Annotated in this window: 56 protein-coding genes (2 of these 56 cut by a window edge); 5 read left to right on the plus strand and 51 right to left on the minus strand. The window is 44.2% G+C overall.

What is annotated here, in order from left to right; genetic code table 11:
• From DS742_RS02825 to DS742_RS02895, 15 genes are all read right to left on the minus strand, one after another.
• Positions 1-1,062 carry the 5' portion of an MBL fold metallo-hydrolase RNA specificity domain-containing protein gene (locus tag DS742_RS02825; protein WP_117415517.1) on the minus strand. Its footprint begins 540 nt before the window's first position, so 1,062 of the gene's 1,602 nt are visible here — the first part of the coding sequence; it begins with the start codon at positions 1,060-1,062; the stop codon falls past the left edge of the window.
• 44 nt (positions 1,063-1,106) lie between these two features.
• Positions 1,107-2,582 (minus strand): stage IV sporulation protein A, encoded by a 1,476-nt coding sequence (gene spoIVA / locus DS742_RS02830; protein ID WP_117415518.1) that lies wholly within the window; start codon positions 2,580-2,582, stop codon positions 1,107-1,109.
• Between the two features lie 48 nt (positions 2,583-2,630).
• Positions 2,631-3,947 (minus strand): helix-turn-helix domain-containing protein, encoded by a 1,317-nt coding sequence (locus tag DS742_RS02835; protein WP_170313343.1) that lies wholly within the window; start codon positions 3,945-3,947, stop codon positions 2,631-2,633.
• Complete coding sequence (locus DS742_RS02840) at positions 3,922-4,935, minus strand: ABC transporter ATP-binding protein (protein WP_117415520.1); 1,014 nt, start codon at positions 4,933-4,935, stop codon at positions 3,922-3,924. The genes DS742_RS02835 and DS742_RS02840 overlap by 26 nt, the downstream gene beginning before the upstream one ends.
• 20 nt (positions 4,936-4,955) lie before the next feature.
• The gene (locus DS742_RS02845; RefSeq protein WP_117415521.1) at positions 4,956-5,750 is read right to left on the minus strand and encodes an ABC transporter permease; all 795 of its coding nucleotides are present in this window, start codon (positions 5,748-5,750) and stop codon (positions 4,956-4,958) included.
• 6 nt (positions 5,751-5,756) lie between these two features.
• Positions 5,757-6,536, minus strand: coding sequence for an ABC transporter permease (locus DS742_RS02850; RefSeq protein ID WP_117415522.1), 780 nt, complete (start codon positions 6,534-6,536; stop codon positions 5,757-5,759).
• Positions 6,537-6,687: 151 nt separating this feature from the next.
• Positions 6,688-7,398, minus strand: a complete 711-nt coding sequence (locus tag DS742_RS02855; protein WP_117415523.1) for an ABC transporter ATP-binding protein — start codon at positions 7,396-7,398, stop codon at positions 6,688-6,690.
• A gap of 13 nt (positions 7,399-7,411) precedes the next feature.
• Positions 7,412-8,170: an ABC transporter ATP-binding protein gene (locus DS742_RS02860; RefSeq protein ID WP_117415524.1), complete on the minus strand. Its 759-nt coding sequence runs from the start codon at positions 8,168-8,170 to the stop codon at positions 7,412-7,414.
• Between the two features lie 2 nt (positions 8,171-8,172).
• On the minus strand, positions 8,173-9,249 hold the full coding sequence (locus DS742_RS02865; RefSeq protein ID WP_117415577.1) for a branched-chain amino acid ABC transporter permease: 1,077 nt from the start codon (positions 9,247-9,249) through the stop codon (positions 8,173-8,175).
• 9 nt (positions 9,250-9,258) lie between these two features.
• Positions 9,259-10,140, minus strand: coding sequence for a branched-chain amino acid ABC transporter permease (locus tag DS742_RS02870; protein WP_117415578.1), 882 nt, complete (start codon positions 10,138-10,140; stop codon positions 9,259-9,261).
• An 87-nt stretch (positions 10,141-10,227) separates the two neighbouring features.
• A complete protein-coding gene (locus DS742_RS02875; RefSeq protein ID WP_117415579.1) occupies positions 10,228-11,442 on the minus strand; it encodes an ABC transporter substrate-binding protein in 1,215 nt (404 codons plus the stop codon).
• Positions 11,443-11,593: 151 nt separating this feature from the next.
• Positions 11,594-12,601, minus strand: coding sequence for an NAD(P)H-dependent glycerol-3-phosphate dehydrogenase (locus tag DS742_RS02880; protein WP_117415580.1), 1,008 nt, complete (start codon positions 12,599-12,601; stop codon positions 11,594-11,596).
• Between the two features lie 10 nt (positions 12,602-12,611).
• Positions 12,612-13,256: a glycerol-3-phosphate 1-O-acyltransferase PlsY gene (plsY, locus tag DS742_RS02885; RefSeq protein WP_117415525.1), complete on the minus strand. Its 645-nt coding sequence runs from the start codon at positions 13,254-13,256 to the stop codon at positions 12,612-12,614.
• 2 nt (positions 13,257-13,258) lie between these two features.
• Positions 13,259-14,587: a ribosome biogenesis GTPase Der gene (gene der / locus DS742_RS02890; protein ID WP_117415526.1), complete on the minus strand. Its 1,329-nt coding sequence runs from the start codon at positions 14,585-14,587 to the stop codon at positions 13,259-13,261.
• A gap of 3 nt (positions 14,588-14,590) precedes the next feature.
• On the minus strand, positions 14,591-15,949 hold the full coding sequence (locus DS742_RS02895) for a DUF512 domain-containing protein (protein ID WP_117415527.1): 1,359 nt from the start codon (positions 15,947-15,949) through the stop codon (positions 14,591-14,593).
• Between the two features lie 202 nt (positions 15,950-16,151).
• Here DS742_RS02895 and DS742_RS02900 point away from each other — a divergent pair, with 202 nt between their 5' ends.
• On the plus strand, positions 16,152-17,330 hold the full coding sequence (locus DS742_RS02900; RefSeq protein ID WP_117415528.1) for a ribose-phosphate pyrophosphokinase: 1,179 nt from the start codon (positions 16,152-16,154) through the stop codon (positions 17,328-17,330).
• 59 nt (positions 17,331-17,389) lie between these two features.
• Here the strand turns inward: DS742_RS02900 and pgeF are convergent, their stop codons facing one another.
• The 33 genes from pgeF to DS742_RS03065 form a co-directional block, all read right to left on the minus strand.
• Positions 17,390-18,244, minus strand: coding sequence for a peptidoglycan editing factor PgeF (gene pgeF / locus DS742_RS02905; protein ID WP_117415529.1), 855 nt, complete (start codon positions 18,242-18,244; stop codon positions 17,390-17,392).
• A gap of 14 nt (positions 18,245-18,258) precedes the next feature.
• A complete protein-coding gene (locus tag DS742_RS02910; protein WP_117415530.1) occupies positions 18,259-18,600 on the minus strand; it encodes a YraN family protein in 342 nt (113 codons plus the stop codon).
• A complete protein-coding gene (gene rnhB, locus DS742_RS02915) occupies positions 18,593-19,249 on the minus strand; it encodes a ribonuclease HII (protein WP_117415531.1) in 657 nt (218 codons plus the stop codon). Before rnhB ends, DS742_RS02910 begins: the two co-directional genes overlap by 8 nt.
• A 70-nt stretch (positions 19,250-19,319) precedes the next feature.
• Positions 19,320-20,165, minus strand: coding sequence for a ribosome biogenesis GTPase YlqF (ylqF, locus tag DS742_RS02920; protein ID WP_117415532.1), 846 nt, complete (start codon positions 20,163-20,165; stop codon positions 19,320-19,322).
• Between the two features lie 9 nt (positions 20,166-20,174).
• Positions 20,175-20,726, minus strand: a complete 552-nt coding sequence (gene lepB, locus DS742_RS02925) for a signal peptidase I (RefSeq protein ID WP_117415533.1) — start codon at positions 20,724-20,726, stop codon at positions 20,175-20,177.
• A 63-nt stretch (positions 20,727-20,789) separates the two neighbouring features.
• Complete coding sequence (gene rplS, locus DS742_RS02930) at positions 20,790-21,137, minus strand: 50S ribosomal protein L19 (RefSeq protein ID WP_097004120.1); 348 nt, start codon at positions 21,135-21,137, stop codon at positions 20,790-20,792.
• A 162-nt stretch (positions 21,138-21,299) separates the two neighbouring features.
• Entirely contained in the window at positions 21,300-22,043 is a 744-nt protein-coding gene (trmD, locus tag DS742_RS02935; RefSeq protein ID WP_117415534.1) for a tRNA (guanosine(37)-N1)-methyltransferase TrmD, read from the minus strand.
• A 21-nt stretch (positions 22,044-22,064) separates the two neighbouring features.
• Positions 22,065-22,574 (minus strand): ribosome maturation factor RimM, encoded by a 510-nt coding sequence (rimM, locus tag DS742_RS02940; RefSeq protein ID WP_117415535.1) that lies wholly within the window; start codon positions 22,572-22,574, stop codon positions 22,065-22,067.
• A gap of 132 nt (positions 22,575-22,706) precedes the next feature.
• Positions 22,707-22,934, minus strand: a complete 228-nt coding sequence (locus DS742_RS02945; protein WP_104437503.1) for a KH domain-containing protein — start codon at positions 22,932-22,934, stop codon at positions 22,707-22,709.
• 15 nt (positions 22,935-22,949) lie between these two features.
• Complete coding sequence (gene rpsP, locus DS742_RS02950; RefSeq protein WP_104437504.1) at positions 22,950-23,192, minus strand: 30S ribosomal protein S16; 243 nt, start codon at positions 23,190-23,192, stop codon at positions 22,950-22,952.
• An 84-nt stretch (positions 23,193-23,276) separates the two neighbouring features.
• Complete coding sequence (ffh, locus tag DS742_RS02955; protein ID WP_117415536.1) at positions 23,277-24,632, minus strand: signal recognition particle protein; 1,356 nt, start codon at positions 24,630-24,632, stop codon at positions 23,277-23,279.
• Positions 24,633-24,643: 11 nt separating this feature from the next.
• On the minus strand, positions 24,644-24,994 hold the full coding sequence (gene ylxM, locus DS742_RS02960; protein WP_117415537.1) for a YlxM family DNA-binding protein: 351 nt from the start codon (positions 24,992-24,994) through the stop codon (positions 24,644-24,646).
• A 71-nt stretch (positions 24,995-25,065) separates the two neighbouring features.
• Positions 25,066-25,743 carry an alpha/beta fold hydrolase gene (locus DS742_RS02965; RefSeq protein ID WP_117415538.1) on the minus strand — a complete coding sequence of 226 codons (678 nt, stop codon included), beginning with the start codon at positions 25,741-25,743 and terminating at the stop codon, positions 25,066-25,068.
• An 11-nt stretch (positions 25,744-25,754) separates the two neighbouring features.
• Positions 25,755-26,120, minus strand: coding sequence for a VOC family protein (locus tag DS742_RS02970; protein WP_117415539.1), 366 nt, complete (start codon positions 26,118-26,120; stop codon positions 25,755-25,757).
• Between the two features lie 59 nt (positions 26,121-26,179).
• Positions 26,180-27,469: a serine--tRNA ligase gene (serS, locus tag DS742_RS02975; protein WP_117415540.1), complete on the minus strand. Its 1,290-nt coding sequence runs from the start codon at positions 27,467-27,469 to the stop codon at positions 26,180-26,182.
• A 130-nt stretch (positions 27,470-27,599) separates the two neighbouring features.
• Positions 27,600-28,439 carry a pyridoxamine kinase gene (locus DS742_RS02980; protein ID WP_117415541.1) on the minus strand — a complete coding sequence of 280 codons (840 nt, stop codon included), beginning with the start codon at positions 28,437-28,439 and terminating at the stop codon, positions 27,600-27,602.
• Between the two features lie 8 nt (positions 28,440-28,447).
• The gene (locus DS742_RS02985) at positions 28,448-29,035 is read right to left on the minus strand and encodes an ECF transporter S component (protein WP_117415542.1); all 588 of its coding nucleotides are present in this window, start codon (positions 29,033-29,035) and stop codon (positions 28,448-28,450) included.
• A gap of 96 nt (positions 29,036-29,131) precedes the next feature.
• A complete protein-coding gene (locus DS742_RS02990; RefSeq protein ID WP_117415543.1) occupies positions 29,132-29,791 on the minus strand; it encodes a thiamine diphosphokinase in 660 nt (219 codons plus the stop codon).
• A complete protein-coding gene (gene rpe / locus DS742_RS02995; RefSeq protein WP_117415544.1) occupies positions 29,788-30,450 on the minus strand; it encodes a ribulose-phosphate 3-epimerase in 663 nt (220 codons plus the stop codon). Before rpe ends, DS742_RS02990 begins: the two co-directional genes overlap by 4 nt.
• Position 30,451: 1 nt before the next feature.
• The gene (rsgA, locus tag DS742_RS03000; RefSeq protein WP_117415545.1) at positions 30,452-31,330 is read right to left on the minus strand and encodes a ribosome small subunit-dependent GTPase A; all 879 of its coding nucleotides are present in this window, start codon (positions 31,328-31,330) and stop codon (positions 30,452-30,454) included.
• Between the two features lie 10 nt (positions 31,331-31,340).
• Positions 31,341-33,497 carry a Stk1 family PASTA domain-containing Ser/Thr kinase gene (gene pknB / locus DS742_RS03005; RefSeq protein WP_117415546.1) on the minus strand — a complete coding sequence of 719 codons (2,157 nt, stop codon included), beginning with the start codon at positions 33,495-33,497 and terminating at the stop codon, positions 31,341-31,343.
• Positions 33,494-34,237 carry a Stp1/IreP family PP2C-type Ser/Thr phosphatase gene (locus DS742_RS03010; RefSeq protein WP_117415547.1) on the minus strand — a complete coding sequence of 248 codons (744 nt, stop codon included), beginning with the start codon at positions 34,235-34,237 and terminating at the stop codon, positions 33,494-33,496. The genes pknB and DS742_RS03010 overlap by 4 nt, the downstream gene beginning before the upstream one ends.
• Positions 34,238-34,257: 20 nt before the next feature.
• The gene (rlmN, locus tag DS742_RS03015; protein WP_117415548.1) at positions 34,258-35,295 is read right to left on the minus strand and encodes a dual-specificity RNA methyltransferase RlmN; all 1,038 of its coding nucleotides are present in this window, start codon (positions 35,293-35,295) and stop codon (positions 34,258-34,260) included.
• A gap of 2 nt (positions 35,296-35,297) precedes the next feature.
• Positions 35,298-36,632 carry a 16S rRNA (cytosine(967)-C(5))-methyltransferase RsmB gene (gene rsmB, locus DS742_RS03020; RefSeq protein WP_117415549.1) on the minus strand — a complete coding sequence of 445 codons (1,335 nt, stop codon included), beginning with the start codon at positions 36,630-36,632 and terminating at the stop codon, positions 35,298-35,300.
• Positions 36,625-37,341: a zinc metallopeptidase gene (locus tag DS742_RS03025; RefSeq protein WP_117415550.1), complete on the minus strand. Its 717-nt coding sequence runs from the start codon at positions 37,339-37,341 to the stop codon at positions 36,625-36,627. The genes rsmB and DS742_RS03025 overlap by 8 nt, the downstream gene beginning before the upstream one ends.
• Positions 37,342-37,380: 39 nt before the next feature.
• Positions 37,381-38,316: a methionyl-tRNA formyltransferase gene (gene fmt, locus DS742_RS03030; RefSeq protein ID WP_117415551.1), complete on the minus strand. Its 936-nt coding sequence runs from the start codon at positions 38,314-38,316 to the stop codon at positions 37,381-37,383.
• The gene (gene def, locus DS742_RS03035; RefSeq protein WP_117415552.1) at positions 38,316-38,810 is read right to left on the minus strand and encodes a peptide deformylase; all 495 of its coding nucleotides are present in this window, start codon (positions 38,808-38,810) and stop codon (positions 38,316-38,318) included. The genes fmt and def overlap by 1 nt, the downstream gene beginning before the upstream one ends.
• Positions 38,811-38,827: 17 nt before the next feature.
• On the minus strand, positions 38,828-41,056 hold the full coding sequence (gene priA / locus DS742_RS03040; protein WP_117415553.1) for a replication restart helicase PriA: 2,229 nt from the start codon (positions 41,054-41,056) through the stop codon (positions 38,828-38,830).
• A gap of 23 nt (positions 41,057-41,079) precedes the next feature.
• Positions 41,080-42,444, minus strand: a complete 1,365-nt coding sequence (locus DS742_RS03045; RefSeq protein ID WP_117415581.1) for a UDP-N-acetylmuramoyl-tripeptide--D-alanyl-D-alanine ligase — start codon at positions 42,442-42,444, stop codon at positions 41,080-41,082.
• Positions 42,445-42,559: 115 nt separating this feature from the next.
• Positions 42,560-44,038 carry a UDP-N-acetylmuramoyl-L-alanyl-D-glutamate--2,6-diaminopimelate ligase gene (locus DS742_RS03050; RefSeq protein ID WP_117415554.1) on the minus strand — a complete coding sequence of 493 codons (1,479 nt, stop codon included), beginning with the start codon at positions 44,036-44,038 and terminating at the stop codon, positions 42,560-42,562.
• A gap of 13 nt (positions 44,039-44,051) precedes the next feature.
• Positions 44,052-45,722 carry a formate--tetrahydrofolate ligase gene (locus DS742_RS03055; protein ID WP_117415555.1) on the minus strand — a complete coding sequence of 557 codons (1,671 nt, stop codon included), beginning with the start codon at positions 45,720-45,722 and terminating at the stop codon, positions 44,052-44,054.
• Between the two features lie 50 nt (positions 45,723-45,772).
• On the minus strand, positions 45,773-48,499 hold the full coding sequence (locus DS742_RS03060; protein WP_117415556.1) for an FtsK/SpoIIIE family DNA translocase: 2,727 nt from the start codon (positions 48,497-48,499) through the stop codon (positions 45,773-45,775).
• Between the two features lie 61 nt (positions 48,500-48,560).
• Positions 48,561-49,253, minus strand: a complete 693-nt coding sequence (locus DS742_RS03065; protein WP_170313346.1) for a ClpP family protease — start codon at positions 49,251-49,253, stop codon at positions 48,561-48,563.
• A gap of 383 nt (positions 49,254-49,636) precedes the next feature.
• On the opposite strand from DS742_RS03065, the gene DS742_RS03070 reads away from it, so the two are divergent.
• From DS742_RS03070 to DS742_RS03085, 4 genes are all read left to right on the plus strand, one after another.
• Positions 49,637-50,968, plus strand: a complete 1,332-nt coding sequence (locus DS742_RS03070; protein WP_117415558.1) for a citrate synthase — start codon at positions 49,637-49,639, stop codon at positions 50,966-50,968.
• 3 nt (positions 50,969-50,971) lie between these two features.
• Positions 50,972-53,284 carry a hydratase gene (locus tag DS742_RS03075; protein ID WP_117415559.1) on the plus strand — a complete coding sequence of 771 codons (2,313 nt, stop codon included), beginning with the start codon at positions 50,972-50,974 and terminating at the stop codon, positions 53,282-53,284.
• A gap of 152 nt (positions 53,285-53,436) precedes the next feature.
• Positions 53,437-54,030 (plus strand): TetR/AcrR family transcriptional regulator, encoded by a 594-nt coding sequence (locus DS742_RS03080; RefSeq protein ID WP_117415560.1) that lies wholly within the window; start codon positions 53,437-53,439, stop codon positions 54,028-54,030.
• 62 nt (positions 54,031-54,092) lie between these two features.
• On the plus strand, positions 54,093-55,070 hold the full coding sequence (locus tag DS742_RS03085) for an aldo/keto reductase (RefSeq protein WP_117415561.1): 978 nt from the start codon (positions 54,093-54,095) through the stop codon (positions 55,068-55,070).
• A 4-nt stretch (positions 55,071-55,074) separates the two neighbouring features.
• Here the strand turns inward: DS742_RS03085 and DS742_RS03090 are convergent, their stop codons facing one another.
• The 3 genes in view from DS742_RS03090 to DS742_RS03100 are tightly spaced (each overlapping or abutting the next) and all read right to left on the minus strand, a layout consistent with a single transcriptional unit that may run on beyond the window.
• Positions 55,075-56,193 (minus strand): ABC transporter substrate-binding protein, encoded by a 1,119-nt coding sequence (locus DS742_RS03090; RefSeq protein ID WP_117415562.1) that lies wholly within the window; start codon positions 56,191-56,193, stop codon positions 55,075-55,077.
• Positions 56,190-56,966 (minus strand): Rossmann-like domain-containing protein, encoded by a 777-nt coding sequence (locus DS742_RS03095; protein ID WP_117415563.1) that lies wholly within the window; start codon positions 56,964-56,966, stop codon positions 56,190-56,192. Before DS742_RS03095 ends, DS742_RS03090 begins: the two co-directional genes overlap by 4 nt.
• Positions 56,942-57,671, minus strand: partial view of an ABC transporter ATP-binding protein gene (locus DS742_RS03100; RefSeq protein WP_117415564.1) — the 3' portion only. The gene runs 74 nt beyond the window's last position; 730 of the gene's 804 nt are visible here — the last part of the coding sequence; its start codon lies beyond the right edge, outside the window; the stop codon is at positions 56,942-56,944. Before DS742_RS03100 ends, DS742_RS03095 begins: the two co-directional genes overlap by 25 nt.

Below are 57,671 nucleotides of genomic sequence, written 5' to 3' on the forward strand. Positions count from 1 at the left end.
CTTTAAATGGTGCCGGATCCGTCCGGCATCGCACATTCCTGCAGCCGATATAATTACTTTGGGCTTTGAATTAAAATTGATGTTTTTTGAATCTTCACTGGTGACGGATAGCTTCAGACCGGGGAATGAGATCGGATTAATTCCCTTCATAACCAGTTCCCTGGTTTCTTCATCATAACAGTCTACCAGATTGTCTTTAAAAACCTGAGTAGCCTCAACTGCAAGAGGGCTGTCAACATATACATCAAACCCATCATGACCTGTAATCCGGTTTTCGGACTTGATCCGCCGGAACATATAAAGCAGTTCCTGGGTTCTTCCTACTGCGAAAGCAGGAATCACCACATTACCGCCCCTGTCAAGTGTTCTTTGGACAATGTCCGCAAGTACGCTCACATGATCCGGTATTTTGCCGTGAAGACGATCCCCGTAGGTACATTCCATCACTACATAATCCGCATCCTTTATGTACTGTGGATCACGGATCAGCGGCTTGTTCTTATTGCCGATATCGCCGGAGAAAACAATTTTCCTGGAACAGTTTTCTTCCCTGATCCAGGTTTCGATGGAGGCGGAACCAAGAAGATGACCCACATCGGTAAATCGGATGGTGAGGCCATCTTCCAGTTCCACTTTTTCATTATACTGATAGGACCGAAACAACTCCAATACACCCATGGCATCATTCATACCGTAGAGGGGCTCTTCTTCCGGAAGACCGGCACGCCTTGCTTTCCGGTTTTTCCATTCTGCCTCAGACTCCTGAATATGGGCACTGTCCTTAAGCATAATTGCGCAAAGATCAGCGGTTGCGTCCGTAGAAATCACGTTTCCCCTGAAGCCTCTGGCATAGATAAAAGGAAGCAGTCCTGCATGGTCAATGTGGGCGTGAGTCAGAAGCACATAATCAATCTGGGCGTAGCTGACGGGCAGGCTGGCATTTTCAAACCGGTCAATCCCCTGCTCCATTCCGCAGTCCACAAGAATCCTTAAACCTGATGCTTCCAGATAATGACAGCTTCCGGTTACCTCGTGGGCTGCGCCGATGAACGTCAATTTCATAAAAGCCCTCCTTTTGTATTTGTTTTTCCTATTATACCATTAATTTAGATAATAATGCAAATCATACCGCCATTACTATCGTTAATTATTTTTTGGAGGGTGTCCTGCAGCTTCATCTGACAGTCATCCGTAAGCTGCGATATTTTGGTCTGAATTCCGTCTTCCACAATCTGTTCAATGGATTTACCAAAGATATTGGTATTCCAGATACCTTCTTCGCTTTCTCTGGCATTTTCCTTTATATAGGCAATTAAATCTTCTGCCTGCTGTTCACTTCCTACGATAGGAGCGATTTCTGTCTGAATATGGGCTTTAATTAAGTTAATGGAGGGGGCCTCCGCACGCATTTTTACACCATACTTATTCCCGTGTTTAATTACTTCCGGCTCATCAAGCATGATTTCAGAACGTTCCGGAGTCACTACGCCATAACCTTTCATTCTGACCTGGCTCATGGCCTGATTGACCTTTTCATATTCCTTTTTCATTTTTGCCAGCTCGCTCAATGTCTGCATCAGCTGATATTCCCCTTCAATCGGGATTCCTACGTAATCGCTTAAAATCTGATAATAGAAGCTGTCATCCACATCCATGTCAACGGATACGCTTCCGTCTGCCATGTTCATATTCTGAACCTTCACCCCGCGGATGCTCTCTGTTTCCCCGTTAAATAAACCGGCAGATACATCTTTCATCTGGGTGACCTTTTTTACCATGTCCTTGGCTGCCTGAATCACCTGAGCCTTCAGCCAGTGTGTGGCAGGGAGTATTTCAAGCCATTTGGGAATGTAAAAATCCATTTCCGTTACAGGGAATTCCTTTAATACACGCTCCAGAATGTTTCCCACATCTTCTTTCTTTAACTGCTCACAGTTAATGGGCATAACCGTAACACCATACTTCACATTCATATCCTTTGCCAGGGCAACGGTTTCATCCGAGTATGGTTTTGCAGAATTTAAAAGAATAAGAAATGGTTTACCAAGATTCTTAAGCTCCTGGACGGTGCGCTCTTCTGCAGCTATGTAATTGGGACGCTTCAGTTCACCGATGGAACCGTCTGTTGTAACAACGACACCGATGGTGGAATGATCATTGATTACTTTTCTCGTACCGATTTCCGCCGCTTTCGTAAATGGAATCTCATAATCAAACCAGGGTGTTTTTACCAGACGCTCTTCCTCATTTTCAATATGCCCCGCTGCGCCGTCCACCATAAAGCCAACGCAGTCGATGAGGCGGACCTTGGTCTCAATCTCATCTCCCAGCCGGATGGTTGCGGCCTCTTTGGGAATAAATTTAGGTTCCGTCGTCATAATGGTCTTTCCGGCTGCGCTCTGAGGCAGTTCGTCCCTTGTCTGAGTTTTCTGGTGTTCGTCTTCCATGCCCGGCAGTACCATCAATTCCATAAAACGCTTGATAAAGGTGGACTTTCCTGTTCTGACGGGGCCAACCACTCCAATGTAGATTTCTCCGTTGGTCCGGGCTTTGATATCATTGTATACGTTATAATTGTCCATAAAGATTCCCCCTTCTGTGCTGTTACACTATATGCGGGGGTGAAAAGATTATTCCCTTTTCTTTTCGATCCTGTTAAGGATAGATTTTCCGGTATTTACTATTTTCCTGTATTCTTTTTTTGAAATAATTCCCTCATGCAGCGCCTCTTTTAATTCACCGCCATTCAGTGTTATCACCCTGCCATCCGCAGAGCACATGATTTCTAAATACAGCAGGGTAAATGTAAGGCATTGATCCTTTTGACGGTGTAAGTTCCTGATGATATAATAATGATCCCGCAACACCTCCTTGCTGCTGGTAAAAACTGTTTTCCGATACCAGTCCTCACCATCAGGAAAAAACAGATGATATTCATTTTCAGATGTTTTCCAGCGAACCGGTTCTGTTTCATCATCAACAGAAAAGAAATAATTCGTTTCTTCACAGGGAATGCGACAGGCAAATCCATGGATACCCATATGGGATTCCCGGTAAACATGGCTGACCTCACCTTTGTAAAGCCCGGAAGCATCATCGCAGCGAAGCTTGAGGGTTTGAAATCCATCAGGACCGGTAAAGCTGCGGAACAGCCGTTTATGGGCCGTTTCTATGGTAAAATTCAAACTATCAAACAGCTGTTTCGACGTTATTGCCCCGGCAGTAATCTGACACACTCCTGCAAACATGGATAAGGAAATTTCATTACCTTTAAAAGTAAAAGAGGTACCATTCGCTTCAAGGACTTTTAATGTTTCGTTTCTGGCAGAATAATATCCTGCTCCTCCTAAGTTAACCGCAAACTTATCGCCTGCAAGCCGGTAAATGGAACAGTCTCCGCCCAGGAATTCTTCCAGCCGCTGCAGCGCATGTAAGGCGGCGGCCTCCCCCGCATCTTTCCCATAGCAGGTTTTTATAAACCTAATGCCGACAATATCAAAACAGACAACTGCGGAACAGTCTCTTGCATTTAATTCTTCTGCCAGACCGGTCAGATCATATCTTCTGCGGAAAACACCGCATTCATCGCAGATAAATTCCTGTCTTGGATAAAGTCCGAAAAAATGTCTTTTCTTTCTGTATACGCCGGGAGTCTCCTGCCATATTTTATAAAAGGCTCTGGTAAAGACTTCCTGGGAGCTGAAGCCGTAATAAAAGGCTACCTGGCAGACCGATTCCTGTGTTTTTATAAGGCGGCATGCTGCCTCAGAAATCTTTCTTCTGTTTACATACTCCATCATCCCATACTGGAATACCTTATGAAATAAGTATTTTAAATTTGAAACGGAATAATTACAGGCAGCTGCAATCTCTTCTGCTGATATTGTTTCTTTGATATGATCTTCCACATATTGAACTGCATCATTTAGAATATAATAACTGTCCACTTGTTTCTCCTGGTTGAGAGGTATATATTTTTCGTACGATTTCATCAATTTCTGGTTTTTTTATTGTAATATCCGTAACCTCAAAGAGTTCCGAAATGCGGCTTAACAAAACGTTCATGGAAACGAGTCTGGGATTTATGATGTAGGTATGGCAGAGAGGAAGTTCTTTTATAAGCTCTACACCATCTAAGCATAACGGTTCTTTGCAGCACCGGAAGGTGACCTCTGCATAATACTGGTCTGCTCCCTGTGACTTAAACGAAACAACCGGCTGATCAAGCATCAGCTTACCATGATCGATCATAATAATCCGGTCGCAGATTTCTTCTATATCAGCCATATCATGAGTTGTAAGAATTACCGTTGTCTTTTTTTCACGGTTTAACTCTCTTACAAATTTTCTTATTTTATCCTTTACCACCACATCAAGTCCGATGGTCGGTTCGTCCAGATACAGAATATCAGGATCGTGCAAAAGGGCAATCGCCAGTTCTGCCCTCATTTTCTGTCCAAGGCTTAATTGCCGGACCGGCTTATTTAAAAAAGACTGCATCTCTAAGAGTTCCGTGAACATCTCCGTATTTCTTTGAAACCGGACTTTTTCAGTTCCATACATTCTCCGGTACAGTTCAAAAGTGTCTTCCATGGGAAGGTCCCAGTTGAGCTGGGATCTCTGACCAAAAACAACACCGATGTGCCTTGCATTTTCTTTTCTGTTTTCCCATGGGATAATTCCTCCGGTTTTTATTGACCCGCAAGTAGGCGTAATGATTCCCGTCAGCATTTTTATCGTCGTGGATTTCCCTGCTCCATTCGGTCCGATGTATCCAACCAGTTCCCCTTTCTCTACAGTAAACGATAAATCATCCACTGCTTTTCTGACCTCATAGCTGCGGTTTAATAAAGAAGAAAGAGCATTTTTTAATCCCTCAGGACGTTTAAAACTCTTAAATTCTCTGGTTACATGATCAACTGTTATGTAAGACATAATTTCCCTCCGCTCTTGATTTACGATCCAGTACTCTGGTATGCATGAAGCCCCTTTTGCCAAAAGCTGTAGGCAGTAAAGAAAACAAAAGCTCCCACAAAAGGTGTGAGAAACAAAAATAACGGTGACAGCATTCCCTCCTGTCTGTTAATAAAAAACTGGACAGGATAAAAATTAATAAATCCATAAGGCAGTAGAAATGTCAGCAAAAAACGGATGCCGCTATGATAAATCGTAAGAGGATATTGAAGAAAGCAGGTCAAATTCTTGTAAAAAAGCCGATACAGGCCATCGCTTTTCAGGAACCAGAAAGCAGGTACTGTTGTTACCATAAATCCGGCAGCCTGTATTAACGCAGCGCCGGTTATATCAAGGATCAGCCATACTATCTGATTAAATGACAGAGAGATTCCCAGTTTGTGCAGGCTGATTCCTATTATTGCCCCTGCTATCACATAATTGCTGGTATATCCTGCGCTTACTTTCGTACAGATCAGATAAATAAGAGGATTCACCGGCTTTGTTAAAATTTCGTCAAGCTCTCCGCTGCGAATCAGCGTGGGCAGCTTGCCAAAACCTCCCATAAAAAATGTACCCGCTATGGAATAAGAGAGAACGTCAAAGGCGTATAAAAGAAGAATCTCATATAATCCCCATCCCGCCACAGGTCCCACTTTTTTAAGCAGAATGACAAGCAGGATAAAACCGGAAGACCAGCCCAGTATTTTAGCAGTCAGCCGCATAAAATACTGGCCCCTGTATTCCAGCTGTGTCAGAAAAGCAACTTTAGCAAATGCTCCATACAGACCAAACATAATCTTTCAACCTCCCTGTATTTCTATACCGCTTTGAATCCGCTTCCATATCAGCCGCTCTGCCATAAAAAGTATGAGAACCCAGAAAAACTGAATGAGCAATATTTTCTGCCACTGGTCTGCTTCCTGCATTCCAAGCCATATGGCAACCGGCTTATATGCTACATAGGAAAAGGGAAGGAACTCACAAAATGACTTCAGCCAGTCAGGATAAAACCAGAGAGGAATATCGATTCCGGAAAAAAGAAGAAACAATGCATCTGCCGTCATGCGTGTATAGGTACCATCTTTCATCCAGAAGACCAGTAATCCTATGGTATATTGGATCGAAAACATAATTAAAATCCCAAAAGACAGACTGATAAAGAAAATCAAAACAGTCCCAGGACCCGGGACAGGCAGTTTCCATAGAAAAAATGACACTGCAGCAATGAAGATCCCTTCAAACAAAACATGATACAAATTCTCTCCTAACTGTCCAAAGAAGTAATACCATTTTAGAGAAATGGGGCGGATAAAATCAATCGCAATCATTCCTGTCCGAAAACGATCCGCCAGTTCCTCGGCTATCTGGGAACGCAGCAAACCGTTTACCATGGCAGCTATCACCGAATAGGAAACCATAGTTTTAAAGCTAATATTCTTTATTCCGCCCGAATTAAGAACCGCCTGCCAGATACAGATTTTTATGTAAACAGCAAGCCAGTCACCCATAATCTGAAAAAGCAGATTAAATTTATACTGAATTTGCTGACGAAAGCAGCACTTCATAAGCACCCAGTACATATCCTGCCTCCTTTCATTTTTTATTCCGAATGCTATCTTACCATAATCAGGCACTGCTTTCCTGATGTTTTGGACAAACTTTTCTCCGGGAGACAAAAACAGATACCGCAGTCAGCAAGTCCATGCTGCAGTATCTGTTTCAATCTGTTCTTTATTCGCTTAAATATGCCTTCTTTACAGAATCATCATTCATCAGTTCTTTGGCATCACCGCTCAGCACAATGGAGCCGGTTTCTAAAACATAAGCCCTGTTTGCAATGGATAATGCCTTCTTTGCATTCTGTTCCACCAAAAGAACCGTTGTACCGGACTTGTTGATTTCCTGAATAATATCAAAGATTTCATTCACATAAATAGGGGAAAGTCCCATAGACGGCTCATCAAGTACAATTACCTTGGGGTGGCTCATGAGCGCACGCCCCATGGCAAGCATCTGCTGTTCCCCTCCGCTTAATGTACCGGCAGGCTGGTTCTTTCTTTCCAGGAGTCTGGGGAAACGTTTATAAATCATCTGAAGAGTTTCTTCTATTTCATTTTTGTCTCTTCTTGTATAGGCACCAAGCTTTAAATTCTCATACACACTTAAAGCTGCAAAAACCCTTCTTCCTTCCGGAACATGGGCCATGCCCATACCTACGATTTTATCTCCTCTGATTTTGGTAATATCGTGTCCATCAAACTGTATGCTGCCGGATGATGATTTGATCAGACCTGTTATTGTATGAAGAGTGGTTGTCTTACCAGCGCCGTTGGCACCGATCAGTGCAACGATCTCCCCTTCCTTTACTTCAAAGGAAATATCTTTTAACGCCTTAATGACGCCATAATATACTTCCAGATTTTTCACTTCAAGTATTGCCATGTTGAAAGCCTCCTTATTCTCCCAGATATGCCTTGATGACTTCCGGATCATGAAGCACATCCGCTGTTTTACCCTGGGTAAGCACCTGACCGAAATTCAGCACCGTCAAACGCTCACAAATCCCGGAGACAAGCTTCATATCGTGTTCTATTAAAAGAATGGTCATATCAAAATTATCCCGTACGAAACGTATGGTATCCATAAGTTCGGCTGTCTCATTGGGATTCATACCAGCCGCCGGCTCATCAAGAAGCAGGAGCTTTGGACCAGTGGCAAGCGCTCTCGCTATCTCAAGCTTTCGCTGCTTACCATATGGCAGATTGGACGCAAGGGTATCCTTCTCCTTATCCAGATCAAAGACCTTTAGAAGTTCTACCGCTTTCTCATCCATCTCCTTTTCAACTTTAAAATATTGGGGAAGCCTTAAGATTCCCGCAACGGTGGAATAAGGATGACTGTTGTGAAGACCGGTTTTAACATTATCCAGAACAGTTAAGTCTTTAAAAAGACGTATGTTCTGGAACGTTCTTGCTATTCCGGCCCGGTTGATATCCACAGTTTTCTTCCCAGTTATATTATCTCCGTCTAAGAGGATCGTTCCGGCATTGGGTTTATAAACACCGGTCAAAAGGTTAAAAATCGTGGTTTTTCCCGCACCGTTTGGACCAATCAGACCGTAAAGCTGTCCCTTTTCAATGGTGATGCTGAAATTATCTACAGCCCGAAGACCGCCAAATGAAATTCCAAGGTTTTTAATTTCCAGTAAAGCCATGATTATACCCTCTCCTTCTTAGCCCTGTTCAAATGAAAATAACGTTTTCTGAAATCGATCAGCTTCGGACTCCAGTTAAATATCATCATGACAATCAGGATGATGGCATAAATCAGCATACGATAAGCATTTAAACCTCTTAAAAGCTCTGGAAGCAGGGTCAATAAGACCGCCGCAATCATGGAGCCCCGGATGTTTCCGATTCCTCCAAGTACCACAAACACAAGAATCATAATGGACTGGTTGTAGCCAAAATTCTTCTGAGTGGCTGTCAGGGAAGAAAGGTTATGTGAATATAAAACACCTGCAACACCTGCAAGGGAGGCAGATATGGTAAATGCCATAAGTTTATACTTGGTTATATTAATACCAATGGACTCTGCTGCAATTCTGTTATCACGGACAGACATAATCGCACGTCCGGATCTGGAATTGATCAGATTGAGTACAATGAGCAGCGTAATCAAAGTCAGAATCACACCGATGGCAAAGGTGGAGTTTTTAGGTGTGCCGGTAATACCCTGTGCACCATTTAAAATCACCGTTCCGCTTTTCTCCATATTAAGTGCCATGGCATTCTTCATAGAGAAATGAAATCCGTTTGAATCCTTTCCAAGATAAAGTACATTCACAACGTTCTTAATAATCTCACCGAATGCCAGCGTTACAATTGCCAGATAATCACCCCTGAGCCTTAATACAGGGATTCCCACAACGATGCCTGCTGCTGCGGCTGCGGCAGCTCCCACAAGAATGGCCAGGAAAAAGCGGATTCCTGCGTTAGGTAACGCATCCATCATGGAAATAGAGAAAATGGAACTGGAAAATGCTCCCATGCACATAAAACCAGCGTGTCCAAGACTTAATTCTCCCAAAATGCCTACAGTCAGATTTAAGGATATGGCCATGATACTATAAATACAAAGAGGCACTAAAAGTCCCTTCATCAGACTGCTGACCTGTCCGGCAGAAATTAACAGCTGCACGATGATAAATGCTGCAATCACAATGCCGTAAGTAATTAAGTTGGTTTTTAACGTTTTATCGATATGAATCTTTTTAGCTGTACTTTTTTCCATTCCGTCCACCTATACTTTCTCATTGATCTTCTTGCCGAGAATACCGGTAGGCTTCACAAGAAGGACAACGATGAGAACTGCGAAAACAATAGCATCGGAAAGCTGGGATGAAATGTAAGCTTTGCTTAAGTTTTCAATAACGCCCAGAAGCAGGCCTCCGATTAACGCCCCCGGAATCGAACCAATTCCTCCAAATACAGCAGCAACGAATGCCTTAATTCCAGGCATGGAACCGGTATATGGGGTAAGTGTGGGGTATGCAGAGCAGAGAAGTGCTCCTGCAATCGCAGCCAGAGCAGAACCAATTGCAAAGGTAAGCGCAATGGTACCATCTACATTAATTCCCATCAGCTGGGCCGCTCCCTTGTCTTCTGACACAGCGAGCATGGCCTGTCCTGCTCTTGTCTTCTTAATGAACGCAGTCAGTCCAATCATAATAATAACACAGCTGATAATTGTAACGATCGTTTCTCCTGAGATCGTCAGCTTTCCTTCTGCCAGCTTTAATGCCGGAATTGTTACAACAGAAGTAAAGGATTTTGGATTGGAACCAAAGACAAGCAGTGCGATGTTTTGAAGCAGGTAGCTCACACCGATTGCCGTAATCAGAACTGCCAGAGGACTTGCCATACGTAAAGGACGATAAGCGACGCCCTCAATGACCACGCCCAGTACAGTACATAGAATAACCGCAAGGAGAATGCCCGCAACAGGACCTAAGCCCATTGTGCTGACAACTGTGAACACCACGTATCCTCCAATCATAATAACATCACCATGTGCAAAGTTAAGCATCTTGGCAATGCCATATACCATGGTATAACCAAGAGCAATGATTGCATAAACACTGCCAAGGCTTAAACCATTAATAAAATAGGATATGAAACTCATCATACCAACGCACCTCATTCGTCTTTATTAAAGAAAATTATATCAAAGAAGAGGGTCGTCCCTTGGACGGCCCTCCAGCGGGTCATATTACATTGCTGTATAAACGCCGTTTACAATCTTTACTGCCTTAGGAGCCTTATCCGGCTCTCCGTCTGCAGTCCACTTCATATTTTCACCGGTCAGTCCGTTGATGGAAATCTCGGTCATTGCAGTTTTTAACTTATCGCAGATTGCAGAAGCATCCATATCTGCTGTGACGCCTGCTTTTTCAGCTGCTGCTTTCACTGCATAAACTGCATCGTAAGCATCTGCCGCAAACTGGTTTGGAGTCTCACCGTACTTCTCTTTGAAGGAGGTTACGAATTTTTGAGTCAGATCATCCTTTGCATCAGCTGCAAAAGGTGTTAAAAGCATTACATTCTCAGCAAGAGCTGTATCGAAATTCTCTACTGTAAGAAGTCCGTCAAGACCATCACAGCCAAAGAACGCAGGTGCATATCCCATCTGTTTTGCCTGGGCAAGAATTAAAGCTGCCTGTGAATAGTAGATAGGAAGGAAAACAAGCTCTGCACCGGAATCCTGTGCTTTCTGAAGCTGTACAGAGAAGTTCGTGTTGTTGTCTGCTGTAAATGCTTCATCAGCTGCAATTTCAATGCCCTGATTTGCAGCTTCGGAAATAAATTTATCATGAATGCCGGATGAGTAAACATCAGAGCTGTCATAAATAACCGCTACTTTGGTAGCCAGTTTGTTTTCACCGATATACTGCGCTGAAGCTGCACCCTGGTTTGGATCTGAGAAACATACACGGAACTGATTTTCAAACTTGGTACAGTCTACTGCAGATCCGGATGGTGTTAACTGGAACATGTTATCGTTGCTGGACTCAGCACCAACTGCAATACAGGGAGCAGAAGTAACAGTTCCCACCAGTAACTGCATACCCCAGTCTTTTAAGGTATTGTAAGCATTCACTGATTTTTCCGTATCATTTTCATCATCCTGGAAATTAAATTCGATCTTTGCGCCGTTAATACCGCCATTTGCATTAATCTCATTCACTGCCAGTTCTGCACCATTCTTTACGGCCTGTCCGTAAATAGCAGTGCTTCCGCTGATAGGGCCGATTCCGCCGATCTTAATTGTACCCTCTCCTGCTGCTGCGCCGGCTGCGGTGGTCTGTGTCTCACCCTTGGATTCTGTTCCAGCTGCGGTTGTTCCCTCTGAAGCTTTTCCGCTTCCGCAGGCAGTTAAAGATGCCGCCATGGCAATTGCCAAACTAAGACTCAGTAACTTTTTCATAGATTTTTTCACAATCCATTCCTCCTCATGAAACAATTTTATATACGCCACATTAACGTTGTAACGTATACATAGTCTTTATAATAGAATGGCTTTTAAAAAATGTCAACTAATTTTGGTTCAAAAAAATAAAATAAAGTCAGCTTTTGGATTATTCCCACGGAATATCAGAACTTTCAATCGTCTTATCCCGCAGCATCAAATCTCGCACTGCTTCTGATGCTGACTTGCCGTCAAACAGCACTGCGTTCACCTGTTCTACGATAGGCATGGATACCTCATATTTCTCCGATAAAGCCAGTGCTGCTTTTGCAGAGTAGATTCCCTCTACAACCATCTTCACTTCTTTTGTCGCTTCTTCCATGGACTTTCCCTGGCCCATGAGAATTCCTGCTCTTCTGTTCCGGCTGTGCATGCTGGCACAGGTAACAATTAAATCACCGATTCCGGATAAACCGCCAAACGTCTGAATCTTGCCTCCCATGGCAGTGCCAAGTCTTGATATTTCAGCAATGCCTCTGGTGATCAGCGCAGCCTTTGTATTATCTCCATATCCCAGTCCGTCTGCGATACCAGCTGCCAGAGCAATGACATTCTTTAAAGAACCTCCAAGCTCAATTCCCTGAATATCCGGGCTTGTATAAACCCGGAATACCTCGCTCATAAAGATGCTCTGAATGTATTCGGCAGTCTTTCTCGTGGAGGCGCCTGCCACACAGGTCGTAGGAAGGCCCTTGCTCACTTCCTCCGCATGACTTGGTCCGGATAATACCGCAACATCTGCCATAGGAAGTTCCTCTTCCAGAATCTCAGACAAAGTCATCAAAGTCGTTTCTTCAATTCCTTTTGCCACATTCACAACCACCTGCCCATAGCGGCAGAATGGATTCATCCGTTTCGCCGTTGACCTGACGTAGACAGAAGGAACTGCAGTAACTAAAAGATCTTTCCCTGTCATAGCTTCTTCCAGATCTTGCGTAAATACCATATCTTCCGGAAGTATCAGCTCCGGAAGCGTATGATGCCGGTGAGTCTGCTCCATCTCTTTAATCTCATCCGGCAGAGCAGACCAGACCGCTACCTCATGTCCATTATTATATAGAAGTACTGATAATGCCATACCCCAGCTTCCTGATCCGATGATTCCAATTTTAGCCATCCGACTCACCTCATTTTGTTTTTCCTGATCCAAAGGATATTTTATTCTCTTTGCCATGGATCAGCCTGCCGATATTTGCCCTGTGGCGCCAGAATGCCTGACCGCAGATTAAAGCCGCAACTATGTAAAATTCCGGCAGAAGTTCCTGCTTCAGTCCATATGCACCCATCGATGCGAACACACACATCCAGATAAGGAATATGGTTGCTACAACCAGCGAACCAAGAGATACATATCTTGTAATCAATACGATTAAAATAAAAGAAATCAGGCACAGTAAGGTCATTCTTAAATCAGACGCCATAATAAGACCTGCAGTAGCGGCAATTCCCTTTCCCCCCTTAAACTGCAGATAAAACGGATAATTGTGACCCAGAATAACACCGAAACCGGTATACAGGATCAGAAGATATATCATCTCCGGCTGATTTTGAAACACCAGGCGGATTGCCAGGCAGGGAAGAAGCGACTTTAAAAAATCACCGAAAAAGACGACTGCTCCCGCTTTAGGCCCCATGACCCTGAGTGCATTGGTGGTGCCGGAATTACCGCTTCCGTATTTTCTGATATCAATTTTATGTGTTTTACCGTAAAAATAACCGGATTGCAACAGTCCGCAAAGGTATCCTGCAATAAGGCAGATGATTCGTTCCATAATTATTGTTCCTTTCCGCTCCGCTCTCTATATATAAACTTTAAGGACGTTCCCTTAAAACCAAACGCATCCCGGATCTTATTCTCTATATACCTGGTATAGGAGAAATGGGTGAGTTCTTTATCGTTTATAAAGATAACAAACGTCGGCGGTTTCACAGCTACCTGTGTGATATAGTAAAGGCGGAGACGCTTGCCCTTATCAGACGGCGGCTGCTGAAGTGCAACTGCTTCCGTCATAATTTCGTTTAAAACTCCGGTTGCAACACGCAGAGTCTGATTCTCCCGTACCATATCAATCAGTTCAAAAAGCTTATTCATTCTCTGTCCGGTCTTTGCGGAAATAAATATAAATTCCGCATACGGCATAAAGGATAAGGTATCTTTTATTTTCCTGGTGTATTCATAAATGGTCTTGTCATTTTTTTCAATGGCATCCCACTTATTCACAGCCACAATGATTCCCTTTCCCCGTTCATGGGCAATTCCTGCAATCTTGGCATCCTGTTCGGTAACACCTTCCTCCGCGTCAATTACCACAACCACCACATCGGCCCGTTCTACTGCTGTCACTGTACGGATAATGCTGTAACGTTCCAGTTCTTCTTTAATTTTACTCTTTCTTCTAAGTCCGGCCGTATCAATAAATACGTATTCCGTACCATTATGGACAATTTCCGTATCTACCGCATCTCTTGTAGTTCCTGCAATATTGGATACAATAACGCGGTTTTCACCCAAAAGCTGATTAATAATAGAAGATTTACCCACATTGGGCTTTCCAACGATTGCGATTCTCGGACGGTCATCGTCTTCCTCTTCTGTCTGAAATGCGCCAAAATGCTTGGCAACTTCGTCAAGAAGATCACCTAATCCCAGCCTGGAAGCTGCTGATACAGGGATGGGATCTCCGATACCCAGATTATAAAATTCATATACATCATTGCCGAATTTCTGGAAACTGTCCACCTTGTTCACTGCAAGGACAACTGGTTTCTTTGATTTCCGAAGCATGTCTGCAACCTTTGAATCGGCATCTACCAGACCCTGACGTACATCCACAATAAAGACAATGACATCTGCAGTAGCGATGGCGATTTCCGCCTGTTCCCGCATCTGGGAAAGAATAATATCGCTGCTGTCCGGTTCAATTCCGCCTGTATCGATCAGGGTAAAATTCATATCCAGCCAGGTACAGTCAGCATAAATACGGTCTCTGGTTACTCCCGGCGTATCTTTTACTATAGAAATAGTCTCACCGGCTAAAACATTAAACAGCGTAGACTTTCCCACATTGGGGCGGCCTACGATGGCAACTACTGGTTTACTCATATATTATATCTCCTTTAATTCATATCCGTCATAAGAAGGTTTCTTTTCCTCAGCGTATCCTAAAACAGCGTAAACGAAATCCTGACCGCTTGATTTTACAATATCTACCTGTACTTGTAAAGCATTTTGTACATCCTGACGGGTCAGGTCGTCAAGAAACACTTCTTCTCCGCTGCGAAACATGCACTCTGGAAGCAGAAGTCTTCTACCAAGAGGTTTTCCTTTTAACTGGGCGATTAAATCCTGTCCGGTAATTAAACCGGCAACCGTAATCTGCTCGCCAAAGAAATGATTAACGATTGGGTAAACATGAACGGTCCGCCCCGGAAACTGATCGCAAACCATCCTTGCATGGTTCTCTATAAAAGGTGCTGCAAGCGTTCCTGTTGCAATGGAAATCTCCTCTGCGGAATCATCTTCCCCTTCTTCTTTCAGGGCTTCTTTTACCTCAGTCTCTAAAAGCCGAAGCATACCCACACCGTTTTCCAGCTGAATGTATCCGTCATACCGGGTTTCTTCCGGCATACTCCTCTCAGCCAGAATATAAAACTCATCGCTTGCATGAATAAAATGACAGCCATGCTCTTTATAAAGCGTCTTCTGCCACCGCTCCACAATCTCCAGAACGGATATGGCATCCTCTTTTGTAACAGGGCTTAGCGGGAATAATCCATCCCTGAATTTTGATACCCCTACCGGCACCACCGATACACTTTCCATATAAGGGAGATATTTCGATAAATCTCTTATGGTCCGTTCCAGTTCTTCTTTGTCATTCACACCTTTGCAGAGCACGATCTGACCGTTCATGGATATCCCTGCCTCATACAAACGGTCAATTTTTTCAAGAGCTTCACCTGCAAACCGGTTATGAAGCATCTTGCATCTCAGTTCAGGATTTGTGGTGTGAACGGATATATTAATAGGTGCCAGTTTAAACTCTATGATCCGCTCAATATCGTGTTCGCTCATATTGGTTAAGGTGACATAGTTCCCCTGCAAGAACGAAAGCCTGGAATCGTCATCTTTAAAGTAGAGGGTATCCCTCATTCCGGGAGGCATCTGGTCAATAAAGCAGAAAATGCAGTTATTCCTGCAGGTACGGTACTCACTCATCAGACCGTTCTCGAAGGTAAGTCCTAAATCTTCATATTGGTTCTCTATTTCTAATTCCCACTCTTCCCCGTTTTTTTTCCTTACGGTCATAAGAATGGATTCACTGTTTACGTAATACTCATAATCGAAGATGTCTTCCAGTTCATGTCCATCGATGGAAAGGACTTCATCTCCAGGTTCCAGTTCCAGTTCTTCTGCAATAGAACCGGTGTCTACAGCTTTAATAACATGTCCTCTTTTGCTCATTTCTATTTTACCTTTCTGCAGCTGTCTTTTATATCATAACAAGATTGTCACTCTTTGTAAAGGAAGCGTTTTTTGTTTTTTTCAGTGAAATACTGCAAAGACTATTGACGCATTCTGTCATTCAATGGTATAAAAAGATGTAAGATTATAAAACAGGCAGTCTTACGACTGGCTGTTCATTTATTATGGAGGAATCTTTGTCATGGCAAATGATTATGTATTTAACGACCAGCTACCTGTTGCTCCCCTAAAGATCGCAGCGCTGGAAAGCTGCGGGGAACTGGCCAGGAAGGTAAATGACCATATTGTCGGTTTTCGCAGAAACGATATCGAGGAGTTAAAGCGCCGTGAGGCAGATCTTCACTACCGCGGCTACGATATCGACTCTTATCTTCTAAGCTGCGAGTGTCCTCGCTTTGGAAGCGGCGAAGCGAAAGGAATCGTCAAGGAATCTGTCCGTGGTACCGATGTTTTCGCAATGGTGGATGTCACTAATTACAGCATATCCTATACAGTGAACGGATATACAAACCACATGTCTCCTGACGATCATTTTCAGGATTTAAAGCGTATTCTTGGTGCATGTACAGCTACCGCCCACAGGGTCAGCGTAATTATGCCGTTTCTATATGAAAGCCGCCAGCATAAGAGAACCAAGCGGGAATCTCTTGACTGTGCAATGGCATTAGAAGAACTGGTGAACATGGGAGTAAGCAATATTATTACCTTTGATGCCCATGATCCAAGAGTGCAGAATGCCATCCCATTAAGCGGCTTTGACAATTTTATGCCGACTTACCAGTTTATTAAAGCTGTATTAAGACAATATCCTGATTTAAAGATTGACAAAGAACACATGATGGTTATAAGCCCCGATGAAGGTGCCATGGACCGTGCCGTATACCTTGCAAATAACTTAAGTGTAGATATGGGTATGTTCTACAAGAGAAGAGATTATTCAAAAATTGTAGGCGGACGCAACCCCATCGTAGCCCACGAGTTTCTTGGTGCTTCCGTGGAAGGCAAAACAGTGCTGATCGTAGATGATATGATTTCTTCCGGAGAAAGCATGTTAGATACTGCCAGGGAATTAAAGGAACGCAGGGCGGACAAGGTGATTGTATGCTGTACCTTCGGACTGTTCACCAATGGCCTTGAAAAATTTGATGATTTTTACAGCAAAGGATACATTGACAGAGTTGTAACTACCAACTTAAATTACCGTCCCAAAGAACTGTTTAACAGAGAGTGGTATGTAGAAGCCGACATCAGCAAGTATATTGCTGCAATTGTAAATTCCTTAAACCACGATGTTTCCATCAGTACAGCATTATCCTCTACGGATAAGATTCAGCAGCTGCTGAAAAAATACAAAGCATAAGCCACTTACACCATGCAGTAAAAGTCCGGAAGAACGAATTCTCCCGGATTTTTACTGCCTTATTCTTTTAACCCCAAAAATGCTGCCAGATTGCCCCTTTCATTGCCTGATGTGCGGTGGGAAAACAGATAATCGGAATTGCAGTGGGTGCAGATATCCGTTATCTGTATGTTCTCCGGTTTCACTCCGGCCTCTAATAGTATGATTTCATTGGCTTTCCATAGATCCAGCATGAACTTGTCATTCTCTTTTTCCCGCAGAATCTTATCCCAGTCTTTTTTTGCAAAAGCCTTTTTAAATTCCAGAGCTACCTCTGCCCCTACTTCATAGCAGTCCCCGCAGATACTGGGACCGATACAGGCAATTAAATCTTCTGCTTTTGTTTTGTATGCTTCCTTCATTTTTTCGGCTGTGACTGCTCCCATACGCTTTACCGTGCCTCTCCAGCCCGAATGGCTGAGTCCGATTGCTTTGTTCACAGGATCTAAGAAATACAGGGGAACACAGTCCGCATAAAAGGTGACCAGAGTAATTCCACGGGCATTGGTGATGAGCCCGTCAACATCTGTGTAGTCTCTTTCCTTTACAATTCCCTTGCCGGCATCCTCTTTCGTAACCAGACGGACATTGGTGGTATGGGTCTGATACGATAAAACCATCCGTTTCTCGTCAACGCCAAGAGCGGCACCCATTCTTTTGTAATTCTCCATTACATGGTCCGGATTGTCTCCTCTGGTAAATGTAAAATTAAGGGTTGCAAATTTACCCTGGCTGACCCCACCCATTTTTGTGGAAAATCCCTGGGTAACCAGTCCTGTTTTTTCCAATATGGGAAAGGATAAATAAGGCACCGATTTAGTTTCAATATAATCCATTCCCGTTTCTATGCCCTTACGTTTCCATATATCACTCATTCCAGCACCTCCTTTTAAAATGCATCCCGAATCAACCGGATTTCCTGTCCTAAGATTGCCACCACATCAAACCGGCATGGCACGGACTCTCCCAGCCGGTGTCTGTATAAATACCGCCTTGCTGTATTCCTGATTTTCAGCTGTTTTCTGGCATCCACCGCTTCTGCAGGGTCTCCCTTACTCGCATTTTCCCGGTATTTTACCTCTATAAACACATAATACATTCCATCTTTTGCTATTAGGTCGATTTCTCCTGACCGGTCCCGGTAATTCCGCTCCAGAATTTCATAGCCGGCATGCTCCAGATAATCTGCAGCTACCCCTTCAAACCGGCTTCCGGTCTCTCTGTTATTCATGATTCTCCCCAGATACGAAATTTTTAATAAAGCTCCGTCTGTGAATTGGGCATGGTCCATGGTCCTTCAGTGCTGCAATGTGGGCTCCGGTGCCATATCCCTTGTGTTTTGCAAAACCATACTGTGGAAATAGTTTATCATACTCTTCCATCATATGATCCCTTGTCACTTTTGCCATGATACTGGCAGCTGCGATTGACACGCTTTTTCCATCCCCTTTCACTATCGGGATCTGGGGAATGTCAAGCATTGGGATGGTAACCGCATCATTTAACAGGATATCAGGTATCATTCCCAGTTTCGAAACCGCAATTCTCATAGCTTCATAGGTTGCCTGTAATATATTGATTTCATCAATCCTGGCCGGACCCACTATGCCCAGTCCAACTGCCAGTGCCTTTTCCTGTATTTCCTCAAATAAAGCTTCCCTGCGCTTTTCAGACAGCTTTTTCGAATCATTTAAAAAGAGAATCTCACAATCTCTAGGTAGTATAACCGCTCCTGCAACAACAGGTCCTGCCAAAGGCCCCCTCCCTGCCTCGTCAATCCCGCAGACAAGTACGTGAGCATCATATCTCAGTTCAAATTCCTTCATCACTTCTAACCGTTTTAACTCTTCCAGACGTTTCTCTTCAGTTAATTTTTTCATCCTTTTTCTCCAGTAATATGATTAAAATAAGGACCTGCTCCTGTAAATGAGCCGGCCCATTGATGTATTCTTATGATTGCTGCGGAGTCTCCAGGGTAAGACGGCCCAGTTTTCCGCTTCTGAAGTCCTCAATCAGCAGATTAGCCGCTCTGTTTAAATCCAGTTCTCCTCCTCTTGCAAGACATGCTCTGGCCTTTGCGATCTGCATGAGACCTTCCAGGGGATCTTCCGCTGAAAGCTCATATCGTTCGGATAAAACATGGGGATAGGATTTCATTAAGAAACGGATCAGTTCCATGGCCAGTTCCTCTTTATTTAAGATCTCATCGTTGATGGAACCGATGAGGGCAAGACGGATGCCTACCGTCTGATCTTCAAATCTTGGCCACAATATTCCCGGTGTGTCAAGGAGCTCCAGGCTTTTATTCAGACGGATCCACTGATTTCCCTTTGTGACACCCGGCTTATTTCCTGTTTTTGCGCAGGCTTTCCCCGCAAAAGAATTAATAAATGTGGACTTTCCCACATTGGGAATTCCAACTACCATGGCACGTACCGGGCGGTTTAAAATTCCCCTTCTCCGGTCCCGTTCGATCTTTTCCTTACAGGCTTCCAAAACAACACCGTTAATGGATTTTAAGCCTGCACCGCTTTTTGAATTCACTTTTACAACATGACAGCCTTTTTCTTCAAAATAAGCTGCCCATGCACTATTACACCGTTCATCTGCAAGATCCGATTTATTCAGCAGTATCAGGCGGGCTTTCCCCGCTCCCAGATCATCAATGTCCGGATTACGGCTGCTTAAAGGCACTCTTGCATCTACCAGTTCGATAATCAAATCAATTAATTTGATATCTTCCTTCATTGCCCTTTTGGCTTTGGTCATATGACCTGGGTACCATTGTATATTCATAACATTCCTCTATTTCGAACGAATTAATTCCAGCTTTACAAGGGGCAGCATTCGTAACCATATTTTCCCTTTGATCTGACTGCCGCTGACATTCCCGATATTGGAAAAACGGCTGTCTTCACTGCTGTCCCGGTTATCTCCTAACAAAAAATATTCCTCTTCTCCCAGCTTCATGGGCTTTTCAGCCAGCCCTGCCAGGGATATCCGGCCAAGTCCTGCCGGCTCTTCCAGCTTCTCGCCATTGATATAGATCTCATCGTTTTTGATCTGCACCGTCTCTCCAGGCAGTCCAACGATGCGCTTTACATTCATCTTCTGGTCTTCTCTTTGAAACACAACCACATCAAACCGGTCCGGCTTCCCAAAATCATAGGACAGGCGATCCATTAAAACCACATCACCGGACGCAAAAAGGGGAAGCATGGAATGCCCTGCAACAACGATCTGAGTTCCATAAGCATAGACCAGAAACCATGCAAATGCAATCACTACAACGATGTCAACAATCCAGTTGACAAAATGGCGGAGCCTGTTATTATCTTCACTATGATAAAAATCCATCTATGACACCCCACCTACTAAAGAAAGGGACAATTTACATTGTCCCCCTCAAATGTTCCGGAATTATTTAACCAGTTCTTTGACCTTAGCAGCCTTACCAACTCTGTCTCTTAAGTAATTCAGTTTTGCTCTTCTTACTTTACCCTTTCTTACAACTTCAACGTTGTCTACGGAAGGGGAATGTAATGGCCAGGTTTTCTCAACGCCGATACCGTTAGAATTCTTTCTTACAGTAAAGGTTTCTCTTGCGCCGCCGTTCTGTCTCTTGATAACGGTTCCTTCAAAAATCTGGATTCTTTCGCGGGTTCCCTCTTTGATCTTGTTGTATACTTTTACAGTATCACCAACATGGAAAACCGGTACGGTCTGCTTTAACTGTGCTGCTTCAATATTCTTAATAATTTCGTTCATCGTGTGAACCTCCTTGATTTTATTTGATGTTCTTAATACTTCATACTGGAATCCGTAACAGAGGACCATCGCCTTTTGATCACAACATTTTGTATTTTATCATAAAGGATTGTCGAATGCAACCCCCCTCTTTAAAATAACAAGAATAAGTTTATTGCTATCTTAACCGTTTTCCTGCTCTTTCATAAGCTTATTTAAAAATTCTTCCTCTTTTTTAGACAGAACCGCTTCTTTTAAAAGATCCGGCCTCCGCTCTAAAGTCCGCTTTATGGATTGCTCCCGTCTCCAGCTTTCAATATTCTTATGGTGTCCGGATAATAAAACCTCAGGAACCTTTAATCCCCGGTACTCCTCCGGCCTGGTATACTGGGGATACTCAAGCAGATTGTCATGAAAGGATTCAAATTCAGCTGAGGACTCATTATTTAACACCCCCGGTATTAACCGGGAGATGCAGTCAATCATGACCATGGCAGGAAGCTCTCCGCCGGTCAGCACATAGTCTCCAATAGACAGGAAGTCCGTCGCCACAAGATTTAATGCTCTCTCGTCAATTCCCTCGTAGTGGCCGCAGAGAAAAACCAGATCCTCTTCTTTGGCCAGTTCCCCTGCAATGGTCTGATTGAATACAGTTCCCTGGGGTGTCATATAAATCACACGCGGCTTCTTACCTGTCTTTCTGCACAGATCGTCATAAGCCTCACATATGGGCATGGGCTGCATTACCATTCCCGCGCCGCCCCCATATGGGTAATCATCCACACTGTGGTGCTTGTCCTTAGAATAGTCTCTTATATCAATTGCTTCTATGGATAAAAGTCCTTTTTCTGCGGCTCTTCCGATAATGCTGGTATTTAAGCCGTTTAAGACCATATCAGGAAACAGCGTCAATATATGATAATTCATTCTTTATTTCCACTCCTATCCTTAATCCAGAAGCCCGTCCATCATATGGACTGTGACTGTTTTCTTCTCCAGATCCACATTCAGAACGCATTCTTTAATTGCGGGCAGTAAAACCTCTCTGCCATCAGTCATCTTAACCTCATAGACATCATTGGCCCCAGTTTTAATCACATCGGTCAATGTCCCCAGTTTTTCCCCATCATCTTTCACAACCGAAAGACCAATGAGGTCAATAATAAAGTTTTCATCAGGGCCCAGTTTTACTGCCAGATCTCTTGTGATCAAAAGATCCTTACCCTTGTATTTTTCAATTTCATTAATGGAATCATATCCTTTAAACTTCAGGATTACCATGTTTTTGAAGAATTTTACTCCCTCAATTTCCAAATCAATCTGTTCCCGGCCTGTATCCAGAATCACTTTCTTTAATTGTTTAAAACGGGCGGAATCATCCGTCGTTGGAAACACCTTCACTTCTCCCTTTACCCCATGGGTGGAAGAAATCACTCCGACTCTTAGCAAATTTTCCATTTGTCTCTCCATATCATATAAAAGAAACCGGATATTACTATCCGGCTTAATTCTCCACATTGTTTCGTAAACCATTGGTTTATGAAAGCAAAAGAAGACCGTCTTCCCGACAGGCCGGCGGTCTTACAAAAGCTACTGGATTTCTACAGTAACTTTTTTATCTTCTTTGGAAGCTGCTGCTTTTACAACAGAGCGGATCGCTTTCGCAATTCGTCCCTGTTTGCCAATTACCTTACCCATATCGGAAGGTTCTACCGTAAGTTCAAGAACGATTTCATCGTCTTTTACAGTCTCAGTAACAGCAACATGATCTGGATTATCAACCAGTGCTCTTGCAATTACTTCTACTAATTCCTTCATATGCTTCACCTCTCACTACTGGATACCGGCGATCTTTAAAAGCTTGCTTACAACTTCTGTTGGCTGAGCACCTGTTGCTAACCACTTTTTCGCGTTCTCTTCGTTAAACTTGATTACGCTTGGTTCTGTGGTAGGATCATAGTATCCAACTTCTTCGATGAATCTGCCATCTCTGGGAGATCTGGAATCTGCAACTACAATTCTATAGAAAGGAGCCTTTTTCTGACCCATTCTTTTTAATCTCATTTTTACTGCCATGTTCTAATTCACCTCCTTAAATCTTAAATTGTAAAACTTATATATAGCGACGCAGGAATCTGCCTTGCTAACATCAATGTAATATTAAAACGGTAATTTCAGTTTACCAAGAAGTCCTGCGCCTCCACGGCGTTTTCCTCCTCCAAGCATTCCAGGCAGCTGTTTCATCATCTTCTTCATCTGATCAAACTGCTTTACAATCCTGTTTACCTCACTGATATCAACCCCTGCTCCCTGTGCCACACGCTGCTTTCTGGACGCATTCTTCATCAGGTCAGGATTGGTCCGTTCTTTGGCTGTCATGGAAAGGATAATCGCTTCCACCCGGTCCATGGCCTTTTCATCAATATCCATATCTTTCATCTGTCCCATGCCTGGCATCATACTCATAATGCTGGCCATGCCGCCCATGTTTTTAACCTGGGTCATCTGGTCCAGAAAATCATTGTAATCAAATTCTGCTTTTTTAAGCTTCTGGGATAATTCCCTGGCTTTCTCTTCGTCCACCTGGGTCTCCGCCTTCTCAATCAGAGAAAGGATATCTCCCATGCCTAAAATTCTGGAAGCCATACGGTCCGGATAAAACTGCTCCAGATCAGACAGCTTTTCACCCATACCAACGTAGAGAACCGGTTTTCCGGTGACAGCACGGATAGAAAGCGCGGAACCGCCTCTTGTATCACCATCCAGCTTTGTAATGATGACACCGTCAATTCCAATCTTGTCATGGAACATACCGGCAACATTCACAGCGTCCTGTCCTGTCATGGCATCAACTACCAGAATCGTCTGATGAACTTCAACACTGTCCTTAATCTCAATCAGCTCATTCATCATGTCTTCATCAATGTGAAGACGTCCTGCCGTATCTAAAATCACAACATTCTGACCATTCTTTGCTGCAGATGCAAGTGCAGCCCTGGCAATATCAGCCGGCTTCTGGTTTTCTCCCATGGAAAATACCGGAACGCCCTGCTTCTCACCGTTGATCTGAAGCTGTTTAATCGCAGCGGGACGGTAGACGTCACAGGCAGCCAAAAGGGGATTTCTTCCCTTTGCCTTTAACTTGCCGGCAATCTTGGCGGTTGTTGTTGTCTTACCTGCACCCTGAAGACCAGCCATCATAATCACGGTAATCTCACTGGCAGGTTTCAGTTCTATCTCTGTTGTCTCAGAGCCCATTAACTTAACCAGCTCTTCGTTTACAATCTTTATTACCATCTGGCCGGGAGTCAGGCTGTTCTGGACATCCTGTCCAATTGCTCTCTCCTGTACAGCACTGATAAACTGTTTTACAACCTTAAAGTTAACGTCTGCTTCCAATAAAGCCATCTTCACTTCTTTTAAGGCTGTCTTTACATCCGCTTCGGACAAACGTCCTTTGCCTCTTAAATTCTTAAATACATTCTGTAACTTATCGGATAAGCTCTCAAAAGCCATCTAACGCCCTCCTAATGAGCTTCCAGCTCGATGATTTCGCCCGATATCTCTTCGATGCGATGGATCAGACTCATGTCCTTTGTTCCGGCAAACTCAGCAGTTAAATTCCGGATTTCTCTTGCCAGTCCCTTGGTTTTTTCAAATTTTTCTACCAGATGAAGTTTTTCTTCATAACCCTCTAAAATCTTATCACAGCGCTTTACCAGGTCATGAACACCCTGACGGCTGATTCCCTGTTCCTGCGCGATCTCACTGAGGGATAAATCGTATAATACTACATCTTCATAGATGTTTCGTTGATGCTCTGTCAGCAGAGCTCCGTAGAAATCATACAAAAGTCCCTGTCTTGCAATCTTCTCCATATCATCACCTGTGATATCATACAATACTTTTTTTATGGTGTCAAGTATTTTTTCTTTACACCCCTAAAAAATCAGTTTTCTATTTTACCCGGTACATTTAAAAATTTCTTTATATAAAAATAAAGTTTTCTGCTGTGAATCACATAACTTCCGTGAGTCTCACCTGGCAGAATTCTAAGAAGGCTGTTTTTTATCTTCGACGCCAGATACTGTGTATGGGAAGTAAGAACCATATCCCTTTCGCCGGCCAGTATCAGGGTTGGAACAGAAATCTGCTCCAGTTCCTTACCGGAAATCTGCGGCTCGTTTAACATCATAAGAACCCTGGGATCATGAAAAAGCAGCCCTAAGAAACCAAATAGAATCAGCCACCTTCGCTTTAGTCCTTCCGGATATGCATTGGCACCGCAGATCACCAGCCTGGAGAAAAGTCCGGGATACTTAGAAGCTGCCAGTATCCCTATGATACCTCCGTCGCTGAATCCGCAGCAGGCCGGACGATCCAGCTCTAAAAGCCGGATAAATTCCGCCACATCCTTTGCCATCTTCTCATAACTGATATTCTCTTTTCCGGAGCTTTTCCCATGTCCTCTGGAATCCAGGGCGTATACCGTATAATCCTGACTGAGTAAGTCTGCTGTCTCTTTAAATATGCTGTGGTTTTCCCCGTTTCCATGGACCAGAATCACAGCCGGTCCTTTGCCCGTAACTTCATAATAAAGCCGGATTCCGTTCACTGTTATAAACACCTGTTTTCTCCTTATCTGGCAGGAACTATTTCCAGCCAGTATCCGTCAGGATCACTGATAAAATAAATTCCCATCCCTGGATTTTCAAAGCAGATCACGCCCATCTCCTTGTGCTTTTTATAGCATTCCTCATATTCATCCGTATGAAATGCAAGATGAAATTCGCATTCTCCAAGATTATAAGGTTCTGTTCTGCCGGTTAAATAAGTCAGTTCCAGAGTGAAATCAGTTTTTCCATCCCCTAAATAAACCAGCCGGAAAGATCCGTCAGCCGCTGTCTTCTCCCGTACCGGAAACAGACCAAGAGCTTCTTTATAGAATGTTAAACTTTTTTCCAGATCAAGTACATTAAAATTAAAGTGGTTGAAAGTAATCATGATGGGTTCTCTCCTTTTCAAAAAGAGTCCGACCTGTAAAAAGCCGGACTGAAACGTTATTATTTCTTTGGTACAAGTGCTTTCATACCGCCCATATATGGCTGTAATGCATCGGGAATCTTCACGGTTCCATCTGCCTGTAAATTATTCTCCAGGAAAGCAATGAGCATTCTCGGGGGAGCCACAACCGTATTATTCAGGGTGTGTGCAAAATATTTCTGGCCGTCTTCTCCTGAAACACGGATCTTCAGCCTTCTTGCCTGTGCATCTCCTAAATTGGAGCAGCTGCCTACCTCAAAATATTTTTTCTGTCTGGGAGACCATGCCTCTACATCCACAGATTTTACTTTTAAATCAGCCAGGTCACCGGAGCAGCATTCTAAGGTTCTAACCGGAATATCCAGGGTTCTGAATAAGTCTACGGTATTCTGCCACAGTTTATCATACCAGTCCATGCTCTCTTCCGGCTTGCAGACTACAATCATCTCCTGTTTTTCAAACTGATGAATACGGTAAACACCGCGCTCTTCCAGTCCATGAGCTCCTTTTTCCTTTCTGAAGCATGGGGAATAGCTGGTAAGTGTCTGGGGAAGCTTAGCTTCAGGAAGGATTGTATCAATGAATTTTCCGATCATGGAATGTTCACTGGTACCGATTAAGTATAAATCCTCCCCTTCTATCTTATACATCATGGCATCCATTTCTGCAAAGCTCATAACTCCGGTTACTACTTCACTGCGGATCATAAAAGGAGGGATGCAATAGGTAAAGCCCCGTCCGATCATAAAATCTCTTGCATAGGAAATGACAGATGAATGAAGTCTTGCAATATCTCCCATAAGATAATAGAAACCGTTACCGGCAACCTTTCTTGCGCTGTCAAGATCGATACCGTCAAAGCTTTCCATTATTTCGGTGTGATAAGGGATATCAAACTCCGGCACTACCGGCTCTCCGTAACGCTGTACTTCAACGTTCTCACTGTCATCCTTACCGATTGGAACACTGGGATCTATTATGTTTGGAATGGTCATCATGATCTTCTTGATCTTTTCTTCCAGCTCGCCTTCCTTTGTTTCCAGTTCAGCCAGATGGTCGGAAGCATCGGTTACCAACCGCTTCAACTCTTCTGCTTCTTCTTTCTTTCCCTGTCCCATCAAGGCACCGATCTGTTTGGAAAGTTTGTTTCGTTCCGCTCTCAAAGCATCTCCTTCCCGCTTTGCTGCACGGTTTTGCTCGTCCAGTTCGATGACTTCATCAACCAGCGCAAGCTTGCTGTCCTGAAATTTATTTTTGATGTTCTGCTTTACAATTTCAGGATTTTCTCTTACAAACTTTAAATCTAACATGGTATTCCTCCTGGTTTTTCCTCAATATTTTCTGCGAATCCAATGCGCATAATAATCTGCCGTTGATTATACTACAAAAAAAGGGCAAAGAAAAGCCCTTTTCCTAAAATTCCCCATCTCTCTTCCTGTTTTACTGACGAATAAGCAAAGAAAGGATCTCTTCAAAACAAACTCCATTCTCTGCCGGCACATTCATCTCATCCGAAACCAGAATACTCTGCTTTACAAAATGGGCTGCTTTTTTGACATTCTGCAGCAAAGGAACACCCTTCACTGCCTGTGCCGCTATGATACTGGCAAACACATCTCCGGTGCCAGGCCTGTCATTTCCCGCTTTTAAAAACTTTAGGAATTTCACCCCGAAGCCCTTTTGGGCCACAACATTGGTTACAAAGGATCCTTCCCTCACTCCGGTTATTACAGCCGAATCGGGTCCCATACTTGTTATTTCCTCCGCTATGGATGCCAGCTCTTTTCTGGTCCAGCCCGTCTGCCGGTATTGTCTTCCGGTAAGGATACAGGCTTCTGTTAAATTGGGAGTCACAATATCACCGGACTCCACCAGTGTTCTCATGCGGCTGCACATCTCCTTGGTATAGGTCTGATAGGTATTTCCCTGATCTCCCATAATGGGATCAATGATAACCATGGTTTTTTCTGTTTTAAAATCACGTATCATATCGGCAACGATCTCAATCTGATCTTCAGAACCTAAAAAACCGGTGAAAATTCCATCAAAGTCCAGGTTCAGCTTCTTCCACTGTTCCAGGTATAAAGGCATTTTTTCCGTATAGTCATCAAAAAAGCAGGTGGGAAATCCGGTATGATTGGATAAAATGGAGGTGGGAACCGGACAGCACTGCACCTTTAATGCAGATATAACAGGAATAGCCACTGTTAACGAACAGCGGCCGTATCCTGAAAGGTCATGAATTGCTGCAATTTTTTTCTGTTTGTTTTCTCTTGTCATAAAAGCTCCTAAGATATCCTGGCAAATAATCCGGACCGCACCAGCGCTTTCCGAAGGGGCATATAAATCAGTACCGATACAATCCCCGAAGTTACCGCATTGATGGAAGTGGAAGCAACATTATAAACCAGTGCCAGTTCTGCTGCCGGTTTTCCAAGGATAAGAAGTTTGTAGAAATATCCCACCATAGGATCAAAAATTACATTAAATAAAAGACCTGCTGCTGCCGCCAATATGGTCCACGTAAGAATATGCCTGCTGTCATTGGATTCATTGATCTTTCCCAGCCGATGGGCAATCAGTCCTGTGATCAGGCCAATGCATAATTTCAGTACAAATGTTTTGGGGGCATAAATAATGTACACCGGGTCAAATAAATCACCGATGGTCATTCCGATGGCGCCGCCAAGCCCTCCGTATAATCCGCCCAGGAGCAGTGCACCCAGCACGCAGACAGCATTGCCTAAGTGAATGGAAGTGGCATCCCCTCCCGGAAGCGTGATTTTAAACTGAAGAAATGTGAAAACCACATAAGACATTGCTGCAAAAAGTCCGGTCAGTGGGACTTTGTAAATAGTCTGATTTGTCTGATTCATTGATGGTTCCTCCCTTACTGCTTTTGTTGTTCTTAATCTTAGCACGCAAGTGGAGTGATATAAATATCCAGTTTTAACATATAAAACCATACCAGTTTAATCATGAGATTCCACACAAATCAGTATACCTGAATCAAATTCAATGGAACCTGACGCACCCGTCAGTTCATTGCTGATGCAAAGGCTGGTTCCTATGGATATGTCCTTTTTATGAAGGGGATATTTGAATCCGGAAAGGGTAATTCCCTTTACTTCCATAGTCAGGGGTAAAAATGAAATATAAGTTCCCCACATCTTATCCGATTCAAATCCTCTTCCCTTTTCTAAAACGGTAATACGGTTTTTGGAATCCACAATGGATGCCGCCACTCCCTCTTTTAAGCAATAGTAAAGCAGATGAAGATTCCCCATAAAATGATCAAGCCTGCCGCCGGTTGCTCCCAGAAGCACAAGATCTGTGCACCCTAAATTCATGGCTGTACAAATAGCCAGTTCTGTATCTGTCTCATCTTTTTCCGGTTTATGGATGTCCCATGTGATATCTCCTGAAAAATTCCGGTATTCCGAAAGGACAGATTCCTCCACTGTGTCAAAATCGCCGACAACCGCATCCGGCTTTAAATTCAGCTGTGACAGGGCCGTAAGCCCGCCATCTACCGCAATGATCTTATCAAAGCTTTGATTTGCCAGAAACGTTCCTGCAAAATCAAAATCAATGCTTCCTCCCGTAACGATTAATCCCGTTCGTTCTTTCACCTTTTATATTCCTCAAAAATTTCCAAGAATTTTCTGGTATTGGCTGCTGCGTCACCTTTAAATACAGCAGACCCTGCTACAAATACATTGGCTCCTGCTTCAATCAGCTCTCTCACATTATCACAGGTAACACCGCCGTCAACTTCAATATCAATATCCAGTCCGCGGCGTTCTGTCACGTCCCGCAGAGCACGAACCTTTTCCAGTGTGTATGGAATAAATTTCTGTCCGCCGAATCCCGGGTTCACTGTCATAATCAAAACCATATCAAGCTCCGGTAAAATACAGTCAAGCACAGACAATGGCGTCGCAGGATTTAAGGCAACCGCCGCTTTCAGTCCGGCTTCTTTGATCTGATTCACCGTCCTGTCCAAATGCCTGCACGCCTCCGCATGAACACAGATTAAATCTGCACCGGCCGCCTTGATATCTGAAATATAGCGTCCCGGCTCCTCCACCATCATATGAACATCAAACATACGGTCCGTGCAGCTTCTAAGGCTGGCAATCACCGGCATACCAAAAGATATGCTGGGCACAAAAGCACCATCCATCACATCAAGATGAATATACTGAGCACCTGCATTGGCTGTCTCCACCACCTGTTGTCCAAGATTTTTAAAGTCTGCCGCTAAGATTGAGGGGGCAAGTTTAAGCATGTTAGTATCTCCTTTTTTCTTTCAGTTCCTCATACAGAAGCCGGTAATTATCATAACGGCTCTGGCTGATTTTTCCTTCCGTAACGGCATTTTTTATGCCGCAGACCTTCTCACCGATGTGTACACACCCAAGAAACTTACAGTCTGGCTCGTAGGGTTCAAATTCAGGAAAATATTCCTTTAACCGGCCGCACTCCATGTCATCTAAATACATGGAACTAAAACCGGGTGTATCCATCATATATGTCTGGTTTCCAATTCCAAATAACTCCGAATGCCTGGTGGTATGTTTTCCCCTCTGGATCTTTTCGCTGATCCGTGCGGTTTCCATCTCTGCTTCCGGATAAAGCAGATTCGTCAGCGATGATTTTCCAACACCGGAGGGTCCGGCCAGAACAGTGGTTTTTCCGGCCAGAATTTTTTTCACACAGTCAACTCCCTGATTTTCATAAACACTGGTGAAATAAACAGGGTAACCTGCCGCCTCATACATCCGGCGCAGATTTTCCATTATTTCATCTTCTGAAAGATCAATTTTATTAAAGCAGATATTAACGGGTACATCCTGAGATTCCATCATTACCAGAAAACGATCCAGCAGATTCAAATTAGGTTCCGGATGGGTAATGGAAAACACCACCAGTGCCTGATCTACATTGGCTACAGCAGGGCGCACCAAAGCATTTTTTCTGGGCAGGATCTTATCAATGTTTCCTTTCCGCTCTGTCTCATCCAGAACGGAAATTTCCACATCATCTCCTACAAGAGGTTTTACATTTCTGTTTCGGAATATCCCTTTGGCCTTACATTCGTAAAGATTCCCATCCTTGCTGTGGACATAATAAAATCCAGCAATGCCTTTTAATATTTTTCCTGTCATATACGCTTCCTTAGGATTGTGGAACAGCAACAAAGGTAATCGCGTAAGAATTAACCACCTCACCTGTATCCACATTTACTATTTCTACTGATCCGCTTGTTACATTATAGGCTCCCTCTATATTTTTAAATGAAACCGGAAGCATCTGATCTCCTTTTAACGTTACCGGACCCATCAGTTCTCTTACGGTATCCTGTCCATTAACCGACTGTCTCAGCTGAATTTTTAAAGTCAGCTGGGTACTGCCAGATCCAGGACCAATGATATTCTGCAGGGAAAAGGATTTATCAATGGATGCAAGATACTTATATTTGGATTCCTGTCCGTTTCCGGTGCTGATTACAAAATTGACAGCAGTTCCGGATTCCACCTGGCTTCCCGGGGTGGCAGACTGACTGATGATATTGCCTCTTGCAACTGTCTCAGAAGAAGCTTCGGTTACGGTTCCCTGAACCAGACCTACATCTGCAAGCATCTCTACTGCAACCTCCTGTGTCTGTCCCGCAAGATTAGGCACAACAACCGGATTGACCAGCGTTGGACCGCTGCTGGAATACAGGGTAACGGTTTCCCCTTCCTTTGCCTCACCCGGGCTGTAGCTTACCACATTACCGGCTGTTACAGTATCGCTGTTCTTCTGTTCTACATTGACAACAAGTCCCTTGCCTTCCAGTAAGGACTTGGCAGACGCTGTATCCATGGATTCAAGTCCCAGCTTTTTCAAGTCGATGGCTGCTTTCTCCGGACCATTGCTGATTACTACATAGACAGCAGAGTATTTATCAACTACTGTATCAGCTTTTGGATCCTGGGAAATCACATCTCCCTTGTTAACGGTATCTGAATATTCATATTCACTGATTTTCATATACAGATCACCGCTATCCTTTAATTTCTTTTCTGCTGTTTCAGAATCCAGTCCGGAAACGTCAGGCATTTTCACTTTTTTATCGCTGAGAGTTTCTTCCGTGGACGCAGCCGTTGTAGAAACCGACTCTTTTCCGGATCCGGAACGGAATAATCCTCCGACTTTGGAAAATACAATAGCCAGAATAATAACAATAATAATGGCAGTCACGACTCCTGCCGCAGTCAGAAGCTTTTCAATCTTTGGATTGATATCCTCGTCCGTATTATTTCTTCTGTTTCTGCCAGGTCCGGGCTGTTCCTCATACTTGGAAGAAGGCTGGTATTTCTGCCCATACTCTTTCCCCTGTGCGGGGCGCTTTACAGGCTGCTCATTCTGGGGTTTGCGGCCGGACCGTATCTGTTCCAGTTCCGGTTTTCCAATAATTACAGTCTGGGAATCATCCACAGGCGGATGGTTCTGTACAAAATCCCCGTTGGGATTGACCAGAGCCTTGCGCAGATCAGAAATCACTTCGTACATATTCCCATATCTGTATTCCGGTTTTTTCTCTGTGCTCTTCAATATGATGTTTTCCAGTGCTACCGGAATCATCTCATTAAAATAACTGGGAGGCGTAATCACAGATTCTAAGTGGGCCAGGGCAACCGTTACGGTATTATCTCCCTGAAACGGCACTCTGCCGGCAACCATCTCATATAACGTGATACCCAGTGAATAGATATCACTTCTCACATCGCTGTAACCTCCGCGCGCCTGTTCCGGCGATATGTAATGAACCGATCCCACAGCTGTTGCACTCATTGTCTGGGAGGAAGCCGCTCTGGCAATACCGAAATCTGCCACCTTTACTTTCCCGTCTCGTGCAATAATAATATTCTGTGGCTTGATATCGCGGTGAATAATTCCCTGTTCATGAGCTGCTGCAATACCCTGGGCAACCTGCATGGCTATCCCAATGGCTTCCTTAATATCAAGGCAGCCCTTTTTCATAATATAATTTTTTAACGTGATTCCTTCAATTAATTCCATTACAATGAAATGAAGGTCACCCTCATCCACTACGTCATAAATATTCACAATATTCGGATGAGAAAGTCTGGCCGCTGACTGGGCCTCCATTTTAAACTTACCGACAAAATTACTGTCAGAACTGAATTCTTCCTTTAATACCTTAATGGCTACCAGGCGGTTTAATTTATGGCACAGGGCCTTATACACATCTGACATACCTCCGGAACCGATTTGTTCCAGTATTTCGTATCTGTCCTGTAAAAATGTCCCCGGTCTTAAAATCATAAGCTTCCCTCCCTGCCAAGCTGAGGCTCAATCAAAACAACAGCAATATTGTCTTTCCCCCCATTATCATTGGCTACTGTAATTAATTTTTCTGCCTTCTCCGGCAGCTCCAGTTCTGAGCATATGATTTCCTCTATTTCAGCATCTTCCAGCATATTGCTGAGCCCGTCAGAACACAAAAGGATAAAATCTCCCGGTTCCAGACTGACTTCAAAAAAATCAATCTCCAGCTTATCTTCCGTCCCAACAGCTCTGGTTATAATGTTCTTTTTTTCCCGGTAATCCTTGCTCCCCCGCTCCAGCTGACCCAAAGATACCAGTTCTTCCACATAAGAATGGTCTTTTGTAATCTGCTTTAACTGATCCCGGATTAAATAAAGGCGGCTGTCTCCCACATTTGCCACATACATGGTGGAGTCTTCAATCACGGCAGTAACCAGCGTGGTGCCCATACCGTTTAATTCCGGCTTTTTCATGGACTCCTGATAAAGAAGCTCATTCACTTTTTCAATTCCGTCTTTCAGTACTGTAACAATTCTGGTATCTTCTGTTATCTTAAAATGAGCCACCAGATTTTCGGCAATGAATCTGGAAGCATAATCTCCTGCCTGATGGCCTCCCATGCCGTCTGCAACGAGAAACAGATCAGGCAGCACACCCACAGGCTCAATTGAGGCAAAAACATAGTCCTGATTTGCCGAACGGACTCTTCCGGTATCCGTCATAGCACAAGCCTTCATCGTAACACACTCACTTCCTTTTACTCCTGATTTAAAAAACTTTTCCGCAGCTGTCCGCAGGCACCGTTAATATCCCTGCCCATTTCTCTTCTTATAGTAACATTAATTCCGTTTTTTTCAAGGAGATTTTTAAATGCTTCAATTGCTTTCCTGTCCGACTGCACATAATCCCGTTCCTTAATTGGATTGACAGGAATGAGATTGATATGTCCATGTTCCGCTTTTAAAAGAGCTGCCAGAGCTGACGCTTCTTTTAAGTTGTCGTTTACGCCGCTCACAAGGCTGTATTCAAAGGTGATCCTTCTTCCGGTTTTTTCAAAATAAGTATGGCACGCCAAAAGGACATCGGCAAGAGGATAGCGGTTGGCAACCGGCATGAGGCTTTTACGTACTTCATCATTGGGCGCATGCAGGGAAAGAGCAAGCGTTATCTGCAGTTTCTCCTCTGCCAGTTTTAAAATTCCGGGCACAATTCCACAGGTGGAAACCGTTATATTTCTCTGACTGATATTTAATCCATGTTCGTCGGTGAGAAGCCGGATAAACTTCACCAGATTATCATAATTATCAAGAGGCTCTCCCGATCCCATAACAACGACGTTGGATACCCGTTCTCCGGTAAGTTTCTGAATCCGGTAAATCTGATCCAGCATCTCGGCAGGGCTTAAATTGCGCTCCAGTCCGTCAAGTGTGGACGCGCAAAAGCGGCAGCCCATGCGGCATCCAACCTGAGAAGAGATGCACACGGAATTGCCGTGCTTGTATTTCATCAGTACACTTTCAATTACATTGCCATCGGAAAGGCCAAATAAATACTTTCTTGTTCCGTCTATCTGGGAGATTTTTTCTTCTACAACAGTAAGTGCAGGAAGGTCTGCAATCCCAGACAGTTTTTCCTTCAGAGCATTTGGAAGATTCGTCATTTCTCCGTAGCCGGCAGCCAGCTTCTGATGGATCCATTCGTACAGCTGTTTTGCACGAAACGGTTTTTCTTTGGCATTCACCATGAAAACCGTCAGCTCTTCCAGATTTAAAGACTTAATATCTGTTCTTTCCATTCTTATTCTACCTTTTTTTGTAATACACCGATAAAGAATCCGTCACAGGGATGAATTCCCGGCAAAAGCTGCATATAACCCTGTTTCATGGTATCTATCTGAAACCGGTTTTTAAACTTCCCTTCCAGATCAACTGCCTGAAACGGAAAATTCTCTAAAAACCATGTCATGTTCTCTTCATTTTCTTTTTTATCTATGGTGCAGGTGCTGAAAACAAGTTTTCCTCCCGGCTTTACATAGGTCTGTACAACCGAAAGAATCTCTCTTTGAAGGGAAGCCAGTTCATCTAAATTTTCCGGTTTAATCCTGTACTTAATATCAGGTTTGCGCCCCATAATTCCAAGACCGGAACAGGGAAGATCTGCAAGTACGATATCCGCTTTTTCAGCAGAATCAGGATCAGGCACCAGCGCATCCCATACCTTAGCCCTGATATTGTCAAAGCCGCACCGGTTGATGTTCTCCTGGATCAGACCGATCTTATACTCTGTTAAATCCCTTACTTCAACCATACCGGTCCCATTCAGCTTATCTGCCAGATGGATGCTCTTTCCTCCCGGTGCACCGCAGACATCAATGCAAAAATCTCCTTCTTTGGGATCTGCTGCCTCTCCCACAAGGGCAGAGCTTAAATCCTGAACCTGAATATATCCTTTTTGAAAGGCTTCCAGGCTTTCCAGATAATCATACTTTTCTAAAATCAGTATTTCATCAGAAATACCCGACTCTGTTACCTGTACATTCTGTTTTCTCAGACTGGAAAGAATCTCTTCTTTCCCCGCTTTTGAACTGTTTAAGCGTATTGTAGTTTTACTGTTTTCTAAAAATGATGCCATAATGGCATTGGCCGTTTCCTTTCCATAATCCTGAGTCCACATGGAAACCATCCATGCAGGAACAGAATAACGAACAGAGTCATCCGGCCAGACAAGGCTTTCCTTATTTCTTGAAATGTTTCTTAAAACACCATTTACAAATCCTTTCAGCCCCACGAATTTCCGTCTGGCAGCAAGTTTCACCGCCTCGTTGCATACGGCGGAATCCGGAACCCGGTCCATATATAAAATCTGATAAACCGACATCCGCAGGATATTACGGATGACCGGTTTCATTTTTTTAACTTTCGTTGAAGAGAAAAAGTCAATGACGTAATCAATTTGTATTAAGTATTCTACTGTTCCTTCAACCGTTCTGGTTATAAAGGAACGTTCTGCTTTATCCAGATACTGGTATTTATTTAAGGCCTGACGCAGGATTAAATGGCTGTATGCGGAACGTTCTAATATTTCAGTAAGAACATCCAGTACAATCTCCCTGCTGTCTGTGTCTTTAGTCATTATCTCTTCTTCCTCCAAATAATATAACAAGTCTCAGCAGCTGAAGCACGGTTGCTGCAAGCGCCGCCACATAGGTAAGAGCCGCAGCCCCAAGCACTTTTCTTGTGTGGGACAGCTCTTCGTCTCCTAAAATCCCTACCTGTCCCAATAAAACAACTGCTCTTCTGGAAGCATTAAACTCAACTGGAAGCGTTACCAGCTGGAACAAAACTGCCAGTGAAAATAAAATCAACCCGATGTTTACCAGAGGTGAACCCGCACCGCTGATAAAAAAGCCCAGTAAAATAATAGGCAGCGCAGCATGGGAGCCGATATTGGCAGCCGGAACAATAGCACCTCTTAACCGCAGCGGTACATATCCCGTATTATCCTGCATGGCATGTCCGCATTCATGGGCTGCCACGCCGATTGCTGCAACTGAAGTTGATCCATAGACCGAATCCGATAAATTAACGGTCTTTGACCTGGGATCATAATGATCAGACAATCTTCCGCTGACAGGTCTTACCTGCACATCATAAATGCCCTGGGAATTTAAAAGGCGCTTTGCTGCCTCTGCACCTGTCATTCCTGACATGCTTCTTACTTTGGAATATTTATTAAAAGTACTGGTTACTCTGGCTGATGCCGCCATGGATAACAAAGCGCCTATAATTACAAAAATCCAGGTCGGGTCCATATAATAACCCATCATACCACCATAGTACATAATCAGATTCTCCTTTCCCGGGAATACGGTTTGTATTCGTTATAAATGTTTAAAAACAGTTCCATTCTCTATCTGGTAACCGCGGAGGAAAGCACCGATATCCATACGTTTCTTTCCCTGCAGCTGTAGTTCTTTAATAGACAATCCGCCTTTTCCGGTTTTCACCACCAGATGATTTTTGCTGGTTTCCACCACCTGGCCGCAGACTCCTTCATATTCCTGATCTACCACATCTGCATCCCAGAGTTTCATTACTCTGCCATCCCAGTCTGTGTAAGCACTTGGCCATGGGTTTAATCCCCGGATCAGCCGTTCGATGGAGACGGCATCCATGGACCAGTCAATATCACCCATGTTTTTTTTGATCATTCCCACATAGCAGGATTCTGCATCATTTTGCTTCTGTAAAACAGCAGTTCCATCTTCTAACTTCTTTAGCGTTTTTACAATGAGATTTCCGCCGATCTTACCGAGCTTATCATGAAGGCTTCCGCCAGTCTCTTTCTTATCCAGGGAAACTGCTTCCTGGTCAATCATCTCTCCGGTATCTATAGTTTCCGCCATCATCATAGTAGTGATACCGCTTACCTCTTCCCCGTTTATAACTGCATACTGGATGGGAGATGCACCACGGTATTTGGGAAGCAGAGATGCGTGAATGTTGACACAGCCAAATTTCGGAATCTCCAAAATGCTTTTTGGAAGAAGCTGTCCAAAAGCCGCAACTACCATCACATCCGGCTTTAAGTCTGTCAGTAATTTTACAAATTCCGGGGCTCTCGCCTTTACAGGCTGATAAACAGGAATTCCATATTCCAGAGCTTTTTCTTTAACCGGTGACACGGAAACTTCCTTCCCTCTTCCCTTTGGCTTGTCCGGCTGGGTCACTACAGCCAGAACATCATGTCCTGCCTCTACCAGTGAGCAAAGGGCAGGAACAGAAAAGTCAGGGGTGCCCATAAATATAACTTTCATCAATATTCCTCAACCTCCTCGTTCTCTTCTTCCAGAGTCACATCCTCGATTTCCCCTTCTACCTTATCCACAAAAAGCTCACCGCTTAAATGGTCGCATTCATGGCAGATGGCGCGGGCAAGAAGTTCTTCTCCTACCAGCTCAAAGGGCTGCATATCGGCATCAAACGCTCTGACTTTCACATGATTGGGTCTGGTGACTGTTCCGGATTTTCCTGGTACACTTAAGCAGCCTTCCGGTCCGGTCTGTTCGCCATCTGTCTCTATAATTTCCGGATTGATGAGGACGTACTGGTTGCCGTCTTCCACATCAATGACTACAATCTGTTTTAATATTCCTACCTGGGGAGCTGCAAGTCCTACGCCATTAGCCTCATACATGGTTTCAAACATGTCTTTGATTAAATCAGTAATTCTTGGGGTAATCTCCTTCACAGGCTTACATTTTTTTCTTAAAATTTCATCTCCAATGGTTCTAATTTTTCTAATCGCCATTCTCTTTATCCTCTCATTTACGAAAAATCATATTGGATCAAAACTTGTTCAAACAATTCGGGATGATTTTCAGAAAAACCATCAATTTGATCCCTGATTTTAATTAGTATATCATAGTTTTCTTGTTTCAAGTATAAAATTTTTCTATATATATCATTAATTTTGTAGACGGAAGCCTCCACCGGACCGATGATCTGCACCTGCCGGGGTTCTCCCAAAGCTGCTGCAAATACCCCTGCTGCAGCTGCCGTTTCCGTAAGGACGGATTCGTTGCGTGATGAAAACTGAATGGTTAAAAGCCCGCTTGCCGGGGGGTATTTCATCAGGCTGCGAAATGCCATCTCCTGTTTATAGAAGGTCTCATAATCCTGGTTTGCCGCAGTAACGATGCTGTAGTGTTCCGGACTGTAGGTCTGAATGACCACATCTCCGGGCTTTGAATCCCTGCCGGCCCTGCCGGCTGCCTGGGTCAGAAGCTGAAAGGTCCGCTCTCCCGACCGGTAATCCGGCGTATTTAAAGACAAATCAGCTGCCAGAACCCCAACCAGTGTCACATCCGGGAAATCGTGTCCTTTTACAATCATCTGTGTCCCGATGAGAATATCTCCTTCATGTTCGGAAAATGCAGAAAGTATGGCTTCGTGTCCGCCCTTTTCTTTGGTCGTATCCATATCCATACGAAGAATTCTGGCCTGGGGAAACATCTTTTTTGTCATCTGTTCAATTTTCTGGGTTCCCACACCAAAGTTTGCAATATAAGGAGAACCGCAGGAAGGGCATTTAGACGGCATGGGAATGGTATGTCCGCAGTAATGACAGACAAGACGGCTGTTGTTGTGCAGCGTCAGTGTCACATCACAATGGGGGCAGCGGATCGCTTCCCCGCAGGAGCGGCAGGATACAAAATTGGCATAGCCTCTCCGGTTTATAAACAGCATGACCTGTTCTTTTTTCCTTAGCTTTTCTTCCATCAGCATCTGTAATTTTCTGCTGAATATGGATTTATTTCCGTCCTTTAATTCCTGCCTTAAATCCACAATTGATACATTTGCCAGACTGCTGTCTTTTTTCGCCCTTTCTGTCAGACGAAACAACTGGTATTCGCCTCTCAGTGCCCTGGAATAAGCTTCTAAAGAAGGGGTTGCCGAGCCCAGTACTAAAGATGCATTCTCCATCTGTGCCCTTTTAGCAGCCACTTCTCTGGCGTGATATCTTGGTACTGTCTCACTTTTATAGGCGCTTTCATGTTCCTCATCAATGAGAATCAGCCCCAGTCTGGAAAAAGGTGTAAACAATGCGGATCTTGGTCCGATCATAATATCAATATCACCATTTTTAGCACGTTCAAACTGATCGAAACGCTCTCCAGCAGACAAACGGGAATTGATGATGGAAACCCGGTTTCCGAATCTGCCATAGAAACGCATCACGGTCTGATAGGTCAGCGCGATTTCAGGAATCAGAACAATCACCTGCCGGTCTTCTTCAATTACCTTTTGGATTAAGTCCATATAAACTTCTGTTTTGCCGCTGCCTGTAATGCCATGAATGAGATAAGTTTTCCGGATGCCTTTTAAATAATCCTGGCAGAAAGAGTCCACAATCATCTGCTGCTCTTTATTGAGCCGGAGATTTCTTTCTTCCTGTCCGTCTAACTGAATAGGGTTGCGGTAAATCTCTTCTGACTCAAGGCAGATCTCGCCCTTTTCAATCAGCGGTTTTACTGCCGATGCGGAAAGATTCATCTGGTTTACTGCTATCTCATAAGGAATTACCGGGTTGTTAAGCAGCGCCGTAAAGAGCCTGACTCTCGCCTTGTAATTCTTTTTTTCCGCTTCTTTTAACGCACAGCCTAACTGTTCCCGGTCCAGGAGACTTCTTATAATCTTTTTTTCTTTTGGTTTCACTTTCTGTTTTACCGGCAGCACGGTTTTCAGTGCCTGGTTCATGGTGGATCCATACTGTTCTTTCAGCCACCATGCAAGGGTAATCAGCCTTGATTCCGCCGATACCCCGTCAGTCACTATTCCCCCGATTTCTTTTATCTTATCCGGATCATAACCGGCCTGGGCCGTAATTTCCACCACATATCCCTTCCGCATGGTATTTCCCCTTCCAAAAGGGATCAGAACCCGGGTGCCGACGGAAATATCCTTAAGCAGATTCTCCGGAATCCGGTAATCGAAGGTTCTGTCTACTTTTTCATGAGAAATGTCAATGATGATCCTGGCATAGTTTTTTGTCATTCATTTCCTCCAGAGGCACACTGTCAGTGAAACTGTTCTGCTACCTGCCCCAGCTTCATGCTGTTGGAGCCCTTAAACAGTACACAGTCACCTGCCTTTAACTCTTCCTTTAAATAAGCAGTTAACGGTTCCTGTTCCATAAATTCCTTTACTGTGATATCAGGGGCATTCTCCTTCACCGCCCTGGCAATTTCTCCTGCCAGTTCTCCCAGTGTCACCACACAGTCAACGGGGTGTGCCGCAATATAGGCGCCGATTTCATAATGAAATTCCAAAGTACGTTCACCCAGCTCCTTCATGTCAGCCAGTACGGCTATCTTCCTTTTTGCCTTCGTAACGGAACCTAAAACTTCAAGTCCCGCTTTCATGGAGACAGGACTGGCATTATAGGTATCATCAATTACAGTGAAGGTTCCTGTATCATAGATCTGCTGGCGGTTTTTAAACCCGGTAAAGCTTCCAAGAGACTTTGCCGCCTCTTCCATGGGAATGCCGTTTTCTGCCGCAACTGCCAAAGATACCATGGCATTTAAAATATTATGGCTTCCCATAACAGAAAGCCGGACGGGGACTTTCTTTTCTTTATGCACTGCCGTAAACACGGGAAATCCATCTTCCAAATGTATATTAACGGCTCTGTAATCACAATTTTCTCCAGTCCCGTAGAAAACCGTTGTGCAGCCTTCCTTTGCTTTTGTATCTTTTAACATATCATCATCCCCGTTTAAAAAGAGAATTCCGTTATCGCAAAGGCCATCCTGGATGGTAAGCTTTTCTCTGTATATATTTTCCCTTGAGCCCAGCTGTTCAATATGCGCCACTCCGATATTGGTTATGACAGCCATATGTATTCTGGCGATTCTGGCAATCACGGTGAGTTCTCCCGGTTCGCTCATTCCCAGTTCGATGACGCCGATATCATCTTCCGGCGTGATTTCGCAGAGAGTGATGGGAAGTCCCACCTGGCTGTTGCTGTTGCCCGGAGTCTTATAAACCTGATAACGGGAAGAAAGCGCACATGCCACCATCTCTCTGGTCGTTGTCTTTCCCACACTTCCTGTTATACCTATGAGGGGAATGGATAAACGGTTTCTGTAAAAACTGCCCACTGCCTGCAGTGCTTTTTTCGTATCATCCACGCGTATCCAGGGCTTTTCTGAATCCATGAAATCATGCTCGCTGGTTATAACAGCTGCTGCTCCATGCTCAAATGCCTGATGGATAAAACGATGGGCATCCACCTTTTCCCCGATAATGGGTACGAATAAATCATTCCCCTTCATAGTTCTGGAATCGATGCTTATGTGATCCAGAACAGTATCTTCCCTTCCGCAAAGAAGTGTTCCGCCTGTAGCCGAAAGTATATCCTTCACTGTCATGTCTACCATGTTTCCTCCGTTCCATGTCCGCTCTAAGCGCACATTCCTGCCATCTTTCGTGGAAATGCCGAAAGCCACATTTCCTTTTCGGCCTCCGGCATTCTTATCTTATGGCAATTTTAATTTATTGTCGGTTTATAAATTCAGAGTTCTCTACTACGTTTAAGATCTCTTCCCTGTCTGAGAAATGGTGGCGCTCACCGTTTACTTCCTGATAGTCTTCATGGCCTTTGCCTATTACTGCAATCATATCTCCGGGCTGGGCATGTAAAATACTGTAGCGGATCGCTTCTCTTCTGTCAGGAATCTCAATAAAGGTTCCCTCTGTTTTTGAGATACTGCTTCTGATATCTGCAATAATGTCTTCTGTTTTTTCAAAGCGGGAATTGTCAGCGGTCAGAATCGTAAAATCTGCCAGGCGGCCTGCACTGTCTCCCATGGAATAGCGGCGGTCTTTGGAGCGGTTTCCCCCGCAGCCAAATACGCAGACCAGACGCCTGGGCTTGTAATCTCTCAGTGTTTTTAAGAGGCTTTCCATACTGACTGCATTATGTGCATAATCTACAATAACGGTACACCTTTCAGAAGAATAAACAATCTCCATTCTTCCATTTACACTTAAATGCTCCAGTCCATGACAGATCTTTTCCTTAGGCAGATTAAGAAAGCTTAAAACACTGACAGCAGCCAGAGCATTGGCAACATTAAATCTGCCTGGTATATTAACCCGGACAGCCAGTTCATAGGCTCCCTTTACATCAAATTCAAGGCCTACAAAATCAGACTGGGCCACATAGCGGATGTTCTCCGCCTTAAAACTGGTCCCTGCTTTATCAAGGGAAAAGGAATACAGGCGGCAGGCAGCATCTTTGACAACCTCATCATAGTGCTCGTCATCCCCATTCATAATGCCCACTTCGCAGCACTGGAATATCTTGGATTTATAAAATAAATATTCTTCAAAATTCTCGTGTTCATCCGGTCCGATATGATCGGGAGAAATATTGGTAAATAATCCATAGTCGAACACCAGGCCATCCACCCGGTGCATCTTAAATGCCTGGGAGGAAACTTCCATTACCATATACTCACAGCCTTCTTCCGCCATTTGATAAAAAGCTTCATGAAGCTGATAAGATTCCGGCGTTGTATTGGCAGTCGGAGTCACTTTCTCTCCGATTACAATCCCTGTAGTTCCAATCATGCCCACTTTTTTCCCGCACGCTTCCAAAATTGCCTTTATCATATGGGTGGTTGTTGTCTTCCCCTTTGTACCGGTTACTCCAATGGTCACCATACGTTTTGCAGGATAGTCAAATCTGGCGGCAGACAAAACAGCCAGCGCTTCTCTGGCATTATGTACGAAAATGGCAGTTACTCCTTCCGGCAGGCTCACCCTGCGCTCCAGAACAAGAACAGTCACCCCTTTTTCCACCACTTCCGGTATAAAATCATGGGAATCAACCCTGGTTCCTACGGTACAGACAAAGACGGTACCGCTTCTGGCCTTTCTGGAATCATACACCACATCTTCCACTTCCACATCCAGATTCCCCTGCAGTAATTCATACTCCAGATTCTTTAGCCACTGACTAAACTTCATAAAAACCTCCAAATCAGAATAATCCTGTGATTACTCCGTCATTATTCACATCAATATTATCGGCTGCCGGTTTCTTCGGCAGACCTGGCATCGTCATAATCGCGCCTGTTAAAACAACAACAAATCCGGCACCGGCGCTGACATAAGCATCCCGCACATTAATCTCAAAGCCCTGAGGACGGCCCAGTTTTGTCTGGTCATCGGATAAGGAGTACTGTGTCTTAGCCATACACACAGGCAGACTGCCAAATCCCATTTCCTCAAATTTTCTGATGGATTTTAAAGCGGAGGGCGCATAAGTCACCCCGTCTGCTCCGTAAATTTCTCTGGCAACTGTGCTGATCTTATCCTCAAGACTCATGTCATCGGGATAAATGGGCGCAAAATTGCTCGTTTTGTTCTCCAGTGTTTCAAGAACCTTTTCAGCCAGTTTCACTCCGCCTTCTCCGCCCTTTTCCCACACCTGGGATAAGGCGAATTCACAGCCTTTCTCTTCGCAGAAGTTCTTTACAAACTGGTATTCACTTTCTGTATCTGTTACAAAAGAATTCAGCGTTACAACAACAGGAACGCCGTATTTCTGCATATTTTCGATGTGCTTTTCAAGGTTTACGATTCCCTTTTTCAGTGCCTCTAAATTCTCTTCCTTCAGCTGGTCCTTTGGTACACCGCCGTTATATTTTAACGCTCTGACAGTTGCCACCAGAACAATGGCATCGGGTTTTAAGGAAGCCTTTCTGCATTTGATATCCAGGAACTTCTCGGCACCTAAATCCGCACCGAAGCCAGCCTCAGTCACAACAATATCAGCTAATTTCAGTGCTGTCTTCGTGGCGCGCACACTGTTACAGCCGTGCGCAATATTTGCAAACGGACCTCCGTGGACGATCGCACCGGTATGCTCCAGCGTCTGAATCAGATTTGGTTTCAGGGCATCCTTAAGAAGGGCAGCCATGGCACCTACCGCATTCAGCTGGGCTGCTGTCACAGGCTCTCCGGAATAATTATATGCAACAATAATCCGTCCCAGCCGTTCTTTTAAATCATTCATGTCATCTGCAAGGCAGAGAATAGCCATAATTTCAGAAGCCACTGTAATAACAAAGTGATCCTCTCTTACAAATCCTTCCGCTTTTGAGCCAAGTCCCACCACGATATTTCTTAAAGCCCGGTCATTCATGTCCAGACATCTCTTCCACAGTATCTGCCTTGTATCAATTCCCAGAGCATTGCCCTGGTGAATGTGATTGTCAAGAAGGGCTGAAAGCAGATTGTTTGCAGAGGTAATGGCATGAAAATCTCCGGTAAAATGAAGGTTTAAATCTTCCATGGGAACAACCTGGGCATAACCGCCGCCTGCCGCTCCGCCCTTGATTCCAAAGCATGGGCCTAAAGAAGGCTCTCTTAAGGCGATGATTGCCTTTTTCCCGATCTTTCCAAATGCCTGTCCTAATCCCACAGTCGTCGTAGTCTTTCCCTCTCCGGCCGGTGTGGGATTAATTGCCGTAACAAGAACCAGTTTTCCATCGGGACGGTCCTTTACCTGTTCCCACAATTCATCAGAAAGTTTCGCTTTGTATTTGCCGTAGAGTTCTAAATCGTCTTCTGCGATCCCATAAGCTGCTGCCACTTCCTTAATCGGTATCATCTTCGCTTCCTGTGCGATCTCAATATCCGTTTTCATAAGTATCATCCTCCTTATATGTAAGCAATGGTTTTAAACCTTCTGCCATACTAAAACATCTCTTCAAACTCCTCCATGCTCATGAGCACCTTACGGGGCTTGGTACCTTCCTCTTCTCCCACCACACCTGCCTCAGCAAGCTGATCCATGATTCTCGCAGCCCGGTTAAATCCGATTTTATACATTCTCTGCAGCATGCCGATGGATGCTTTGTCTTTTTCAATGATAAATCTGCCTGCCTGGACAAAATATTCATCCCGGTCACTTCCGCCGCCTTTTGAATCTGCAGCTGCCGGGGCAGAGGCAATCATACTTTCCACCTCCGGATTATAATCCGCTGTCATCCCCTGTTCTGTTAAAAAGTCCACTACCTTGGAAACTTCCGTATCAGAAACAAATGCTCCCTGCACACGCATGGGTTTTGGGTAACCGGCAGGGTAAAACAGCATATCACCCTTTCCAAGAAGCTTCTCCGCACCATTCATGTCAATGATGGTTCTGGAATCCACACCGGAAGAAACAGCAAAGGCAACTCTAGAGGGCACATTAGCTTTGATCAGACCAGTGATGACGTTGACGGACGGACGCTGGGTGGCGATTACAAGATGGATTCCAGCAGCCCTGGCAAGCTGGGCAAGGCGGCAGATGGAATCTTCCACTTCACCTGGCGCTACCATCATCAGATCAGCAAGCTCGTCGATTATGATTACAATCTGCGGCATCTTCTGCGGCTTGTTTTCATCATCAATGTCCTTTAAGCTCTCTACCTTGGCATTATAACCTTTAATCTCCCTGACATTGTACTGGGCAAACTTATTATAACGGTCTGTCATCTCCGCCACTGCCCAGTTTAAGGCTCCCGATGCCTTCTTGGGATCCGTCACAACCGGAAGCAGCAAATGTGGAATTCCGTTATAAACACTTAATTCCACCACTTTCGGATCCACCATGATCAGCTTTACATCATCAGGATCCGCTTTAAAAATAATGCTCATAATCAATGTGTTGATGCAGACCGACTTACCGGAGCCGGTAGCGCCTGCAATCAGCAGATGGGGCATCTTTGCAATATCTGTTACAACTACCTGTCCTCCAATATCTTTTCCCACTGCAAAGGCAATGTTGGAGGAATGCTTCTGAAAGCTGTCCGCTTCCAGGATATCACGTAAAAACACCATGTTGTTTTCTTTGTTGGGCACTTCAATACCAACTGCGGATTTTCCCGGAATCGGGGCCTCAATACGAATATCTGCCGCTGCAAGACTCAGCTTAATATCATCAGCCAGACTTACAATTTTGCTTACCTTAACTCCCTGCTCCGGATGGAGTTCATATCTGGTCACGGAAGGACCGCAGCTGATATTGGTCACAGTCACTCCCACACCAAAATTCTGCAGCGTTTTCTGCAGTTTAATGGCTGTTTCCTTGTATTCCCGGTCAGAAAAAACGGCTGCTTTGCCCTTTTTAAGCAGTGAAAGAGGCGGAAATTTATATTCCTTTTTCACAATCTCCTTTTTCTGACTGATCTGCTGACTCACACTGAAGCCGTCGTCTTTTTGCGACTCTTCCCGTTTCTTCTCCAGTTTCTTCTGAAGCGCCTCCGTATCCGTCTCAATGATCTTGCCGGAAGCTGTTACCACCTGCTTTGGCTCCTCCGGAATTGAAAATGTCTCTCTTGGAATCATCTCGTCAGGTTCCGGCTCTTCAGGATAAAAATCATCTTCCACAACTTCCATTTCCTTCAGAGTTCTGACTTCCTTCTTTATATAGAAAGAAGCCTCATCGGAACCTCTCTGATATGGAACCGCTATATCATCCGGTTCAAATGGCACAGAGTCTTCGTCATCCTCTTCCGGTTCCGGAGATATGCTTCCTCTGAATACATCAGCCGGGTTGGCTTCTTCTGTCTGAACTGCCGTCACTGCAGTCAGCTTACTGGTCTGTAAATCAATCTCATCGTAAATATCTTCACTACCGGTATCTGTATCATCCTCGTAAAGATCTCTCTCAAAATCGGGTTTCTCCGGCTCTTCCTCCTGAACAGCCGAAATCCTGGTGGCATCTAAATTAACCCCCCGCAGTTTCTGTTCTTCTCTCAGCTGTTTTCTAAGTTCCTGCCTTTGGGCATGAATCTCCATATGCATATCCATGTTTTCTTTGGCATGGTGGTATGCCTTTCCGCTTCCGGTCTTTACAATATTAACAAAGGATTTCTCTGTAATGCACACCAGTGATATAATGATTAATACCAGCGTCACCAGATAGGCTCCTACAACTCCGATTATGGAAACAAGCCCTTCCGCCAGCAGACCGCCGACTAAGCCGCCTCCTTTTCCACTGACAGAAGCCTCCAGATAAATATTCAAAAGTCCCGTTTTTTCTCCTGTATTCACACCAAAAAGCAGCTGCAGAAAGCCGCACAAAGAAACCAGCGCAAGAACACAGGAGACCAGTTTAAAAACTGCTCTTGGGTTTCCCTGGTTAGAAATATAGAATGCGGTTCCTGCAAACATCAGAACCGGTGCAATATATCCAATGCCACCGAATATACCAAGCTGCACGCTGCGGAAAAAATCACCTACCATTCCGCATAAATGAAAATTGCTTAAAAACAGAATGGCCGCAGCGGCAAATGACATAATAATTACGACTTCTGAATGGATAAATTCCGGTTCCGGCAGAACCACATTCTTCCTGGTGCTGGTATTTCTCGCTCTCCCGCTTTTTGGTTTTGTCCCTTTTTTTGCTGTTGTCTTCTTCTTTGTTGTCTCAGGCACAATACTTCCCCCTTCTGTCCATTGGTATCAGTATACAAAAAAAACGGGAGAATTGCAACGTCTAAGAGGAAGCAGTTTCCATCAGTTCATATAATTTTTTTAACGCATCCTTAATTCCGCCCACCTCATCAATCAGACCTTCCTTAACGGTTTCCTCTCCTACCAGTACCGTACCCAGGTCCCTGGTAAGCATTTCCGTATTAAGCATAAGCCGTTTTAACTGATCATAAGCAATCTTTGCATGCGAGGAAACAAAGCTTAATATCCGGTCCTGAATCATTTCAAAATATTCATAAGTCTGGGCAGCGCCAATCACCATGCCGGTCATTCTGACCGGGTGAATCATCATGGTTCCGGTAGGAACGATAAAGGAGTAATTGGTGCAGACTGCCAGAGGCACTCCGATGGAATGACTGCCTCCAAGAACCAGCGATACCGTAGGAATGCTTAAGGATGCAATCATTTCCGCAATGGCTAACCCTGCATCAACATCCCCTCCCGAAGTATTTAAAAGGACTAACAGCCCCTCCACGGTATCATCATCCTCTATCTCTGCCAGTTTTGGAAGAATATGATCATATTTGGTAGCTTTGCTGTTGCTTGAGAGATTTTCATGTCCCTCCACTTCTCCTATAATGGTCAGCAGATGGATTTTCCGCTTGCCGGCATTGTCATCCAGCGTCATCTGACCATACTCTTCCAGCTTCTGATCTTCTTTCTGCTCAATATCTTTCTCAGTTTTTTTCTCATCCAGATTTTCTTCTCTGGTTCCTTGCTTATTCTTTGTTTCTTCTTCCTGGCTGTTATTTCTATATTCAGACTCTTTCACTTAAGGAAACCTCCTGTTTGCTGTTTATAATGAATCACTTTCTTATGATGTGAAAAAAACAGTAAAAGTATGCCTTAATTTGTAAACCAAAAATTTAACCGCTCATTTGTATTTTTTTGTTCATGGTAACAATATTTTCATTGTGATCACAACAAGGTATTGACTTTGATGCTTTTACATGATAAACTACGAAACAATAAAAAGCTACATACCATTGCCAATGAGGGCAGCGCCGGAGAAATCCCATCGCGCTGCTTTTCTGTAAAAAAGTCCCTGTAGCTTAATCTGAAAAAAGGAGAAATAATCGCATGAACAACTTTTTCATTGCACAAACGTTTGGCAAATCCTCTAACTTCACGGATATTCCGAACAACTTATTCAAAGAATACAACGTAAAAAAGGGGCTCCGCAATGAAGACGGTACCGGAGTCAGAGTCGGACTTACCCGCGTATCCGATGTAGTTGGCTACGAAATCGAAGATGGAAAAAAGGTTAATGTTCCAGGAAAGCTTTACTACCGCGGAATTGAAATCAGCGATCTTGTAAACGGAAAAGACAATTCCCGTTTCGGCTTTGAGGAAACATCATTTTTACTCCTTTTTGGATATCTTCCCTCAAAAAAGGAATTGCGTGAATTCACCTCTCTGCTGTGTGAGCATTATAACCTTCCTGATGAATTTCTTGAAAAAAACATGCTTCGCACGCCTTCCCGCAACTTAATGAACAGCCTCCAGAAAAGCATCCTTGCTCTTTACGATTACGATGAAGATGCGGATAACACAGACCCCTACCAGACTTTGTTAAAGGGGATTAATATATTAGCAAAGCTTCCGTCTCTTGCTGTATATGCCTATCAGTGCAAGATCCATCATTACGACCGGGAAAGCCTGATTATCCATTATCCGAAGCCAGAATATTCCATGGCTGAGAACATCCTTTATATGTTAAGAAAAGACGGATCCTTTACACAGCAGGAAGCAGATCTTTTGGATATCATGCTTATGATACATGCGGATCACGGCGGCGGCAACAACTCCACATTTACAAACGTTGTCATCTCTTCCACCGGAACCGATATTTATTCCTCCAGCTCTGCATCCATTGGTTCCTTAAAAGGGCCAAAACATGGCGGTGCCAACATCCGCTGCAGCGAGATGATCACTGCGATTGAAAAGGAAATTGGAGTAAAGGCAACCGAAGCCCAGATGAAAACTGTCATCCACAAAATACTGGCTAAGGATTTTTATGACAATTCCGGCCTGGTATATGGACTTGGCCACGCGGTATACACCGTATCCGACCCCCGTGCAGATCTGCTGAAAGTCTGCTGTGAAAAGCTTGCAAAAGAAAAAAACAGAGAAGATGAATATGAATTCCTGACAAAATTTGAAAAGGTTGCCAAATCTTGTCTCGCCGGAAACGGCAAGTCTCTGTCTAACAATGTAGACTTCTACAGCGGCTTCGCTTATAATATGTTACAGATACCCGAAGACATGTACACCCCATTATTTGTGTGCTCACGTATGGCCGGCTGGCTTGCACATAACATTGAGAATAAAATGTATGACGGCAGAATCATGCGTCCGGCTACAAAATACGTGGGGGAAACCATTCCCTATAGAAAGAGAGAGGAACGATAACTTATGGTAAAGTTGTATGACGGAGGAGCATATCTTGTAAACGGTACCCAGCTGATTCCTGAAGCGGAAATGGCTGAAGGAAACGCCCGGAGAAGTACTCCCATTACAAAAGAAGAAGCAAAAAAGGGGACTATTGCATACTCCATTTTAGAAAAACATAATACATCAGGAAACATGGACCACTTAAAACTGCGTTTTGACTCCATGGCATCCCATGACATAACATTTGTAGGAATTATTCAGACAGCACGTGCATCAGGGCTAACCGAATTTCCTATCCCATACGTAATGACCAACTGCCACAATTCCCTTTGTGCCGTTGGCGGAACAATTAATGAAGACGACCATGTGTTCGGTCTTTCTGCAGCAAAAAAATATGGCGGAATCTTTGTACCTCCACACATTGCAGTCATTCATCAGTATATGAGAGAAATGATGGCAGGCTGCGGACGCATGATTCTTGGCTCTGACAGCCATACCCGCTATGGTGCCCTGGGTACCATGGCAATTGGGGAAGGCGGCGGAGAACTGGTAAAACAGCTTCTTAGGGACACCTATGACGTGGCCTATCCGGGAGTAGTTGCGATCTATTTAACCGGCGCTCCCGCTCCTTTTGTGGGTCCCCATGATGTGGCACTGGCCATTATCGGAGCTGTTTTTAAAAATGGTTATGTTAAAAATAAAATCATGGAATTTGTAGGACCCGGAGTCTCATCCATGGACACCGATTACAGAAACGGTGTGGATGTCATGACAACGGAAACGACCTGTCTTTCCTCTGTCTGGAGAACAGATGAGGATACCAGGGAGTATTTAAAACTCCATGGCAGAGAGTCTGACTACGAGGAACTAAACCCAGGGGAAACCGCTTATTATGATGGTGTTGTTTATGTGGATTTAAGCACCATTAAGCCAATGATTGCACTCCCCTTCCATCCAAGCAACACCTATGAGATTGATGAACTGAATGAAAATCTGGCTGACATCTTAAGAACTGTGGAAAAAGAAGCGGCTCACATTCTTGGAACTGCCAAAGCCAGCCTTTCCCTGACCGATAAGATAACTGATGGAAAACTGATGGTTCAGCAGGGCGTAATCGCAGGCTGTGCAGGGGGCAATTACTCCAACGTAATGATGGCTGCACACATGCTGTCCGGTAAAGACTGCGGAAATGACATCTTTAACCTTTCCGTATACCCATCTTCCCAGCCGGTCTATATGGATCTGGTTAAAAAAGGCGCCATATCCCAGCTGATGGCTGCTGGTGCCACGGTGCGTACCGCATTCTGCGGTCCCTGCTTCGGTGCCGGTGATACGCCGTCAAACAATGCTTTAAGCATCCGCCATACCACAAGAAACTTCCCCAACCGGGAAGGCTCCAAGCCTGGTAATGGCCAGATATCCTGTGTGGCATTAATGGATGCCCGCTCCATCGCAGCAACTGCTGCAAACGGCGGATATCTTACTTCTGCCCAGTACTTTGCGGATGATTATACCGTACCTGCCTATGAATTTGACTCCTCTTCCTATGACAGACGTGTTTATCAGGGATACAAAAAAGCCAGGGAGGACGAATCCTTAATTTTAGGACCAAATATCAAAGACTGGCCTTCCATGAGTGCCCTCACTGACAATATTTTATTACGGGTTTGTTCTAAGATCATGGACCCGGTTACAACCACCGATGAGCTGATTCCTTCCGGTGAGACCTCCTCTTATCGTTCCAATCCTCTGGGACTTGCGGAATTTACCTTATCCCGACGGGATCCGGAATACGTGGGCCGCTCCAAGGAAGTAAATGAGTTAGAGAAGGTCAGAAAATCCGGCTCCTGCCCGCTTAAAGCAGATCCGGAACTGGAATCCGCCTTTCATGCTCTAAAGGAATATTTAAAGCAGCCGGATTTAAAAGCCGGTGAAACCGAAATCGGAAGTGTGATCTACGCTGTAAAACCGGGAGACGGTTCAGCAAGAGAACAGGCTGCAAGCTGCCAGAGAGTTCTGGGCGGTCTGGCCAATATTGCAAACGAGTATGCTACCAAGCGTTACCGTTCCAATGTAATGAACTGGGGAATGCTGCCATTTTTACTGGATGAAGATCCGTCCTTTGAAATAGGTGACTTTATTTATGTACCTGATATCCGTACTACTCTTGACGGTGCAATGGATCATATTCCGGCTTATGTGGTAAAAAATAAAGCAGGAAATCCCATACACGAAATCCGGCTCCATATAGCAGATATGACAACAGAAGAACGGGAAATTGTGAAAGCCGGTTGTCTGATTAATTACAATAGAAATAAAAGCAGCCAGTTATAGTTAATAAGACCGCTGCCTGCAGGAAGAATTCCGCCTGTAAGCAGCGGCTCTGTTTTTACAGAAAGCACTCCTTTGCCATTGACAGCATCGGTAAACTGTGTTATATTCAGTCTACCAACCGGTAGTTTAGTTGCAAGGAAAGGAACACACACATGGGTCAGGGAGTGGATACAAAAGAACGGATTATTAAGGCAGCATTGGAGGAATTCTCTCTTCATGGTTACGAAGGCGCCCGTATGGAAAAGATCGCATCAAAAGTCGGCATCAACAAAGCCTCTCTCTATTTTTATTTTAAAAGTAAGGAACAGTTGTTTCGCGAACTTTTCGATATCATTGTAAAAAAACACTATAATTACTTAACAAATATTTTTAATAAATATAAAGATCTGCCTTCCAGAAAGCTTCTGTCTTCTATTTATAAAGACTATCTGAAGTATCACTGGGGTAATACAGAGATGGATTTCTGGAATATGATTTATTACTATCCCCCGGAACAGATGAAGGAAGAAATCATTCATTTCACACAGGACAGTTATGATCTGTTTACTGCCGAACTGACTTCAGTTATGAAAAAAGGAATTGAAAAAAAAGAGCTTCAGCCATTAAATCCGGCAGATATGGCAGCCACCTTTTACTACCTGGTCACCTGTATTACCCTGTCTACTGGTTTAATGAGTATGGAACAGGGGCTTTCCCATATGGATTCATGTTTTGAAGTATTCTGGAATGGAATAAAGGGTGTATAGCCCTTTATTTTTTCAGCATCATCTACCGAACGGTTGGTAAATTATTTGGGAGGTAATTTATAATGGAACAAAGATTATTAGGAAGATCCGGTATTAAAGTCAGCCCCATGGGAATTGGCAGCTGGGCGATCGGCGGTCAGTTCTATATGGACGAGAAAATTGACGGCTACGGCCAGACAGACGATGAGACTTCCATCAAAGCCATTGAAACTGCTTTGGATCTTGGAATCAATTTGATCGACACATCAGATGCATATGGGATTGGACACAGCGAAACTGTGATCGGAAAGGCGATTGAAGGAAAAAGAAATCAGGTTATTCTTGCAACAAAATTTGGCTACATGGGAAATGAAGCTACACGGACGCTGAAAGGTTACAATTTAGATCCGGGATATATTGAAAGAGCCTGCGAGGCCTCCATGCGCCGATTAAAAACAGATACCATTGATTTGTATCAGCTTCATGTCTGGGAAATAGGATTATCAGAGATGGAAACAGTTGTGGACACGCTGGAACGAATGACGGAAAAAGGGAAAATCAGAACCTATGGCTGGAGTACCGATCTGGTAAAGGGAGCAAAGCTTTTTTCAGAAAACAGGAACTGCAGCGCCATTCAGCATCAGTTAAATATCCTTCAGGATGCCCCCGAAATGATTCAGCTCTGCGAAGAAAGAAATCTGGCAAGCATTAACCGCAGTCCTCTTGCCATGGGATTTTTAAGCGGTAAATTCAACCAGGATTCCTTTCTTTCCCCTGATGATGTAAGAGGCGCAGGCCATTCCTGGACAGAATCAGTCTTTAAAAACGGAAGACCTGCACCGGAAGTTTTAGAGAAACTTCATGCAGTACGGGATATTCTTACCAGCAACGGAAGAACTCTGGTACAGGGCTCTCTCGCCTGGATCTGGGCAAAAAGCAGCGTGACAATTCCAATTCCAGGCTTTAAAACCCCACAGCAGATAAGGGAAAATGCCGGGGCCATGGACCACGGAATGCTTACCCCGAAGCAAATGGAAGAAATTGATCAGCTGTTAAAGTAATCTCTTACTGAACAATATCCTCTGCCTGTGCATCGGTAAGCTGCACATGATAAAAAAGATCATAAAATGTTTTAACATCAGCCTTTACATCTTCATGATACTGCTCCGGATAAACCAGGTTGCCAAGCCAGAGAATGCCAATCATGCGGTTTACGGAAGGAGGATTGCTCATGAAGCTGTAGGGAGCTGATGGTATCTGATAAACATGTCCTTCTTTCACAGCATTTAATTCAGCCCAGACAGAATCCGTTGTGATAATCTGATAAAGAGTTTCAGAATCTGCCAGAATAATATCCGGCTGCCAGAGTAGCAGCTGTTCCATGGACACCTCACTTCCGCCTCCGCTTGACGCCTGATCAACCTTTGCAGCATTCTCCGCTCCGATCTGTTCTATTACACGGGCATGTATGGATCCTTCTGCATTGGTATGAAGTCCATTGTCTCCGATTGCGAAATATACGGATTTCTTTTGATCCGCCCCCAGAGAAGCCTTGGCAGCCTCGGATTTTTTCAAAGTGCTGTCACAGTAATCCGCCAGCTTCGCAGCCTGTTCTGTTTCACCCGTAATTTCTCCCAGCATTTTATATGCAGAGCTCATTGAATCTAAGTCAGCTTCTACAAACACCACCGGTATCCCAAGCTGTTTGGACAATGCGTCCATATCTTCCTTAACAGTCTTTTTAGCCTCGCCGATGTCAATGATAACATCTGGTTTTGCAGCAATCAGTGCTTCCATATTCAAATTCGCGTTCTTACCATAAAACTGGCCGAATTTGGGCAGTCCCCAGTATTTTTCATCTATATACTTCTTAGCGCCGTCTGAAAAATCTGATGCAAGTCCTGCCAGCTTGTCAGGAGCCACAGTGTAAAGGACGATCTGGGCCAGCGGACCGGACGGAGCAATTTTTTGTATATCTTCCGGTAGTGTTACCTCCCGTCCTGCGGAGTCGGTAAATACCCGTGTTTTTTCCCCGGTGCTCTCCGATGGTGGTACCGTGGCAGTTTCAGTCTGTTCAGGTGTTGTCTCTTTGGTTTCTTTGATGTCTGCCTTTTGACAGCCGTAAATCAGAATAGCGGTGCAAAGTACGGCTGCCAGAACCAATCCCCTTCTATGTTTTCTCATAAATCCTCCATTCTGCCTTTCAGGCAATGTTTATTTTCAGTGACACGAACCGGAGTACCGGCACGGATCACCGCTTTTTTCTCTTCATTCTTTACCAGCTCTTCCAGCTGTATTCTGTCCCGTATCAAAGTTCCCGCAAGCTCGCTGACACCAAATTCAAAGAGCTTCGGAGCCAGCGGAATGCTTGGTCCTACTAAAATAATCTTCGAATTGTGCGCTAAGTTAAGAAGTCTTGGCAATGTTTTGTTTACCAGTGTAAAGCCGGTAATAAACACGTAATCCATTTCCTCCAGCAGAAATTCACAGGCGCTGTCGGGATAATCATTTTCTCCTGGATCCCGCTCCAGAACAACACATGTACCCGCTTCTTTTAAAAACTCCTCTGCATAGCAGAAATGCCCGACTGTTGCAACCTTTTTTCCCTTGTAATCTGTTCTATGGGCAAAAAATGTATCCTCACCGGACAGCATATCAATCTGGCCGGCTCTATCAAGACAGTTCAAGGACTCATACTGATTGTAATAAGCATTTATGGCTGCTGCCCCAATACTCGCTTCAGTGAAATTCCAGGATTTTATCAGACCAGCCGCTTCTTTCCAGGACATCTCCCTCACATCTTTTCCCTTACTCTTTATCGTACATAAAGGATTTGTGGCAGCTGACCCCAGACAGCCTCCTGCAGTTAAAAGTGTGCAGTAAGTTCCGGTGAAATAATCACTTACTTTCACATCATCCGGAATCGGTTCGATCAGACAGTCGTACAATTCCCACATATATGTATCTCCTCTCCTGGCATGCATATCTTTCTTCCGCTGCTCCCCTCCTCATAAATATCAATCGGGACCTGATAAAGCTTCTGAAGAAGTTCTTTCGTCAATACTTCCGATGGCTCTCCCAAAGCTGCAACCGCCCCCTCCATCATCACCATGGCCTGATGGGCAAAATAAAATGCATGCTCCGGATTATGAGTGGACATTACTACCAGATAACCCTTTTGAGATAAATTCTTTAACTCACTCATAACTCTGATCTGATTTCCGTAATCCAGGCTGGCACAGGGCTCATCTAACAGAAAAATCCTGGCCTCCTGGGCGATTGCCCTTGCTATGAGGACAAGCTGCTGTTCACCGCCGCTTAACTGGCTGTAAATCCGGTCCTTTAATGCTTCAATTCCCATTATCTCCAGCGCCTTTACAGCTTTTTCTCTCTCCTTTTTACCAGGAGATCCAAACAAAGGCAGAGACGCTGCGGTACCCATCATAACCATATCAATGACTGGAAACGCAAATACAGAATCATGATTCTGGGGAATATATGCAATCTTTTTTGCAAGCTCCTTTTCCGAATAATCCTCCTGTTTTATTTCATCAATGAGGATTGTTCCGTGAAAGCCCCTTAAAAAGCCAAGTATACAGCGAAACAAGGTACTCTTTCCTGCCCCGTTTTTCCCAAGAATACAGATTAGCTGCCCTCCTTCA

The sequence above is a fragment of the Lacrimispora amygdalina genome (genome assembly GCF_003432035.1).
GTDB lineage: Bacteria > Bacillota > Clostridia > Lachnospirales > Lachnospiraceae > Lacrimispora > Lacrimispora amygdalina.

What these genes read in the sequence shown, in the direction of transcription:
- DS742_RS03085 (WP_117415561.1), top strand. Translation starts at nt 54,093, where the DNA reads ATGGAACAAAGATTATTAGGAAGATCCGGTATTAAAGTCAGCCCCATG.
- DS742_RS02970 (WP_117415539.1), bottom strand. Translation starts at nt 26,120, where the DNA reads ATGATTACTTTCAACCACTTTAATTTTAATGTACTTGATCTGGAAAAA.
- rsgA (WP_117415545.1), bottom strand. Translation starts at nt 31,330, where the DNA reads ATGACAGGAAAAATATTAAAAGGCATTGCTGGATTTTATTATGTCCAC.
- DS742_RS02875 (WP_117415579.1), bottom strand. Translation starts at nt 11,442, where the DNA reads ATGAAAAAGTTACTGAGTCTTAGTTTGGCAATTGCCATGGCGGCATCT.
- pknB (WP_117415546.1), bottom strand. Translation starts at nt 33,497, where the DNA reads ATGATTTTAAGACCGGGGACATTTTTACAGGACAGATACGAAATACTG.
- rsmB (WP_117415549.1), bottom strand. Translation starts at nt 36,632, where the DNA reads ATGACTAAAGACACAGACAGCAGGGAGATTGTACTGGATGTTCTTACT.
- lepB (WP_117415533.1), bottom strand. Translation starts at nt 20,726, where the DNA reads ATGGATTTTTATCATAGTGAAGATAATAACAGGCTCCGCCATTTTGTC.
- DS742_RS03080 (WP_117415560.1), top strand. Translation starts at nt 53,437, where the DNA reads ATGGGTCAGGGAGTGGATACAAAAGAACGGATTATTAAGGCAGCATTG.
- DS742_RS02860 (WP_117415524.1), bottom strand. Translation starts at nt 8,170, where the DNA reads ATGGCTTTACTGGAAATTAAAAACCTTGGAATTTCATTTGGCGGTCTT.
- DS742_RS02980 (WP_117415541.1), bottom strand. Translation starts at nt 28,439, where the DNA reads ATGACAAGAGAAAACAAACAGAAAAAAATTGCAGCAATTCATGACCTT.
- DS742_RS02870 (WP_117415578.1), bottom strand. Translation starts at nt 10,140, where the DNA reads ATGAGTTTCATATCCTATTTTATTAATGGTTTAAGCCTTGGCAGTGTT.
- rpe (WP_117415544.1), bottom strand. Translation starts at nt 30,450, where the DNA reads ATGCTTAAACTTGCCCCCTCAATCTTAGCGGCAGACTTTAAAAATCTT.
- DS742_RS02910 (WP_117415530.1), bottom strand. Translation starts at nt 18,600, where the DNA reads ATGAATAACAGAGAGACCGGAAGCCGGTTTGAAGGGGTAGCTGCAGAT.
- ylqF (WP_117415532.1), bottom strand. Translation starts at nt 20,165, where the DNA reads ATGAATATACAATGGTACCCAGGTCATATGACCAAAGCCAAAAGGGCA.
- DS742_RS03025 (WP_117415550.1), bottom strand. Translation starts at nt 37,341, where the DNA reads ATGTACTATGGTGGTATGATGGGTTATTATATGGACCCGACCTGGATT.
- DS742_RS02855 (WP_117415523.1), bottom strand. Translation starts at nt 7,398, where the DNA reads ATGGCAATACTTGAAGTGAAAAATCTGGAAGTATATTATGGCGTCATT.
- DS742_RS02850 (WP_117415522.1), bottom strand. Translation starts at nt 6,536, where the DNA reads ATGTACTGGGTGCTTATGAAGTGCTGCTTTCGTCAGCAAATTCAGTAT.
- DS742_RS03075 (WP_117415559.1), top strand. Translation starts at nt 50,972, where the DNA reads ATGGTAAAGTTGTATGACGGAGGAGCATATCTTGTAAACGGTACCCAG.
- rnhB (WP_117415531.1), bottom strand. Translation starts at nt 19,249, where the DNA reads ATGAAAAAATTAACTGAAGAGAAACGTCTGGAAGAGTTAAAACGGTTA.
- trmD (WP_117415534.1), bottom strand. Translation starts at nt 22,043, where the DNA reads ATGAATTATCATATATTGACGCTGTTTCCTGATATGGTCTTAAACGGC.
- DS742_RS03010 (WP_117415547.1), bottom strand. Translation starts at nt 34,237, where the DNA reads ATGAAGGCTTGTGCTATGACGGATACCGGAAGAGTCCGTTCGGCAAAT.
- DS742_RS03090 (WP_117415562.1), bottom strand. Translation starts at nt 56,193, where the DNA reads ATGAGAAAACATAGAAGGGGATTGGTTCTGGCAGCCGTACTTTGCACC.
- DS742_RS03095 (WP_117415563.1), bottom strand. Translation starts at nt 56,966, where the DNA reads ATGTGGGAATTGTACGACTGTCTGATCGAACCGATTCCGGATGATGTG.
- spoIVA (WP_117415518.1), bottom strand. Translation starts at nt 2,582, where the DNA reads ATGGACAATTATAACGTATACAATGATATCAAAGCCCGGACCAACGGA.
- rlmN (WP_117415548.1), bottom strand. Translation starts at nt 35,295, where the DNA reads ATGGAAAGAACAGATATTAAGTCTTTAAATCTGGAAGAGCTGACGGTT.
- DS742_RS03070 (WP_117415558.1), top strand. Translation starts at nt 49,637, where the DNA reads ATGAACAACTTTTTCATTGCACAAACGTTTGGCAAATCCTCTAACTTC.
- DS742_RS03055 (WP_117415555.1), bottom strand. Translation starts at nt 45,722, where the DNA reads ATGAAAACGGATATTGAGATCGCACAGGAAGCGAAGATGATACCGATT.
- der (WP_117415526.1), bottom strand. Translation starts at nt 14,587, where the DNA reads ATGAGTAAACCAGTAGTTGCCATCGTAGGCCGCCCCAATGTGGGAAAG.
- DS742_RS02880 (WP_117415580.1), bottom strand. Translation starts at nt 12,601, where the DNA reads ATGGCTAAAATTGGAATCATCGGATCAGGAAGCTGGGGTATGGCATTA.
- rpsP (WP_104437504.1), bottom strand. Translation starts at nt 23,192, where the DNA reads ATGGCAGTAAAAATGAGATTAAAAAGAATGGGTCAGAAAAAGGCTCCT.
- rimM (WP_117415535.1), bottom strand. Translation starts at nt 22,574, where the DNA reads ATGGAAAATTTGCTAAGAGTCGGAGTGATTTCTTCCACCCATGGGGTA.
- ylxM (WP_117415537.1), bottom strand. Translation starts at nt 24,994, where the DNA reads ATGGAGAAGATTGCAAGACAGGGACTTTTGTATGATTTCTACGGAGCT.
- priA (WP_117415553.1), bottom strand. Translation starts at nt 41,056, where the DNA reads ATGACAAAAAACTATGCCAGGATCATCATTGACATTTCTCATGAAAAA.
- DS742_RS02895 (WP_117415527.1), bottom strand. Translation starts at nt 15,949, where the DNA reads ATGAGCAAAAGAGGACATGTTATTAAAGCTGTAGACACCGGTTCTATT.
- serS (WP_117415540.1), bottom strand. Translation starts at nt 27,469, where the DNA reads ATGTTAGATTTAAAGTTTGTAAGAGAAAATCCTGAAATTGTAAAGCAG.
- DS742_RS03045 (WP_117415581.1), bottom strand. Translation starts at nt 42,444, where the DNA reads ATGGTAGACATGACAGTGAAGGATATACTTTCGGCTACAGGCGGAACA.
- DS742_RS02985 (WP_117415542.1), bottom strand. Translation starts at nt 29,035, where the DNA reads ATGAATCAGACAAATCAGACTATTTACAAAGTCCCACTGACCGGACTT.
- DS742_RS03050 (WP_117415554.1), bottom strand. Translation starts at nt 44,038, where the DNA reads ATGAAGTTTAGTCAGTGGCTAAAGAATCTGGAGTATGAATTACTGCAG.
- fmt (WP_117415551.1), bottom strand. Translation starts at nt 38,316, where the DNA reads ATGAAAGTTATATTTATGGGCACCCCTGACTTTTCTGTTCCTGCCCTT.
- DS742_RS02845 (WP_117415521.1), bottom strand. Translation starts at nt 5,750, where the DNA reads ATGTTTGGTCTGTATGGAGCATTTGCTAAAGTTGCTTTTCTGACACAG.
- DS742_RS02865 (WP_117415577.1), bottom strand. Translation starts at nt 9,249, where the DNA reads ATGGAAAAAAGTACAGCTAAAAAGATTCATATCGATAAAACGTTAAAA.
- DS742_RS02900 (WP_117415528.1), top strand. Translation starts at nt 16,152, where the DNA reads ATGGCAAATGATTATGTATTTAACGACCAGCTACCTGTTGCTCCCCTA.
- pgeF (WP_117415529.1), bottom strand. Translation starts at nt 18,244, where the DNA reads ATGAGTGATATATGGAAACGTAAGGGCATAGAAACGGGAATGGATTAT.
- plsY (WP_117415525.1), bottom strand. Translation starts at nt 13,256, where the DNA reads ATGGAACGAATCATCTGCCTTATTGCAGGATACCTTTGCGGACTGTTG.
- ffh (WP_117415536.1), bottom strand. Translation starts at nt 24,632, where the DNA reads ATGGCTTTTGAGAGCTTATCCGATAAGTTACAGAATGTATTTAAGAAT.
- DS742_RS02840 (WP_117415520.1), bottom strand. Translation starts at nt 4,935, where the DNA reads ATGTCTTACATAACAGTTGATCATGTAACCAGAGAATTTAAGAGTTTT.
- def (WP_117415552.1), bottom strand. Translation starts at nt 38,810, where the DNA reads ATGGCGATTAGAAAAATTAGAACCATTGGAGATGAAATTTTAAGAAAA.
- DS742_RS02945 (WP_104437503.1), bottom strand. Translation starts at nt 22,934, where the DNA reads ATGAAGGAATTAGTAGAAGTAATTGCAAGAGCACTGGTTGATAATCCA.
- rplS (WP_097004120.1), bottom strand. Translation starts at nt 21,137, where the DNA reads ATGAACGAAATTATTAAGAATATTGAAGCAGCACAGTTAAAGCAGACC.